The organism is Streptomyces sp. PR69 (assembly GCF_026420845.1).
Classification (GTDB): Bacteria; Actinomycetota; Actinomycetes; order Streptomycetales; family Streptomycetaceae; genus Streptomyces.
This window is the reverse complement of record NZ_JAOWCB010000002.1, coordinates 285458-341396: the sequence shown is the minus strand read 5'-3', so window position 1 is coordinate 341396 and position 55939 is coordinate 285458. Positions and strand designations below refer to the sequence as shown.

The following is a 55939-nucleotide window of genomic DNA, read 5'->3' as shown; positions in this document are numbered from 1 at the left end:
GGCGGCCGCCCTGCCCGGCCTCATCGAGGAGGCGGGCATCGCCGTCGTCCGGGACGAGGGAGCCGGTGCCACCCGCCCGGGATGGATCGAGCTGCCAGGCGGCGCCCGACTCTGCCCGGCTGACGGGACCGCGGCCGGCGAGGCGGAGACGCCTGTCATCCACTTCGATCTCGCCCTCGACTACGCCCGAGCCGGCCGCATCGCCCTGGCGCCCTCCCCGGCGGTCGGCGACGCCGACCTGAAGGAGGCGGTCGGCCTGTTCCAGGCGCTCGGCAAGGAGGTCAGCGTGATCGCCGGCATCCCCGGGCTGATCGTCGCCCGGACCGTGGCGATGCTCGTCGACTTCGCCGTCGACGCCGTCGCGCGCGACGTGGCCGCAGCAGAGGACATCGACACCGCGATGCGGCTCGGCGTCAACTATCCGCGCGGCCCCCTCGCCTGGGGCGAGGAGATCGGCCTGGACCGGGTGCTCACCATTCTCGACGGGCTCCACAAGGCCTGCCCGACAGGCCGCTACGCCCCCTCGCAGGCGCTGCGCAGGAGGGCGGCCGCCGAGCGTGCGGCGGCGCGGAAGAGCAGGCAGGAGGACGCCTCATGACCACTCCTAGGCGCGATACGTACACCCCGGAGACGCTGCTGGGCGTCGCCGTGGAGATTTTCAACGAGCGCGGCTACGACGGCACCTCCATGGAGCATCTATCCAAGGCCGCCGGCATCTCCAAGTCCTCCATCTACCACCATGTCTCGGGCAAGGAGGAGCTGCTGCGCCGCGCCGTCAGCCGGGCGCTCGACGCGCTGTTCGCGATCCTCGAAGAGCCCGGGGCGCAGCGCGGGCGCACCATCGAGCGCGTCGAATACGTCACCCGGCGCACCGTCGAGGTGCTGATGGCCGAACTCCCCTATGTGACGCTGCTGCTGCGGGTGCGCGGCAATACGCAGACCGAGCGGTGGGCGATGGAGCGCCGCAGGGAGTTCGACCACCGCGTGGCCGAACTGCTGAAGGCGGCCGCCGCGGACGGCGATCTGCGCGCCGACGTGGACCCCAAGCTGGCGACCCGACTGCTGTTCGGCATGGTCAACTCCCTGGTGGAGTGGTACCGGCCGCACCCCGGCGCCAGCCATGACGAGAACCAGGTCGCCGAGGCGGTCGTGCGGCTGGCCTTCGACGGACTGCGCACGGACGGCCTCTAGGCCCCGTAGGCCCCGCGGGGCCTTGTGGGCGGGCAGCTGGGCTTCGGGCGGGGCTTCAGGCAGGCTCAGGCAGGCTTCAGGAGTCGCGCAGCGGGTCGGCGGCCGAGCCGGGGCCGGGATCGAGGTCCGTCTCCTCGAAGACCAGCAGCGTATGGGTCGACAGCACCTCGGGGATGGACTGGAGCCGGGTCAGGACCAGTTCGCGCAGCGTGCGGTTGTCCGGGGTGTGCACCAGCAGCAGTACGTCGAAATCGCCGCTGACCAGGGCGATGTGGGCGGCCCCCGGCAGCGCTTGCAGCTGTTCGCGCACGGTGCGCCAGGAATTCTGAACGATCTTGAGCGTGATGTAGGCGGACGCGCCCTGGCCCGCTCGCTCATGGTTGATCCGGGCGCTGAAGCCGCGGATGACCCCGTCGTCGATGAGCCGGTTGATCCGTGCGTAGGCGTTCGCCCGCGACACATGGACCCGGTCGGCCACGGAGCGTATCGACGCTCTGCCGTCCGTCTGCAGGATGCGCAGGATGTCCCGGTCGATCGCGTCGAGCGGACGCGCCGGCGGCAGTTGCTCCATACGGTCCCCGCCCTCGGCCATTTGTTCAGCTGGCATGTCCCCCCGCCTCTCTCGTATGGACGACCTGTCTCCATGACAGGCTGTGGAGAACCGTTTGTCCACAGGGTTGAGTCGCCTGTAGCCAAAATGCGCCCACGACCGAACAATCGGTAGGTGAGGCACGCCACACTCCCCGTGCCGCTTCGTCGTCGCCCCCACGAGGAGGTGCTCGCGTTGAGAAAGAGCAGCATGTCGGTGCAGGAGCTGCCCGGCGCCACGGTCTACCGTCCCACGCCGCCCCCGGCGTGGCGGCCCCGCACGGACCCCGCTCCGCTGCTCCCGGACCCGGAGCCGTACCGGGTGCTGGGCACGAAGGCCGCCGGCGCCGCCGACCCCGAGCTGCTGCGCAGGCTCTACCGCGAGCTGGTGCGCGGCCGCCGGTACAACGCGCAGGCGACGGCGCTGACCAAGCAGGGCAGGCTGGCCGTCTACCCCTCCAGCACCGGCCAGGAGGCCTGCGAGGTGGCCGCCGCGCTGGCCCTCGAAGAGCGCGACTGGCTCTTTCCCAGCTACCGCGACACGCTCGCGGCCGTGGCCCGCGGCCTCGACCCGGTGGAGGCGCTCACGCTGCTGCGCGGCGACTGGCACACCGGCTACGACCCCCGCGAGCACCGCATAGCGCCGCTGTGCACCCCGCTCGCCACCCAGCTGCCGCACGCCGTGGGGCTGGCGCACGCGGCCCGCCTCAAGGGGGACGATGTGGTCGCCCTCGCCATGGTCGGCGATGGCGGCACCAGCGAGGGCGATTTCCACGAGGCGCTGAACTTCGCCGCCGTATGGCAGGCCCCGGTCGTCTTCCTGGTGCAGAACAACGGCTTCGCGATCTCGGTGCCGCTGGCCAAGCAGACCGCCGCGCCCTCGCTCGCCCACAAGGCCGTGGGCTACGGCATGCCCGGCCGCCTCGTCGACGGAAACGACGCGGCAGCGGTGCACGAGGTCCTCGCCGACGCCGTCGCCCGCGCCCGGCGCGGCGGCGGGCCGACGCTCATCGAGGCCGTGACCTACCGCATCGACGCCCATACGAACGCCGACGACGCCACGCGCTACCGGGGCGAGAGCGAGGTTGAGACCTGGCGGGCGCACGATCCGATCCGGCTGCTGGAGCGGGAGTTGACGGAGCGCGGACTGATCGACGAGGACGGCGTCAAAGCGGCGGCCGACGCCGCGGAGACGATGGCGGCCAAGCTGCGCGAGCGGATGAACGCCGACCCGGTGCTGGACCCGATGGATCTGTTCGAGCACGTCTACGCCGAGCAGACCGCCCAACTGCGCGAGCAGGCGGCCCAGCTGCGGGCGGAGCTCGACGCCGAAGGAGAGACCCGATGAGCACGGCCGCGGTGCAGCAGCCGGCCGGCGTCAAGCCGGCGACCATGGCGCAGGCCCTGCAGCGCGCCATGCGCGACGCGATGGCCGAGGACCCGGCAGTCCATGTGCTGGGCGAGGACGTCGGCACGCTCGGCGGGGTCTTCCGGGTCACGGACGGTCTCGCCGCGGAGTTCGGCGACGACCGCTGCACGGACACGCCGCTCGCGGAGGCGGGCATCCTCGGCACAGCCGTGGGAATGGCGATGTACGGGCTGCGGCCGGTGGTGGAGATGCAGTTCGACGCCTTCGCCTATCCGGCGTTTGAGCAGCTGATCAGCCATGTGTCGCGGATGCGCAACCGCACCCGCGGCGGGATGCCGCTGCCGATCACGGTGCGCGTTCCGTACGGCGGCGGGATCGGCGGAGTCGAGCACCACAGCGACTCGTCGGAGGCGTACTACATGGCGACTCCGGGGCTCCACGTCGTCACGCCCGCGACCGTCGAGGACGCCTACGGGCTGCTGCGCGAGGCCATCGCCTCGGACGACCCGGTCGTCTTCCTGGAGCCCAAGCGGCTGTACTGGTCCAAGGCCCCGTGGGCGCCCGACGCCCCGGCGGCGGTCGAGCCGATAGGGCGCGCCGCGGTCCGGCGCACCGGCCGCAGCGCCACGCTCATCACCTACGGCCCCTCCGTGCCGGTCTGCATGGAGGCCGCCGAGGCCGCCACCGCCGAGGGCTGGGACCTCGAGGTCGTCGATCTGCGCTCGCTCGTCCCCTTCGACGACGAGACGGTGTGCGCATCCGTGCGGCGCACCGGGCGCGCCGTGGTGGTGCACGAGTCCACCGGCTTCGGCGGGCCGGGCGGGGAGATCGCCGCCCGGGTGACCGAGCGCTGCTTCCACCATCTGGAGGCCCCGGTGCTGCGCGTGGCCGGCTTCGACATCCCGTATCCGCCGCCGATGCTGGAGCGGCACCATCTGCCCGGGGTGGACCGGGTTCTGGACGCGGTCGCCCGGCTGCAGTGGGAGGCGGACAGCTGATGGCCCAGGTGCTCGAATTCAAGCTCCCCGACCTCGGGGAGGGCCTTACGGAGGCGGAGATCGTCCGCTGGCTGGTGTCCGTGGGCGACGTCGTGGCGATCGACCAGCCGGTCGTCGAGGTCGAGACGGCCAAGGCGATGGTGGAGGTGCCGTGTCCGTACGGGGGCGTGGTCACCGCGCGCTTCGGCGAGGAGGGGACCGAACTGCCCGTCGGCGCACCGCTGCTGACGGTGGCGGTCGGCGCGGGTGACGGCGCCGAAGGCGGCTCCGGCGCCGGCTCCGACGCGGTCCCGCGGGCAGACGGCGGACCGGTGGAAGCCGGGCAGGCCGGGGCTCCCGACGCCTCCGGCGAGTCCTCGGGCAATGTGCTCGTCGGCTATGGCACGGGCGCGCCCGCGGCCCGCCGCCGGCGTATCCGGCCGGCACATCCGGGAGCCGCCCCGGGACGACCGGCGAACGTCCCGGACGCGGGCGGCGCAGGCCCGGGCGGCGTCGCCCAGTCCGCCGCTTCGGCGCACGCCCCGGCGAGGCCCGCGGCGCGCGGCGCTCAGGCGGCCGGTATGGACGCTCCCCGGCCGACGGCTGGCGGACGCAGGGCGGCGACGGACGCTGTGGCGTCGCAGGGCGGCCGGGACGTGCCCGGCGGGGACGTGAGCCGGGGCGCGGCCGGGACAGCGAAGGCAGGGGCCCTCGCGGGGCCTGCCGCCGTCCAGACGTCCCCGAGCGGCGTGGCGGCTCCGCGGCGTGAGGCCGAGGGGCCTGTGCCCGTCATTTCGCCGCTGGTGCGCAGGCTCGCCCGCGAGAACGGGCTGGATCTGCGGCAGCTGACCGGATCCGGGCCCGATGGACTGATCCTGCGGGCGGACGTCGAGAGCGCACTGCGGGCCGCCCGGAGCGCACCCGAGCCGGCTGGGACCGCCGCCGGAACCGCAGCCGCCGGGACCGCCGCCGCCGTCGCCAGGGGCGTGGGCATCGAGCGCATACCGCTGCGCGGGGTGCGCGGAGCCGTGGCGGACAAGCTGTCGCGGAGCAGACAGGAGATCCCCGACGCCACCTGCTGGGTCGACGCGGACGCCACGGAGCTGATGGCCGCGCGGGCCGCGATGAACAGCGCAGGCGGACCGAAGATCTCGGTCCTCGCCCTGCTCGCCCGGATCTGCACGGCGGCGCTCGCCCGCTACCCCGAGCTGAACTCCACCGTCGACCTCCAGGCGCGGGAGATCGTGCGGCTGCCCGAGGTGCACCTCGGATTCGCGGCGCAGACCGAGCGCGGCCTTGTCGTCCCCGTCGTCAAGGACGCGCACGACCGCTCGGCCGAATCGCTGACCGGGGAGTTCGCCCGGCTGACGGAGGCGGCCCGCGAGGGCAGGCTGACCCCGGCGGATCTCACGGGCGGCACGTTCACGCTGAACAACTACGGGGTGTTCGGGGTCGACGGCTCCACGCCGATCATCAACCACCCCGAGGCGGCGATGCTCGGAGTCGGCCGGATCGTGCCCAAGCCATGGGTGCACCGGGGCGAGCTGGCCGTCCGCCAGGTCGTCCAGCTGTCCCTGACCTTCGACCACCGCGTATGCGACGGCGGAACGGCCGGCGGTTTCCTGCGGTATGTGGCCGACTGCGTGGAACAGCCCTCCGTGCTGCTGCGCACGCTGTAGCTCACAGCCCGCCCGCGGGCTGTGAGAGATCCACAGGGGTCCACGGCCGGGCGTTCGGGGACCATACTTTCAGGGGTGAGCGTCAGCATCCCGCACCCCGTGTCCCCCGTGCTCCCCGCGTATGACGCCGTCGTCCTCGCCGGAGGCGCGGCCAGGCGGCTCGGCGGGGCGGACAAGCCGGCCGTGAGCGTGGGCGGGCGCGCCCTGCTTGACCGTGTGCTCGCCGCGTGCCGGGGAGCCGGGCGCACCGTCGTCGTCGGCGGGCGCAGGGCCACGGCCCGCCCCGTGCTCTGGACGCGGGAGGAACCGCCCGGCGGGGGGCCGCTCGCCGCGCTCGACGCCGGGGTGCGGCAGACGGACGCCGCGACGGTGCTGGTGCTCTCCGCCGATCTGCCGTTCCTCGGGGCGGAAACGGTGCGGCGGCTGCTCGACGCACTGGAGTCGACCGGGCGAGAGGGGGCCCTCCTCACCGATCCCGCCGGCCGCGACCAGCCGCTGGCGGCCGTCTACCGCGCGGAGCCGCTCCGCCGGGAGATCGCACTGCTCGCCGCAGAACACGGGCATCTCGCCGGGCTCCCGCTGCGTCTGTTGACTCAGGAGCTTCAACTCGCCCGGATCGACGCCGAACCGTCCGCCTCCTTCGACTGCGACACCTGGGAGGACATTGCCGCAGCCCGGGCCCGCATCAGGGAGCATGGGAGCGTGCTGGACGAATGGATCACCGCTGTCAAGGACGAGCTGGGCGTCGAACTCGACGTCGACGTCAAGGCCCTGCTCGACCTCGCCCGTGACGCCGCGCACGGCGTCGCCCGCCCTGCCGCGCCCCTCACCACATTCCTGGTGGGATACGCGGCGGCCCAGGCAGGCGAGGGCGGTGCGGAGGCGGTCGCGGAGGCTGCGCGCAAGGCCGCCGCACTCGCCGCACGCTGGGCCGCGGAGACCGACGGGCCTGCCGGGGCCGCCGGGTCTGCTGGGTCTGCCGGGTCTGCTGGGACTGCTGGGACTGCTGGGACTGCTGGGACCGCGGAGGGTGCGGCAGGTGATGAGAGCGGGGCCGACGCAGGATGACCGGGCAGGATCACCAGGACGGCGCCAAGGCGGCGCATGGCGGGGACGCCGAGGCTCGCGACGTACGAGCCGAGGCCGCAGCCCCGGACGCGGCTGAAGACGCCCATGGCCCCGCTCAGGACGCCGGCCACGGCGTCACGCAGGACATCGACGGCGTCGACGACGCCCTCGCGCTCGTCGCCCGGAGCCCACGGCAGCCGGGCGGGCCGGGACACCCCGGACGGCCGGACCACGAGGGACACACAGGTCACGAGGCGCATACGGGCCACACAGGCCACGAGGAACGTACGGGCTGCACCAGTGACACGGCGCAGGGACAGGGGCGCGACCTCGCCGGAGGCGATCCCCGCGGCTCCTCCGGGCACCGGGCTGCCGCATGGCCCGACGCCCGTGCCCTCGCCGCCCGGCTCGGGCGCGCCGCCCCGCCCCGCACCCGGCCGACGCCCCTGGACGACGCCCTCGGGCAGGTGCTCGCCGAGCCGCTCCCCGCGCTCTGCGACCTGCCGTCGTTCGACACCTCCGCCATGGACGGATGGGCCGTCGCAGGACCGGGCCCATGGACCGTACGCGAGGGGGACTCGGTCCTCGCGGGCCATGACACGGACCGTGCGGCCGCACTGCCCGACGGCTGCGCCGTGCGCATCGCCACCGGGGCACGCATCCCCCACGACGCCACTGCCGTGATCCGCAGTGAGCACGCCCGCGTCGACCCCGGCAAGCGGCAGCTGCACGCCCTGCGCCGGGTGGTTCCCGGGCAGGACATCCGGCCGCGCGGCCAGGAGTGCCGCATCGGGGACCAGCTTCTGCCGGCCGGCGCCGCCGTCACCCCCGCCGTACTGGGGCTGGCCGCCGCCGCGGGGTACGACACGCTGCCCCTTGTGCCCCGGCCCCGTGTCGAGGTGCTCGTCCTCGGCGATGAGCTGCTCAGCGCCGGGCTCCCCCATGAGGGGCTGATCCGCGATGCGCTGGGGCCCATGCTCGGCCCCTGGCTGCGCACCCTGGGCGCGGAGGTGACCGCGGCCCGCCGCCTCGGCGATGACGCGGAGGCTCTCTACGAGGCGGTCACCGGCTCCGCGGCGGATCTGGTGCTCACCACGGGCGGCACCGCGGCAGGACCCGTCGACCATGTCCACCCCGTCCTGCGGAAGGCTGGGGCGGAACTGCTGGTGGACTCCGTCGCCGTGCGCCCCGGGCACCCCATGCTGCTGGCCCGTCTCGCCGCGCCCGGCGCGGACGCGGGGCGGGCCCGCTATCTGGTGGGGCTGCCGGGGAACCCGCTGGCCGCCGTCTCCGGGCTGCTGACGCTCGCCGAACCGCTGCTGCGGGGGCTGGCCGGCCGCCCCGCCCCCCTCCCGTATCGTGCTCCCGTCCGTGACGAGGTGCATGGACATCCGTACGACACCCGGCTGGTGCCCGTCGTCCACCGGAACGACCGGCTGGTGCCGTTGCACTACAACGGGCCTGCCATGCTGCGGGGCATCGCGGGTGCGGACGGGCTGGCCGTGATCCGGCCGGGCGGTGCGCGCCCGGGAGACATGCTGGAGGTCCTCGACCTGCCCTGGACGGCCGGGACCGGCGAAGGAGGGTGTTTCACGTGAAACTTCCCGGTCAGGACGCCATGGCCCGCCAGGCGGAAGAGCGTCTGATCACCAGCCGGGTGAAACTCCCCCGCCGGGTTGTCGAGCGGCCGCTTCGGCAGGTCGCCAAGCGGCTGCTGATGGCTCTCGGCGTTCTGATGCTGACGGTGCTGATCACCTGGTTCGACCGGGAGGGCTACAACGACACCGCAGACGGCAACGTCGACTTTCTCGACTGCGTCTACTACGCGACGGTCACGCTCTCCACCACCGGCTACGGGGACATCGCGCCCGTCAGCGAAGCAGCGAGGCTCACCAATGTGCTGTTGGTGACCCCGCTGCGCGTGCTTTTTCTGATCATTCTGGTCGGCACCACGCTTGAGGTCCTCACCGAGCGGACCCGCGAGGAGTGGCGGCTGAACCGCTGGAGGCAGCGCTTGCGAGATCACACGGTGATCGTCGGATTCGGCACCAAGGGCCGTTCGGCGATCAGGACGTTGACGGCCACGGGGCTGAAGAAGGAACAGATCATCGTCGTCGACCCCAGCAGCAAGGTGATCGACACGGCGAACGCCGAAGGGTACGTCGGCATCATGGGGGATGCGACGCGCAGTGATGTGCTGCTGCGGGCCGAGGTGCAGAAGGCCCGTCAGATTGTGATCGCCACCCAGCGGGACGACACGGCGGTGCTGGTCACCCTGACGGCGCGCCAGCTCAACCGCGGGGCGAAGATCGTCGCAGCCGTGCGGGAGGAGGAGAACGCGCCGCTGCTGCGCCAGTCCGGGGCGGACGCGGTCATCACCAGCGCGAGCGCGGCGGGCCGACTGCTGGGCCTGTCGGTGCTGAGCCCCAGCGCGGGCACGCTGATGGAGGATCTGATCCAGCAGGGCAGCGGGCTCGACCTTGTGGAGCGGCCGGTGATAAAGGCCGAAGTCGGCCGCAGCGTACGGGAGACGGACGATCTGGTGGTGAGTGTGCTCAGAGGCCACCGGCTGCTGGGCTATGACGATCCGGCGGCCAGTCCGCTGCAGCTGACGGACCGGCTGATCACGATTGTGCGCGCCGCGAACGACACGACCGTGGAGTCGCCGGAGTAGCCTCGCCGGCATGCATGCGATCACGATTCCCCAACCCGGCGGTCCCGAGGCGCTGATCTGGGCGGAGGTGCCCGATCCGGCGCTCGGTGAGGGCGAGGTGCTTGTCGATGTCGTCGCGAGTGCGGTGAACCGGGCGGATCTGCTGCAACGGCAGGGGTACTACGACCCGCCGCCCGGGGCGTCCCCGTACCCCGGCCTTGAGTGTTCCGGCCGGATCGCGGCCGTGGGGCCCGGGGTGTCCGGATGGGCGGTCGGCGACGAGGTGTGCGCGCTGCTGGCGGGCGGTGGTTACGCGGAGAAGGTCGCCGTGCCGGCGGGGCAGCTGCTGCCGGTGCCGCAGGGCATGGACCTAGTGACGGCGGCGGCGCTGCCGGAGGTCACCGCGACGGTGTGGTCGAACGTGTTTATGATCGCGCATCTGCGGCCGGGTGAGACGCTGCTGGTGCACGGCGGTGCGAGCGGCATCGGAACGATGGCGGTCCAGCTCGCCAAGGCGGTGGGCGCGAGGGTTGCGGTGACGGCGGGCGGGCCCGAGAAGCTGGCGCGGTGCGCGGAGCTGGGCGCGGACATCCTGATCGACTACCGGGAGCAGGACTTCGTCGCGGAGATCCGCAAGGCGACGGACGGAGCCGGGGCGGATGTGATCCTCGACATCGTCGGGGCGAAGTATCTGGACCGCAATGTGAAGGCGCTCGCCGTCAACGGGCGGTTGGCGGTGATCGGCCTTCAGGGCGGAGTCAAGGGCGAGCTGAATCTGGCGGCGCTGCTGGGGAAGCGCGGGGCGATCACGGCGACGTCCCTGCGGGGGCGGCCGCCGGGCGAGAAGGCGGCGATCGTGGCGGCGGTGCGGGAGCATGTGTGGCCGCTGATCGAGGCGGGGCGGGTGCGGGCGGTGGTGGATCGCACGGTGCGGTTGAGGGAGGCGGGGGAGGGGCATCGGGTGCTGGAGGCCGGGGTGCACGTGGGCAAGGTGCTGCTGGTGGCGGAGTAGGCGGGGGGCACCCGCCGCGCCCTGGGACCTTACCGGGGCGGGCCCCGCGCCCCGGGAGCGGGTTTTCCCACCCTCCCGCCCTTTCCCCCGAAGGGGGTTCTGGGGGCGTAGCCCCCAGTTACGGGAAGGGGGCGGGGCAGGGGAGAGACCACCGCCCGGGGAACACGCGGCCGCTTCGCCGCACGGTCGGGCGCGCGCCGCACGGTCAGGGGTGCCGCACGGACGGGGTGCCGCACGGTCAGGGGCAGTGGGGGGTTTCCCGTCCAAGGCGGAGGCGGCGAAGGGGCAAGGCAGGGGAAGCGGGCGGCCGGGAGGGGGCCGGTGGCCGCCCCTCCCGGCGCGGAGGTCAGAGGTACGGGCCCGAGCGGGCCGAGGTGTGGGGGTGGGGTTCGTCGTCCTCGTGGTGGACGCCCGGGGGGAGGGCGCGGCGCATCTGTTCGAGTTGGGCGCGGGCGGCCATCTGCTGGGCGAACAGCGTGGTCTGGATCCCGTGGAAGAGACCCTCCAGCCAGCCCACCAACTGGGCCTGCGCGATGCGCAGTTCCGCTTCGGTGGGGACCGAGTCCTCGGTGAAGGGAAGGGAGAGGCGTTCGAGCTCTTCGACCAGCTCGGGGGCGAGGCCGTCCTCCAGCTCCTTGATGGAGCTGGAATGGATCTCCTTCAGGCGGGCCCGGCTCGCTTCGTCCAGAGGGGCCGCGCGGACTTCCTCCAGCAGCTGCTTGATCATGCTGCCGATGCGCATGACCTTCGCGGGCTGTTCCACCATGTCCGTGACCGGGACCTCGCGGGACCCGTCGTCGGTGTCGCCGCCGCCCAGCGCCATGCCGTCCTGGCCTACTACCAGGACGTGCGGACTCTCCTGCGGCCGTTCATTCCTCGGCATCTCCATGCCGCCATTCTCTCGCACGGGCACGTCTGCACACGGTGTGCCCCCGGGGGAGAGTGATCCACCCTCCCCCGGAGCCCGGAGCCCGGAGCCCGGAGCCCGGAGCCCGGAGCCCGGAGCCCGGAGCCCGGAGCCCGGAGCCCGGAGCCCGAGGACACAGAACGCCGTCAGGCCGTCTCGCGGCGGGCCAGCGCGCCGCGCGAGCGGGTGACCAGCGCGGCCAGCAGGGCCGCGCCCACCGGGACCGCGACCAGCAGCGCCGCCAGCGTCGGCCAGGGGATGACGACCGGCACATAGGGCTCTGTGGCGAAACCGCCCCAGCCGTTGTCCAGCGCCTCCTGATGCCACTTGAGCTGCTCGCGCCGCTCGGTGAGCCGCAGCCCGATCGCCGGCAGCACACCGGCGGCCGATCCGAGCAGCACTCCCATCGCGGCCACCACGCCGCACTGGAAGCCGCTGAGCGTCCGCCGCACCCGTGGGGGCGCACCGACCGCGGCGAGCGTCTTCAGATCGGCTTCCGCGTCGGCCTGCGCAAGACCGGTCGCGATGCCCGCCGCGCCGATGGTGATCAGTCCGGCGAAGACGGTCAGCGCCAGCAGGATGATGCTGTTCTCGCTGGTGTAGCCCTCCTCGATATGGAGCGCCACTGACGATCCGGTCTTGTCGAGCTCGCCTTCCAGCCGCTGGCGCTGCTCGGTGTTCGGCAGTGTGTCGGTGGAGTAGTACGCACCCAGCGGAAGGGTGGACAGTCCGGCCGCCTTCGCCGCGGACGGCGGCACGATCACCGACAGGCCGTAGGCGTCGACGCCGTCCGCCGCCTGCTGGGCACGGAACGACTTGATCTCGCCCGGCGCCTCCTTGCCCTCTTCGAACGCCCTGTCCGCGGCCTCCGTGTCCGTGATCAACTTGATCCGGACCATGCCCGCCTTGTCGGCGTAGCGCTTGTCGAAGACCACGGGCTGTCCGCCGGCCAGCGCCTTCGCCGCCGCCGGGTCGTCGATCTCCAGCACCTTCAGCAGGGCGGCGTCGGCGACCACCACACCGTCGGGGACGTATCCGCCCCGTCCGCTCGACTGCTCGCAGCGCCAGTCCTCGGCGAGCTTGCGGCGCTCCGCCTTGCTGAACCGTTCCGCCGGATCGGCGTCCGGGTTCGCCGGATCGGTCGCCCACAGCGGACACTCGTTCTGCGGGGGTACGAGGACCTCATAGCGGCCGCAGCCCTCGGATCCGCCTTCCCACACCGAGCAGTTGGCGTTCCCGACCGAGATCCGGTCCATGTCCGCCCGTACGTCGACGGGCAGCAGCTTCTGCACCGTGGAGCGCACCCCGGGCACGTCCCGCGCCGAACCCGCCTCGTCCAGGATCACCGACACCGCGCCATGCGGCAGCTTCGCCTCATACTCGGCACGCTGCTGCGCGTCCCTGCTTGCCGCATAGGTGGCCACCGCGACCGTACCGGCGACGGCGGCCAGCACCGCCGCGACGGCAGGCGCCGTACGGCCCCGGTTGCGCACCGCGTCCCGCAGCGCCAGCCGCGGCGAGAGCGGCAGCAGCCGCCCGGCACGCCCGAACAGGCCCACCAGAGCGGGCGTCATGGCGACGACGCCCAGCTCGGCGAGGGCGCTGCCGCCCGCCACGATGGCGAACTGGTCGGAGAAGACCGAGCCGTAGAGCGCGATCGCCGCGCCCAGCAGCGTCGCCGCCAGACCGATCACCGGCAGCACCCGATTGCTCCGGCGCACGCCGCGGCGGCCGGTGAGCGAGGCGAGCACCGTCTGCCGGGACGAGGTGACAGCCGGCACGACCGCGGCCAGCAGGCCGGTGAGGACGGCCAGCAGGCCGATGCCCAGCAGTTCCAGCGGGCGGATGTCGAAGTGGCCGAAGCGCTGCCCGATGTACTCCTCCAGCACCGGACGCAGCGCATACGTCAGCGCCAGCCCGAGGACCGTGCCGACGACAGCCGCGGCGAAGCCGATGACCAGACCGCCGGACAGCACGATGGCCCGGATATGGCGGCGCTCACCGCCGTTGGCGCCCACCAGACCGAGCTGGCGGCGCGAGCGCCGTGCGCCGACCGCGAAGGCGGGACCGGCCAGCAGACAGATTTCCAGCATCGCCAGCCCGACGACCGTGCCGATCGCGGCGAGGGCGGTGGCCCTGGCGCCCGCGCTCATGCCGAAGCCGGTCTGGTCGTACTTCTGGTAGAACGGCACATCCGCCCTGGCCGGCGGGGCGAGGTCGACGGCCCGCGAATGGACCACCACGCCCTTGGCGTTGGTCTCCTTGACCATGTTCCACGTGAAACCACCCGGCAGGCTCACCAGATAGGTGGCGTCGCCCCCCGTGCCGGGCAGCCCGTCCGCCTTCAGCGCCTTGTCGAGCGGGGCAAGCATCGCGCCGGGAAGGGCGTTGACCTGGTCGGACTTCAGCGAGTCGGGGAGCTCATACGACCCGACGACCGTGTACTCGCGGTCAAATCCGCGTGCCTTCAGCGTCGAACCGACCTTCAGCCCGCTGGAAGCGAGGAAATGCGTGGTCGCCGCGACTTCGGTGTCGCCCGCCGGGAAGCGGCCGCTGATCAGGGTCAGCGTGCCCTTCGCCATCGGGTCGGCGGCCTTCAACTCCCGTATCTCGGTGTGCAGCAGACCGTGCTCGGTGTGCAGCTTCGCCGAACCGGTCACATCCTTCAGGGTCTTGGCGCCCGCAGGAACGGCCTTGGTGACATCGGTGCCGCCTTCCGGGTACGGCTTGTCCTCGAAGTCGTCTGCGGGCGCGTAGTTGTCCCCCTTCGGCGTCTGCAGGATGGGGGCGCCGCCGTATCCGGGGTCGGACAGCCGGGCGTCGGCCGCGCCCAGGGAGCGCTCCAGCTTCTGCTCCGTGGACAGTTCGGCGCTGCGCACCGTCAGATCGGCCGCGCTCACCCCGAGGATGGGCAGGGCGATCATCGCCAGGACGAGAAAGCTGCGTCCCTTGGAACGCCAGGCGTCGCGGCGGGCGATCCGGATCGCGGCGCGCCAGGAGTGGTACCAGGTGATCACAGTTCGGCCGCCTGGCCCGTCAGCAGAGAGTCCGCCTGGCTGCGTACGGTCTGGTCGACGACCGCGCCGTCGCGCAGGAAGACCACGCGGTCCGCCCAGGCCGCGAAGCGCGGCTCATGGGTGACGAGGATGCCGGCCGCGCCCGCGTCGCAGCGGGAGCGCAGCAGGGCGAGCACCGACTCCCCGGTCTCGGAGTCCAGGGCGCCGGTGGGCTCGTCGGCGAGGACGAGCCGGCGGTCGCCGACGAGGGCGCGGGCGATCGCCACCCGCTGCTGCTGGCCGCCGGACATCTCGTCCGGGAAGCGGTCGGCGAGATGCCCCAGCTCCATCTCCTCCAGCGCGGCGAGGGCCTCGCCGCGCGCCTTGCGGGCCGAGACGCCGTCGAGTTCGCGCGGCAGCGCGACGTTCTCGGCCGCGGTCAGGGCCGGTATCAGGTTGTAGTCCTGGAAGACATAGCCGATGCTGCGGCGGCGCAGCGCGGCGAGCGTCTTGCGGTCGGCGGCGGTGATGTCGGTGTCCTCGACGATGACGCGTCCGGACGTCGGGGTGTCGAGGCCGCCCGCGATCGTGAGCAGTGTGGACTTCCCGGAGCCCGACGGGCCCATGACCGCGACGAGTTCCCCGGGGAAGACGTCGAGGTCGACGCCGCGCAGGGCGTGCACCTCGGTGGCCCCGCTGCCGTGGACACGGCTCAGCTGCTGAAGCCGCAGCACAGGTCGCTGTTGCCCCTGTGACGTGTGGGGCGATTGTGTGGACATGGAGGGTCCCCCCTTGTGCGGTTGCGTATGGATGCACGGGGGCGTGCCCGGTCAGATGGCGCGCCCATGCATGAGCGGTGGTACGGAAGACGGTGGTACGGAAGACGGGGCCGGCCCCTGCTACGAGGAGCGGGCCGGATGCGCGGGGCTTACAGCGCCGGCGCCGGTGGTGCTGGTCGTGCTGGCGGCGCTGGTGGTGCTGGCGGCGCTGGTGGTGCTGCTCTGCCGGGGCTGCGATGCGCCGTGGGCGGGTGGTGTGCCGTGGGGAGGCGGTACGCCCGGCCCCGGCCCTGGCCCCGCCGCCGCGGAGAGCCGGATGAGCCGGGCCTCACAGTGATCGAGCCAGCGTGCCTCGGCCTCGGTCTGGAAGATCAGCTGCTCCAGCACCAGCAGCCATGCCACATCGTCCCGTTCCTTCGGGCCCTTGCCCTCGACGGCGGCCAGCGCCTGCGCCTTGAGCCGGGTGTAGTCCTGCATCGCCTTGACCGTGTGGCGGCGCTGGGACTGGATGACATCACGGATGTCCACCCCTGACGCGCCGACGGCCATGGCGAGCTTGATGGCCAGTTCGTCACGGGGCGGGCTGCTGCGGTCCACCGGCGTCTCGAACCAGCTCTTCAGCTCGCTGCACCCCGCGTCCGTGATCACGTAGAGCGCGTGTCCCGCGGAGTCCTCGCCGTCCTGGACGACCATGCCGTCGCGCTCCAGGCGGTTGAGGGTCGTATAGACCTGCCCGACGTTGAGCGGCCAGGTGGCGCCGGTGCGGGACTCGAACTCCGTACGGAGCTGAGAGCCGTACCGGGGGCCCCGTTCAAGCAGGGCGAGAAGACCGTGGCGGATCGACATACTGAGTATGTATACCGGGTATGCCGACGGGGGCCAACCGTCCTGAGACGGACTGTGCGGGTAGGCCCTGAGGCGGACGGACGGTCTCACGGCGGACGGCCGAGGCGGGGGCGGCCGCGCGGGGGGCGGCCTCGCGGCGTACGGCCGAAGCCGGGGCCGGATGTCAGCGGCCGCGGGTCAGCGGGCGGATGTCAGTGGCCGCGGGCCAGTGGGCGGCTGTCAGCGGCGGCGCAGCCGCAGACCCAGAAAGCCCAGCCCCAGCCCCATCAGCGTCATCCCGGCCCCCAGGGACAGCGGGGAGATCCGGTGCCGCTCGGCCTCGGCGAGAGGGCGGTCGTCCCGGTTGCGGGCGTCCGCCGATTCGGTGGTGCCCGCCCCCGGCGGAAGGGGGCCGACGGCGCTGCCCTCGCCGTCCGGAGTCGGGTGCGCATCGTCGCTGCCCGGCGTCTCTTCCTCCTCCCCCGGAGGGGGCTTGTGCCCATGCGGACGCCTGAAGTCCCCGGACGGCCGGGGGGCGGCGTCCGTCTCCCGGCCGTCCGGCCGCGTATCAGCCGTGGACGTGGCATCGCCCGACGCCGCGGGGGAGGCGGCGCTGGGAGAGCCGGAGGGGGCTGCGGTGCCGTCCGCGGCCCCGTCCGGCTCCGGGCTCACCGGTGCGGAGGCGCTCTGCTCGTCGGGCGGATGCGGGCTGCGGCTTCCCGGCCGCCGTCCAGGACGGGGGCGCCCCTCCCCCGCCGGCCGCCCCGCGAAGGACGAGGAGACGGTCGGCGCCGCGCCGTCGGGCGACTCGTCCGCGGCGGCGGCCGGGGTCTGGGTCGGGGCGGCCACGGCGGAGGGGGGCGTGGACTCGGCGGCGTACTCAGGCGGTGAGGCGGCAAGGGTCAGCGCCGCCGTGGCCGCGGCGGTGACCACGCACCGAATGCCGAGCCGCCTGCGTGTCACCGGGTGACCCTCCCGTGCCGAGCCGCCGAGTTCCGCTTGGTGAACTCAGCGTCACATGACGTGACACATCCGGCATCTCGGGCACGGCGTCCATGTCTGGCGAGGGCTCAGCTAGACGAGTGGGCGAGGCGGTGAGGGGACGAGGCGGTGAGGGGACGAGAAGCAAGGGGGTCAGTCGGGCGGATTGCCCGTGGAGACCTCAAGGGTGAAGGTCGCGTTGTCCTCGGAGATGTCGGTGTCGGCCAGCGGGAACTGGGAGATCACGATGTCCTCGCCCCACTGGGCGTTGTCGACGCGCCTCTCGTTGATCTTCCAGCCCTGGGTCTGGGCGCACTCCTTGACCGAGAGGATGTCCTTGTAGACAAAGTCGGGCGCCTGCACCTTCGAGGGGTCGTACGAGCTCTCCCGCGCGTCCGAGCAAGCGGTCTTCTTGATCGTCCGGTGTCGCTCCGGGCCCTTGTACCCGGCCTTCGCCGACTCGCTGGCGCTCGCCTCGCCGCCGGCCCCGCCCCCGCCGCCCGGGTTGTCGTCCTTGTTGAGCGCGACCGCTGTGATCACACCGCCGACCGCGAGCGCCGCCACGGCGATCGCCCCCACGATGAGCGGCATGTTCCGCCGCCCGCCGCCGTTGCCGCCGCCCGCGGGGGACGGCTGGGGCGAGATCGTGTACGGGGGCGGGGTCGCCGCGCCGTGCTGCTGCTGGTAGCCCGGGGCAGGCGCGGGTACGGGTGCGGGCGCGGCGTTCTGCGGATAGCCGTAGTGCGGCTGGGCATGCGGCTGCGGCTGGGTGTGCGGCTGCTGGGGCGCGGGGGTCCCGTAGGGGCCCTGCGGGGCCGGTCCCGGCTGGTAGGGCGTCTGCACGCTCTGTGGGCCGGGCGGCGGGGCCGACTGGTCCAGCGGCGGGAACACGGCGGAGCCGACCCCGGCGCCGCTGCTGACCGGGCCGCCCGCGACGATCGCCGGCGCGCCGGTCTGCCCGGCGCTCGCGACCCGGGCGCATTCGTCGCGCATCGCCTCGGCGCTGGGGAAGCGCTCGTTCGGGTTCTTTTTGAGCGCCCGCGCCACCAGTGCGTCCATCGCGGGTGTGAGGGAGCGGTTGATGCTGGACGGAGCGACCGGCTCCTCCTGCACATGCGCATACGCGATCGCCAGCGGCGAGTCCGCGTCGAAGGGCAGCCGCCCGGTCAGCAGCTGGAAGAGCATGATGCCGACCGAGTACAGATCGGAGCGGGCGTCGACGCCGCGGCCCAGGGCCTGCTCGGGAGACAGATACTGCGGCGTGCCGACGACCATGCCGGTCTGCGTCATCGACGTGACGCCGGACTGCATGGCGCGGGCGATGCCAAAGTCCATCACCTTGACCACGCCGCGCTTGGTCATCATCACATTGCCGGGCTTGATGTCCCGGTGGACCAGGCCCATTTCATGGCTGGTCTCCAGCGCGGCCAGCACATCGGAGGTCACCTTCAGGGCCTTGTCGGCCGGCATCGCGCCGTACTGCCGGATGTCGTCCTGGAGCACGGAGCCGAGGGGCTTGCCCTCCACGTACTCCATGACGATGTACGGCATCAGCGCGCCGTCCAGCGTGTCCTCGCCGGTGTCGAAGACGGACACGATGTTGGTGTGCGACAGCTTGGCCACGGCCTGCGCCTCGCGGCGGAAGCGCTCGCGGAACGACTGCTCGCGCCCCAGCTCCGTATGGAGCGTCTTGATGGCGACCTGCCGGTCCAGGGCGGAGTCATAGGCGAGGTACACGGACGCCATGCCGCCCTCGCCGAGGAGATCGCGCAGCTGATAGCGGCCGCCCGCGACGGAACCGCCCGCATGGCGGCCCTGTGCGCCGTCCTGGCTCATGACTTGCTTCCCCCTAGGGCCCGCCGTGCCGGGGCGCGGCGACCGCGATGATGTACGGGGCCAGTCTGCCCGAGGGGTCCGACACGTCAAGCCGGACGCCCGTTCCGTGACCGTACGCACAAGAAGCGTCTCGGAAGCGTTACAGGAACCGCATGGTTTCGCGTTATCGGGCATGTGCGGATCGTCTGGAATCCGCATCGTCACGCGGAGGCTGTAGCGTGACGTGGCACAGCACCCTGAGATACGACGGCGAGGACTGATGGCACCCGAACCCGAAGCAGGCGGCGGCGGAGTGCCGGATGCGGCGGACTCCTGGGGCATCGACGGACTGGTCGGCGACGGCCGCTACCGCCTGACGCACCGCCTGGGCCGCGGTGGCATGGCCGAGGTGTTCGCCGCGGAGGACGTACGGCTCGGCCGCACCGTCGCGGTGAAGCTGCTGCGCGCGGACCTCGCGGAGGACCCGGTCTCCAAGGCCCGCTTCACGCGCGAGGCGCAGTCGGTCGCCGGTCTCAACCACCACGCGGTGGTCGCGGTGTACGACTCCGGCGAGGACGCCGTGGGCGGGCACACCGTCCCCTACATCGTGATGGAGCTCGTCGAGGGGCGCACCATCCGCGATCTGCTGGTCAACGCGGAGGCGCCGCCGCCGGAGCAGGCGCTGATCATCGTGGCCGGGGTGCTGGAGGCGCTGGCGTACTCGCACCAGCACGGCATCGTGCACCGGGACATCAAGCCGGCGAACGTCATCATCACCAACTCCGGCGCCGTGAAGGTGATGGACTTCGGCATCGCGCGCGCCCTGCACGGCGCGCAGGCGACGATGACACAGACCGGCATGGTCATGGGCACGCCGCAGTATCTGTCGCCCGAGCAGGCGCTCGGCAAGGCGGTCGACCACCGCTCGGACCTGTATGCCACGGGCTGTCTGCTGTACGAACTGCTGGCGCTGCGGCCGCCGTTCACCGGTGAGACGCCGCTGTCGGTGGTGTATCAGCATGTGCAGGACATGCCGGTGCCGCCGTCGCAGGTGCTGCAGTCCGTGCCGCCGGAGCTGGACGGGCTGGTGATGCGCTCCCTGGCGAAGGATCCGGACGACCGGTTCCAGAGCGCGGAGGAGATGCGGGGGCTGGTGCAGTACGCCCTGCAGATGCTGCACGAGCAGGGCGGCCACACCGGAGTGTGGAACACCGGCCCTGTCGCGCTGCCCGACGCCGGTCCGGCGGGCGGGCGCACCGGCGGCGCGACCCCGGCGACGGGGACGACCGGCCCGACGGCCGTGATGGGCTCCGCCGGGCAGGGGCGCGTCGGACACGGGGACACCTCGCAGGGGCCGATCCTGCCGCCGATGAACCCCGACGACGGGGCATACGGCGGTTACGACGACGGGTACGGCGGCAGCCGGCCCGGCCGCCGGGGCGGCCGCGGCAAAGTGATGCTGTTTGCGGCGCTCGCGGTGATCGCGATCGTGGCGGGGGTCGCGTTCGCGCTGGACCGCGCGGGGGGCGAGGCGGGCGGTACGACGGACAGTCCGTCGGTCTCCGAATCGCCGTCGCAGTCCGACAAGACCTCGCCGACGCCGAGCGAGGAGCAGAGCGAGCCGGACGGGCAGGACCAGCCGGACACCTCGTCCGGCCAGAACCAGGAGCCGCCGCGGCGGCCGTCCTTCACGCCCTCGTACACCCCGTCGTTCACCCCCTCGAACCCGACGGGCGACCCCACGGGCACCCCCTCGACGCCCCCCACCGGCGACCCGACGGACGACCCCACCGGCGGCCCCACGAACGACCCCACGGGCGGCACCGACCCGGACCCGGGCGACCCGGATCCGGGCGGTCCGGGCGGGCCCACGTCGGGGGGCGACGGGGGCGCGACGTCGGGGAGCGACCGCGGCGGCGACGACGGCGCGGAGTAGCCGAAACCGGGGGGCTCCGCCCCCCGGACCCCCCTTCGGGGGGAGGTTGTTCGCGGGGGCTTCGCCCCCGCGCCCCTGAGAAGCGGCGGCTTCGCGCTGCGCGCGGGTCCGTGGTCCCCTCCGGGGGAGGGGCGTTCCCGGGTTTTGCCCGCTGCCTCCGGGGCTGCGCCTTCGGCGCACCCCTTATGGCGGCCGTTTCGGGTGCGGGGGCTCTGCCCCGGCCCCCCTCCGGGGGAGGCTGTTCACGGGGGTTTCGCCCCCGCACCGTTGAGAAGCGGCAGCTTCGCGCCGCGCGCGCGTCCCTGGCCTCCTCTGAGGAGCGGCTCCCCGGGGCCCGCCTCCGGTGCACCCGGAGAGGCGGCCTGATTCGGGCGGTGTGCGGGGCGTGCGGCTCTCTCCGCTGCCGGGGGGTCCTGTGGCTGTCCCGAGCCCGGCGATGGGCGGCTGCGTGCTGCGGGGCCGGGGTCGGCGCGGACCTGGGGCGGCTTTCGGGGGTGTGGGGGCGGAGCCCCCGCAGTGGGGGAAAACAGCCGTCAGGTGGTGAACGCCTCGCGGACCGCGTCGTATTCGTGCGTCCACCAGACCGCGAGCGCGGACGTCGCCGGGAACTGGGGGTCCGCCCGGCGGTCGTGGAGTTGGTAGCGCCAGCGGAGGATCCAGAAGTCGTTGAGGCGCTCCCACCACACGCGGTGCACGGCGGCGGTGAGTTCCGCCGGGTCCGCGCCCGTGGTGCGGCGGTAGGCGCGGGCGTAGGCGCGGACTTTGGGGAGTTCGAGCTCGCCCGTGGGGCGCACGAAGAAGATCGCGGCGGCGCGGACCGCTTCCTCGGCGCGTGGATGGACCCCCAGCCGGTCCCAGTCGACGATCGCCGCGGGTTCCTGCCCCCGGTAGAGCAGGTTCAGCGGATGGAAGTCGCCGTGCACCCAGCCGCGCGCCGAGCCCGGCGGCGGCCGCCGGTCGGCGTGGCGGCGCAGCAGAGCGCGCCGTTCGAGCAGCCGGTGCTCGGCGAGCGCGTCGAAGGCGTCCTGCGGACGCGACCCCCGCACCAGCCCCAGCAGTTCGTCGATGAGCGTGAACGTCTCCTCGGGGTCGGCGCTCGGGTGCTCGTAGGCCCGGCCGCGCTGTTCGAGGTCGGGCGACATCACCCGCTCCAGACAGGTGTGCACCGCGCCCAGGAGCGCCCCGAGCCGCCGGGACTGCGCCGTCGTGAGCTGCGCGCCGTCCCGGTGGCGGCCGTCGACCCATGGGTGCAGGGCATAGCAGCGGCCCTGGATGACCGCGACCGTGCGGCCCTGAGCGTCCTCCACGGGCGGCGCGACCGGCACTCCGAGGGCCTGCAGCCGCTGGGTCGCCCGGTGTTGACGGTCGATCGCCTCCTGATCGCCGTCGAGGTGGTGCTTGAGGAAGTACGCCCCGCGGGTCGTCGCGAGGCGGTAGCCGCGGTTCAGCAGCCCCTGGGTGACGGGCAGGCAGGAGAGCGGCTCGCCCGGGTTCTCGTAGCGGCGCAGCAGCGCGCCGACGGGAGGCGGAGCAGTAGCAGATGAGCGCGGCACCCGTCAGATGTTAGATCACTCAGCGTGGCGCAGTGGACGCTCTTCGGAAGAGCACGGCCCCGCGGCTCCGGCCAGCGCGCTGCAAGCACCTCCCCGCGGGCCGCAAGCACCTCCCCGCGGCCCCCTGCCCGGGCTCGGCGCACTGCCCGGACCCCGTGCCCCCCGTCCGGGCTCTGCGCCCCGCCGGAAGGGCGGTGTCGGATCTGCGGGCCGTCGGTGGGCTGGGTCGCGGCCTTGCGGCGGAGAGCCGCACGGCGCTTCCGCGCCCGCGGCGTGCGCCGGGTGCGGCTGCCCGCGCCGTCAGGCGTCAGTGGTGCTGCTGCCGCTCCGCCTGCATCCGCGCCACGAACGCCGCCGCCTGCGACCGGCGCTCCATCCCCAGCTTCGACAGCAGGCTGGAGACATAGTTCTTGATCGTCTTCTCGGCGAGATGCAGCCGCTCCCCGATCGCGCGATTGGTCAGCCCCTCCCCGATCAGATCCAGAATCCGGCGCTCCTGCTCGGTGAGGTTCGCCAGCCGGTCGTCACCCTTCGCGACGCCGCCGTCACGCAGCCGCTCCAGCACCCGCGCCGTGGCCACCGGGTCCAGCAGCGACTTGCCGGCCGCCACATCCCGCACCGCCGCCAGCAGCTCGCTGCCGCGGATCGCCTTGAGCACATATCCGGCGGCCCCGGCCATGATCGCGTCAAAAAGGGCCTCGTCATCCGCGTACGAGGTGAGCATCAGGCATTTGATGTCCTCGTTCTGGGAGCGGACCTCCCGGCACACCTCGACCCCGCTGCCGTCCGGCAGCCGTACGTCCAGCACCGCCACATCCGGCCGCGTCGCCGGAATTCTGACCAGGGCGTCCGCCGCCGTTCCCGCTTCGCCCACGACTTCGATATCGCCCTCCGCCGAGAGCAGTTCATGGACGCCACGCCGGACCACTTCATGGTCATCGAGCAGAAAAACGGTGATTTTTCCTTCTTCGCGCACGGAAGCAGTCTCACACACGGACTCTTCCCGTGCCCCGGGTGACCGGGATAACGTGCCGGTGTTCCGGCCACCTGCAAGGCTGTGACCAGTGATTGTTCCCGACTTTCTCGATTTACTTGGAAATCCAAGCAAAATCGCAGGTCAAGTAGGGTTTCGCAGGAATGCTGCACACTGGGTAACGTGCCTTTGCAGACTCGTGCCGGGGCGCCTTCCACACCTGTTCCCGGCCGAGTCGCACCCACCCCGTGCACGGGTACGGACAACAGGGCGAGCCGCACTGGCCTACCCGGCGAACCCGGGGGCCGGACCGACGGAGGAGCACGCACGTGACCGTGGAGAGCACTGCCGCGCGCAAACCGCGACGCAGCGGCGCCGCCGGCAAGCGCACCGGCGCTGCCAAGAAGCAGCAGAGCCCGAAGGCCTCCGAGCCCCAGCTCGTTCAGCTGCTCACCCCTGAGGGGGAGCGGGTCGAGCATCCCGAGTACGACATCGAGCTGAGCGCACAAGAGCTGCGCGGGCTGTACCGGGACATGGTTCTCACCCGCCGGTTCGACGCCGAGGCGACCGCCCTGCAGCGCCAGGGCGAGCTGGGCCTGTGGGCCTCGCTGCTGGGCCAGGAGGCCGCCCAGATCGGCTCGGGCCGCGCCCTGCGCGACGACGACTATGTCTTCCCGACCTACCGTGAGCACGGCGTCGCCTGGTGCCGCGGGGTCGATCCGACCAATCTGCTCGGCATGTTCCGCGGCGTGAACCACGGCGGCTGGGACCCGAACAGCAACAACTTCCAGCTCTACACCATCGTCATCGGCTCGCAGACGCTGCACGCGACGGGCTATGCGATGGGCGTGGCCAAGGACGGCGCGGACTCCGCGGTGATCGCGTACTTCGGCGACGGCGCGTCCAGCCAGGGCGACGTCGCGGAGGCGTTCACCTTCTCCGCCGTCTACAACGCGCCGGTGGTGTTCTTCTGCCAGAACAACCAGTGGGCGATCTCCGAGCCCACCGAGAAGCAGACCCGTGTGCCGCTGTACCAGCGGGCCGAGGGCTATGGCTTCCCGGGCGTGCGCGTGGACGGCAATGACGTGCTGGCGTGTCTGGCGGTGACCCGCTGGGCGCTGGAGCGCGCCCGCCGCGGCGAGGGCCCCACGCTGATCGAGGCGTTCACCTACCGGATGGGCGCGCACACCACCTCCGACGACCCGACCCGGTACCGCCACGACGACGAGCGCCTGGCCTGGGAGGCGAAGGACCCGATCCAGCGGCTGCGCGCCCATCTGGAGGCGGCGGGCCACGCGGACGACGCGTTCTTCACCGCCCTGGAGGAGGAGAGCGACGCGCTCGCCAAGCGGGTGCGGGAGGCTGTGCGGGCCATGCCCGACCCCGACGACATGGCGATCTTCGAGAACGTCTACGCGGACGGGCACGCGCTCGTCGACGAGGAGCGGGCGCAGTTCGCGGCGTACCAGGCGTCGTTCGCCGAGGAGGGCAACTGATCATGGCGGTGCAGAAGCTTCCCCTCGCCAAGGCGCTCAACGAGTCGCTGCGCACGGCGCTGGAGAACGACCCCAAGGTCCTGATCATGGGTGAGGACGTCGGCAAGCTCGGCGGCGTCTTCCGGGTCACCGACGGACTGCAGAAGGACTTCGGCGAGGACCGGGTGATCGACACCCCGCTCGCGGAGTCCGGCATCGTCGGCACGGCGATCGGCCTCGCGCTGCGCGGCTACCGGCCGGTGGTGGAGATCCAGTTCGACGGGTTCGTCTTCCCGGCGTACGACCAGATCGTCACCCAGCTCGCCAAGATGCACGCCCGCGCCCTGGGCAAGGTCAAGCTGCCGGTCGTGGTGCGCATTCCGTACGGCGGCGGGATCGGCGCGGTCGAGCACCACAGCGAGTCGCCGGAGGCGCTGTTCGCGCATGTCGCCGGGCTGAAGGTGGTCTCGCCCTCGAACTCCTCCGACGCGTACTGGATGCTCCAGCAGGCCATCCAGTCCGACGACCCGGTGATCTTCTTCGAGCCGAAGCGGCGGTACTGGGACAAGGGCGAGGTCGATGCGGACGCCATCCCCGGCCCGCTGCACGCCGCGCGCACGGCCCGGCCGGGCACGGATCTCACCCTGGCCGCGTACGGGCCGATGGTGAAGGTCTGCCTGGAGGCGGCGGCCGCGGCCGAGGAGGAGGGCAAGTCGGTCGAGGTGCTGGATCTGCGGTCGATGTCCCCGATCGACTTCGACGCGATCCAGACATCCGTGGAGAAGACCCGCCGGCTGGTCGTGGTGCATGAAGCGCCTGTCTTCTACGGCTCCGGCGCGGAGATCGCCGCCCGGATCACCGAGCGGTGCTTCTATCACCTGGAGTCGCCGGTGCTCAGGGTCGGCGGATTCCACTCCCCCTATCCGCCGGCACGGCTGGAGGAGGAGTACCTTCCGGGACTCGACCGGGTGCTCGACGCCGTCGACCGCGCGCTGGCGTACTGAGGAGAACTGCTGTGATCCGCGAGTTCAAGATGCCCGACGTGGGCGAGGGGCTGACCGAGGCCGAGATCCTCAAGTGGTACGTCCAGCCCGGCGACACCGTGACCGACGGGCAGGCCGTCTGCGAGGTGGAGACGGCGAAGGCAGCCGTGGAGCTGCCGATTCCGTACGACGGGGTGGTGCAGGCGCTGCACTTCCCCGAGGGGGCCACGGTGGACGTGGGCGCCTCGATCATCGCCGTGGACGTCGCGCCGGGCGGCGGCGCGGCGGCGCCCGAGGCGTCCGAGGCCCCAAAGGCCGAGGCCCCAAAGACCGAGCCGCAGGCCGAGCCGGAGCCCGAGGGGCGGCAGCCGGTCCTCGTCGGCTATGGCGTCGCCCAGTCGTCCACCAAGCGCCGTCCGCGCAAGCAGGCCGCACCCGCCGCCCAGGCACCCGCCGCCGCCCAGGCTCCCGCCACAGCGGCCCCCGCGGCCGCCGCGGCCGCGATCCAGACGGAGATGAACGGCCACGGACCCGCGGCGGCGGTCCCGGCCCCGCGGCCGCTCGCCAAGCCGCCGGTGCGCAAGCTGGCCAAGGACCTGGGCGTGGATCTGACCCAGGTCACCCCGACCGGCCCGGACGGCATCATCACCCGCGAGGACGTGCACGCCGCCGTCGCCCCGGTCCAGGCCCCGCCCACCCTGGCGGCCCCCGCCCCGGAGCCCGGGGCCCCGGCGGCCGCCCCCGCCGCGGCCCCGCCCGCGGAGGCCGGTGCGCGGGAGACCCGTATCCCCATCAAGGGCGTACGGAAGGCCACGGCCGCGGCCATGGTCGGCTCGGCGTTCACCGCGCCGCATGTCACGGAGTTCGTCACGGTCGACGTGACGCGCACGATGAAGCTGGTCGAGGAGCTGAAGTCCGACAAGGACATGGCGGGGCTGCGGGTCAATCCGCTGCTGCTGATCGCCAAGGCGCTGCTGGTCGCGATCAAGCGCAACCCGGACGTCAACGCCTCCTGGGACGAGGCCAACCAGGAGATCGTGCGCAAGGAGTACGTCAACCTGGGCATCGCCGCGGCCACTCCGCGCGGTCTGATCGTGCCGAACGTCAAGGACGCGCACGCCATGACCCTGCCGCAGCTCGCCCGGGCCCTGGCGGAACTGGTCACCACCGCCCGCGAGGGCAAGACCACCCCGGCGGCCATGCAGGGCGGCACGGTGACCATCACCAACGTCGGCGTCTTCGGCGTCGACACGGGCACGCCCATCCTCAACCCCGGCGAGTCCGCGATCCTCGCGGTCGGCGCGATCAAGCCGCAGCCATGGGTCCACAAGGGCAAGGTGAAGCCGCGTCAGGTCACCACCCTCGCCCTCTCCTTCGACCACCGGCTGGTCGACGGCGAACTGGGCTCCAAGGTCCTCGCCGACGTCGCGGCGGTCCTGGAGCGCCCCAAGCGCCTGATCACCTGGTCGTAACCGGGAGCAGCCGAGCGGCAGACGGCCCCGTCCGCATCGCGGACGGGGCTGTGTCTTGTACCTGTCTTGTATCTAAGCTGTGCGCATGCCCTCCGCGCCCGTGACGCCCAGTAGACAGCCCGCTGCCGCCGACCGTGTCTATGTGCACATCAAGCAGGGGGTGCTGGACCGCCGTTACAAAGGCGGCACGCTGCTCACCGAGGGCGAGCTGGCGCAGGCCGTCGGGGTGTCGCGGACGCCCGTGCGGGAAGCGCTGCTCAAGCTCGAAGTCGAAGGGCTCATCAAGCTTTACCCCAAGAAAGGCGCGCTGGTCCTCGCCGTCTCCGCGCAGGAGATCGCCGATGTCGTGGAGACCCGGCTGCTGGTCGAGGAGTTCGCCGTGCGCAAGGCGGTGCCCGCGCCCGCCGCGCTGCTGCTGCGGCTTCAGGAACTGCTCGACGAGCAGAAGCAGCGGGCCGAAGCGGGCGATCTGAGCGCCGTGGCCGCAACCGACCGCTGCTTTCACGCCGAGATCGTCCGCCATGCGGGCAATGAGATCCTCTCCAAGCTCTACGACCAGCTCCGCGACCGCCAGCTCCGCATGGGCGTCGCCATGATGCAGGCGCAGCCCGACCGGGTCGCGAAGAACATCACGGAGCACGCCGAGATCCTGGGCAGGCTCAAGCAGGGGGACGCGGAGGGCGCCGCGGAGTGCGTCCGGCTCCATCTGGGACGGGTCCGGGACCTGGTCCGGGGTGAGGCCCGGTGAGCCAGGCCGCCTCCCCCGCGGGTCCGGGCCTGCCCGGCGACCCGCCCGGCCTGCCCGGCGACCCGCCCGGCGGCCGGCGCGCCGCGGCGATCTGGGGCATAGGCGTCGCCGTCTACTTCGTCGCCGTCACCTTCCGCACCAGCCTCGGCGTCGCCGGACTCGACGCCGCCGACCGCTTCCACGTCAACGCCTCCGCCCTGTCCGCCTTCTCGATCCTCCAACTGCTCGTCTACGCGGGCATGCAGATACCCGTCGGCCTGATGGTCGACCGGCTGGGCACCAAGAAGGTCCTCGTCCTGGGCATCGTGCTCTTCACCGCGGGACAGCTCGGGTTCGCGCTCTCCCCCTCGTACGGCATGGCCCTCGCCTCCCGCGCGCTGCTCGGCTGCGGCGACGCCATGACCTTCATCAGCGTGCTGCGCCTGGGCGCCCGCTGGTTCCCCGCTCGCCGCGGCCCGCTGATCGGCCAGGTCGCCGCGCTCTTCGGCATGGCGGGCAACCTCGTCTCCACGATCGTCCTCGCCCGGATGCTGCACCACCTCGACTGGACGGCCACCTTCGCCGGCAGCTCGCTCGCCGGGCTCGTCGTGCTGGCGCTGGTCCTGCTCTTCCTCAAGGACCACCCCGAAGGCCAGGAGCCGCCGCCCGTCCACCACGCCGGCGTCGCCTTCGTACGGCGGCAGATCGCCGCGTCCTGGCGGGAGCCGGGCACGCGGCTCGGCATGTGGGTGCACTTCACCACCCAGTTCCCCGCGATGGTGTTCCTGCTGCTGTGGGGCATGCCGTTCCTGGTCGAGGCACAGGGGCTGAACCGTCAGACCGCGGGCGAACTGCTCACCCTGGTCGTGCTGGCGAACATGGCCGTGGGCCTGGTCTACGGCCAGCTCATCGCCCGCCATCATGCCGCGCGGACCCCGCTGGCCCTCGGCACGGTGGCGGTGACGGCGGCGCTGTGGGCCGCCGTCCTGTTCTGCCCCGGCGACCGGGCCCCTCTCTGGCTGCTCATCGCCCTCTGCACGGTGCTGGGGGCGTGCGGGCCCGCCTCCATGATCGGCTTCGACTTCGCCCGCCCCGCGAACCCGCCGGAGCGCCAGGGCACGGCGTCCGGCATCACGAACATGGGCGGCTTCATCGCCTCGATGACGACGCTGCTGGCCGTGGGCATGCTGCTGGACGCGACCGGGGACGACTACCGGGTCGCCTTCTCCTCGGTCTTCGCCCTCCAGGCGCTGGGCGTCTGGCAGATCCTGCGGTTGCGGGGGCGGGCGGTGCGCAGGGAGCGGGAGCGGCTGGTGGCGAGCCGCGTGGAGACGGTGCACGTCCCCGCGTAGGCCGTCCCGGGGGTCTTTCCCCCACCCCACCCCTTCCCGAAGCTGGGGGCAGGCCCCCAGACCCCCTGTATGGCCTTCGGCTGTGTCCTCAATCGCCGGACGGGCTTGATTTGGCTGCCTCAAATCCCAGCCGTGCCCGGCATGTGAGGCGCACATCAAGCCTCGCCTGGGGGCACCTCCCAGCGGTAGCTGGGGGAGATTGAGGCGCGGGGGTCCGGGGGCGGAGCCCCCGTTACGGGGTGAGCGCGAACTTGTTCAGGATCGCCGTCGCCAGCGCCCCGTCGCCCTCCACCTTGACCTTGTCCTCCACGGCGCCCGCCCGCACCCGTCCGCAGGCGAGCCGCATATACGTCTCCCAGTCCATCGCGAGCGTCACCAGCGGACCGAGCGAGGGCGAGCCGTCGATCGTGCCGTGGCCGTTCTCGTCGACGCGGACCGTGCGCAGGAACTCGAGCGGGCCGTGCACATCCACCACCACCGCCGAATTCGGCGGTGCGCCCGCATCCTTGGCGACCACGCGCGGCAGACCGCTCAGCAGGACGTCGCGGGCGACATGCGCGCCGGGGGAGTCCAGATTGCCCGGCTGGCCGAGGGTCGTCCGCAGATCCTGCTCATGCACCCAGACGTCGAACGCCCGCATCTTCATGGCCAGTTCCAGGGTCTGCTCAGCGCCGAGCGGGGCGCGGACCTTGGTGTCGGGGGCGCGGTTCTCATTGCGCAGCTGCCGGGCCCGGCGGATGATCGTGTACTCCAGCTCGGCGAGCATCTCCGGCGCGGTGTGGTGCCGCCGCACATCGACCTGCACCTCCATATAGCGGGCCAGTTCGCCCTGCATATGGAACAGATCGCGCGGCAGCGTGTGGATCGGCCGTGGATCGCCCAGCGTCTCGCACTCCATGCCGATGATGTGGGAGACGACGTCGCGCACCGACCAGCCCGGGCAGGGAGTTGGCTGATTCCATTCGCTCTCGGCCAGTGGCGTCACCAGCTCGGATATCGCTTCGATGGAGTGGGTCCAGGCATCGGCGTAGGTCTGGAGGCTGGAATGGACGGTCACGGGACCCCTCGGCGGTTCAGCGGGTGATACAGCGGATTCGGCGGGACACAGTGTCGTGTGGGGGGCGGGTGGCAGCTTCGACAGTTAAATTACGCTGCCCGGCAGGGCAGTGGCATAGCTTTCGTGTGACGATCGTAGGCCCGAGTTGACGGCTCGAATGCCAGGACGGTGGTAGTGTGCGCGCTTCGCTGATGCAGATCGCGGTAAACCCGGAGGAATCGGTCGACTCCCGGCGGCAGCGAGTGGCTTCGCTCGTACGGGAACAGTCAGGCGTCGATCTGGTGATCCTTCCGGAGCTGTGGCCGGTGGGCGCGTTTGCGTACGAGGCGTTCGCCGAGGAGGCGGAGCCGCTGGACGGCCCGACCCACGAGGCGATGGCGAAGGCGGCGAGCGACGCGGGGGTCTGGCTGCACGCGGGCTCGATCGTCGAGCGGGCCGCGGACGGCACGCTCTACAACACCTCGCTCGTCTACAGCCCGGCCGGTGAGCGGGTCACCGCCTATCGCAAGATCCACCGCTTTGGGTTCGACCAGGGCGAGGCCACGCTGATGGGCGCGGGCACGACGCCGGAGACGGTGGCACTGCCCGAGCTGACCCTGGGCCTTGCCACCTGCTATGACCTGCGCTTCCCCGAGCTGTTCCGGCAGCTGACGGACGCGGGCGCGCAGGGCTTTGTCGTGCCCGCGGGCTGGCCTGCCCGGCGGCGCGGGCACTGGACGCTGCTGGCCCGCGCCCGCGCCGTCGAGAATCAGGCGTATGTGCTGGCGTGCAGCACGACGGGCACGCACGCCGGGGTGGAACAGGCCGGGCACAGCCTGGCCGTCGACCCGTGGGGCGAGGTGCTCGCCGAGGCGGGCACGGCGGAGGAGGTCCTGACCGTCGAGCTCGACGCGGCGAAGGTGGCGGCGACGCGGGAGCAGTTCCCGGCGCTGAAGGACCGGGTGCTGGGCGTTGAGCCCCCGCGCCCCGCGTCCTGACCGGCGGCGCGCCCCGCGTCCGGCTCGCGCCTCTCGTCCTGCCCGGCGCCGCGGATCTGAACCCGCGCTGTGCGTCGGCCGGTGCAGTGCGTCGACCTGTGCAGCGCGTCGGCCTGTGCAGCGCGTCGGCCGGTGTCGCGCGTCCGACCCGCGCCGGTGCCGCGCGGCCTGCGGGTGCCGTACGCCTGACCTGCGCCGTTATGCCCGGCGGGGGCGGGATTCGTACAGCAGGGTGTAGTACCGGCCCTCGCTCTCCAGCCCCGCCGGGTCATGCCCGGTCAGCCGGAGCTGTTCGAGGGCGTTGCGCTTTTCTTCCGGCCCGGTGAACAGGCGCTGCGGATACACCTGCGACGGGTCCGACACCGTCGTCAGACCGTGCTCCGCGAGCGTCGCGGCGATCGCGTCGTACGAGACGGTCCGCAGGGCGAACGCACTGACCCAGACGCGCCCCGGCGTGGTGCCGGACATCAGCGCGTCGAACGTGGTGTGGGTGACATAGCCGATGCCTCCCGTGACCGTGATCAGGTCGACGCCGGCCAGGGTCTTGCGGAGCCGGTCGCTGGGCGGATGTCGCTCCAGATTCTCCGCGAACGCCGCGTCGAGGAGCCCCACCGCCTGGGCGTAGCGCACCGCCCGGTCCGCGGCGTCGAGGCCGATGACGGGGACGGCGTCGGAGTGCCGGCGCGAGGCGTAGAACTCCTTGTCCCGTTCGATCAGCTCCGCCGGGGTGAGGGAGGCCGCCTCAGGACCGGTGTAGTGCGCATACAGGTCGGCGAGCGTGAGGTCATGGTTGAGCAGCGCCGCGTTCACCCCGTATGAGCAGCACAGATCGAGCACCGTCACCGGGCCTTCGGCGCCGGGCGCCCTGGCCCGCTCGGCCAGGACCCGCCGGAAGACGTCCTGGGCCTGGTGCGGAATCTCGTACTCGAAGGGCTGCAGCCGCCGGAAGTACGGCCGCGGGTCGGGCTCGTTGTAGATGTCGTCGAACCGGCTCTTGCCGGGCGTCTCCTCCGACGCGCCGGTCGGGTCTGGCGTCATGGAGCGCACCTCCGTTGGGCTGGGGGCATTACTGCTGCGCATGAAGCTCTATCGGGCCGGTGGAGCAACCCGACAGGGTGCGCGAAATGAACCAGCCACAGGGCAATTGTCCCGGAGAAATGCCCCAAGCGTCCTCCCTTGCTCACCCATCCGGAGTCCGGGCCCCCGCACCGCAATGGCACCCTTGTTCCCATGAATGCTGCCTCGGCCGCCTCCTCCGTTCCCGCCGCTTCCCCCGCCTCTGCTGCCTCGCCGCCGCCCCGCCGCGCCCGCGTCCGCGCCCCTGAGCTGGCCGGCAAGGGCGGCTGGCTGAATACCGGCGGGAAGGATCTGAAGCTCGCCGATCTCCGAGGTCGCATATTGATCTTGGATTTCTGGACCTTCTGCTGCATCAACTGCCTGCACGTCCTGGATGAGCTGCGGGAACTGGAAGAGAAGCACCGCGACACGCTGGTGATCGTCGGGGTTCACTCGCCGAAGTTCGTGCACGAGGCCGACCACCAGGCCGTCGTGGACGCCGTCGAGCGGTACCAGGTGCACCACCCCGTGCTCGACGACCCGGAGCTGGCGACCTGGAAGCAGTACGCCGTGCGGGCGTGGCCGACGCTCGTGGTGATCGACCCCGAGGGGTATGTGGTCGCCCAGCACGCGGGCGAGGGGCATGCGCATGCCATCGCGGCGCTGGTGGCGGAGCTGGAGGCCGAGCATGAGGCCAAGGGGACGCTGCGGCGCGGCGACGGGCCCTATGTGCCGCCGGAGCCCGTCGCGACGGATCTGCGGTTCCCCGGCAAGGCGCTGGCGCTGCCGTCCGGGCACTTCCTCGTCTCGGACTCCACCCGCTGCCAGCTCGTCGAGCTCGCCGAGGACGGCGAGAGCGTGGTGCGCAGGATCGGCGAAGGGGACTTCAAGGAGCCGCAGGGGCTTGCGCTGCTGCCCGACGGCCGGGTCGCGGTCGCCGACACCGTCAACCACCGCATCCGTGCGTATGACCCCGGGAGCGGGGCTGTCGAAACGCTCGCCGGGACCGGCCGCCAGTGGTGGCAGGGCGAGCCGGCCGCCGGACCGGCCCTTGAGGTGTCGCTGTCGTCGCCGTGGGACGTGGCCTGGTGGGACGGGAAGCTGTGGATCGCGATGGCCGGGGTGCACCAGCTGTGGACCTACGACCCGGAGGCGGGGACGGTGCAGGCCGCGGCGGGCACCACGAACGAGGGTCTGGTGGACGGGCCCGCCGCCGAGGCCTGGTTCGCGCAGCCGTCCGGGCTCGCGGCCGCCGGGGACCGGCTGTGGATCGCCGACTCGGAGACGTCCGCGCTGCGCTGGATCGATACGGAGGGCGTCGTCCACACGGCGGTCGGCACGGGCCTGTTCGACTTCGGGCACCGGGACGGCGCGGCCGGGCAGGCGCTGCTGCAGCATCCGCTGGGAGTGACCGCCCTGCCGGACGGGTCGGTCGCGGTCAGCGACACCTACAACCACGCCCTGCGCCGCTACGACCCCGCCACCGGCGAGGTGACCACGCTGGCCACGGATCTGCGCGAGCCCAGCGGCGCGGTGCTGGCCGGCGGCGACATCGTGGTCGTCGAGTCGGGACGGCACCGGCTGACCCGGCTGCGGCTCCCGGAGGAGGCGGTGCGCGTGGAGGCGGTGGCGCACCGCACCCAGCGCGCGGCGACCGAGGTCGCCCCCGGGACCCTGCGGCTCGACGTGATCTTCCAGGCCCCGCCCGGCCAGAAGCTGGACACCCGCTTTGGCCCCTCCACCCGGCTGCTGGTCTCCGCGACCCCGCCGGAGCTGCTGACCGACGGGGCCGGGCAGGGCACCGATCTGAGCCGTGAGCTGGAGCTGAACGCGGAGGCCGGGGAGGGCGTGCTGCATGTCTCCGCGATGGCCGCGTCCTGCGACGACGACCCGGACAACCAATATCCGGCGTGCCATGTGCACCAGCAGGACTGGGGCGTCCCGGTCACGGTGACGCAGGGCGGGGCCTCCCGGCTGCCCCTGGTGCTGGCCGGGATGGACGACCAGGGGTGACCGGGGGCCCGGCCCCGCGGAGTCAGGGCTTGGGGAGGGTGTTCACATAGCCGGTGCCGTCGGCGGCGAAACCGGTCACGGCCTTGTGGACATCCTCCAGCGAGACTGCCTTGTCAGCCTGGTAGTAGAGCCAGTCGACCTGCATGTCCCAGGTGCGGCGCTCCCCCTGGAAGGGCAGGTCGATGAACCACGAGCTGAAGCGGATGCCCATGCTCTCCCGCGGGAAGTGCCTGCTGCCGCTGGTGAACAGCTTGCGTCCGTCGATGGAGTAGGTCGCCTTCCCGTCCACGGCGGTGATCACCATGGTGTGCCAGCCCTCAAGGCTCTTGGTGCTGGCGCTGGTGACCCGGTCTCCCTTCTGGCTGTTACGCCAGCTCGTGGTGTCGAGCCTGGGGCCCGGCGCACCCCATCCGCCGTTGGGCATGTACTCGTAGTCGAGTTCGCTGTACTTGGTCGATGTGTGATCGGGCGAGATCGTGAAGAAGGACTGGCTGATGTGGTCGCCGTCGAGGCCGCTGGTGGGCTTGTCGGTGAGATAGACCCGGGCGGCGAGGGTTCCCGTGAAGAAGACGGGGTCGCTGCTCTGCAGCTCGACCTGGCGGGTGCCGCCCTTGGTCCCGTCGGTGCTGGCCCGCAGTTGCAGGGCCTGACCGCCCTGACCGCCCTGACCGCCCGCACCGGCTTCCTCCCGGTCGGTCTCCCCGGTCTCCCCGGACTCCGATGACGACGACTCGTCCGACGGCAGGCCGGATGACGGGACAGGGAAGCTGACGCCTGACTTCGTCCAGCTGTCGCGGACTCCCGGTCCCCCTGCGCTGTCGCGGATCTGCCAGCCGTTGGCAGAGAGGGCGGGGTCGTCGGGGCCGGTGTAGTTGAAGTCGTCGAACAGGACGCCGTCGCGCGGCGCAGCCACGGCCGGCCCCGCGGCGGGGGAGGGGGAATCCTGTGCCGGCGGTGCGGGGGTGGCGCCATCCGGCTCCTCACCCCAGGCGAGCGTGCCGCGCAGATACGCGGTGACCAGCTTCGACGGTGTGTAATGGGAGTACTCGGCGTTGAACGAGCGGTCGTCCGCCTGATCCAGCTTCTCGCGGTCCAGCCGGTAGAGCTGGAGGCCGATCCCCTCGCTTGTTCCGCCTGGCGCCAGGCTGCCGGCCGCCGCTGTGAACCCGACCTCCAGGTAGTGGTCCGCGGTGGACGTCGCGCCGGCGGGCGCGTCGATCTTTTTGATCCTCTGGGTGAGGCTTGTGCAGCCGAGGGACGTCTGGACGCAGTTGGACCCGTACGCCGAGGCGTCATCTGCCGTGAAGTAGTACCGGAGTGTCACGTCGCTCAACTCCACGGTTTTCCCGGAGTTGTTCTTGACTTCCAGCCATGGCTTGGCCACATCGGCCGAGGCCGGCGTATCGGTCCGGTAACGAACGGATAGCGTGGCGGACTCAGCGGCAGACGAATCGGCGAATTGCCACTTGTAGATGGCCGTGCCGCCGCCCGCGAGTATGCCCAGGAGCAGCAGTGAACTGAGCGCGCCCCGCACGCGCGAGTGGGAACGGGTGCGGCGACGGCTCACGGAGGCTCCTTGGCGAGATGTACTGACGGCGCTGGATGCGCACGCCACGCATCAGATATGCGAATGGTCATTTTGGGGCGTCATGGTAGCCAAGGTTCACCGGCGTGCGTGAACCGCCGATAAGCGTGTGAGTTCGTCGGCTCCGCCGCGTGCTGCCGGGTTGTGGCCGCTCGGCGCATACTTCAAGAGGGCTGACGACGCGGCGGGGATTCGGAATTCGTGGTTACGGTTCCGTATTGTGCAGTGACTTCCGTCACTTCTCGATGTGACTCTCGGTGCCGGTGGCGCACGAAATATCCCTGTTTTGCAAGTCGGCAGCGGGGTGTTGAGTCCGCCTGCGTGACCATCGGTGCACGTCGGGCGCGTTGATCGAGATCCATGGACGCCGCACATATGAGGTATTTTCTGGGGAGCCTTCACGGGGACAGGGTGATGTGTGGGCTCTGCACATTCAACGTTTGACGGGGGAGAGGGACTTGTCGCGCAACGCTGTGCGCAGATCGCGCACGGAATCGCGTCGCGGATCGCGCAGTCGGCACCGCAGAGGGCGCGGCTCGCACACCGAGGCCCCCGGCACATTCATCTACGAAACCGTGGTCCTCGTTCCCGCGCGGAATGAAGAGGTCGGGGTCTTCACCTCACTTGAGTCCCTGTCCGCGCAGAGCCACCGTCCCGACCTCATCATCGTGGTGGTCAACAACTCGACTGACCGCACTGAGGAATTCGCCCGTCAGTTCGCGGACGACGCCAACACGCCGCCCACGGTCGTACTGAACTTCGCCAACAACCCGCACAAGAAGGCGGGAGCCCTCAACTACGGCCTCGACTGGCTCCGGCAGTCCGTCGGCGGCCGGCTGAACGGCAGGGTCGGGCACGTCCTCGTCATGGACGCCGACACCGAGCTCCACACGAAGTTCATCGAGCGGGCCCGCAACGTCATCGCGTCCGACCCCGAACTCGGCGGCGTGAGCGCGGCCTGCCTGGGCCGCACCGACCTGTGGCGCAACCCATGGCAGCGCTTCCTCCTCGGCATGCAGATCATCGAGTACGGACGGGCCGCCAACGCGCGCTACCGCAGAGACGTCCACACGATGTCCGGGGCGGGCTCCTTCTACCGGGCGGAGGCCCTGCAGGGACTGCTCGACTGGCGGGGCGAGGTCTTCTGGGAAGACCACAGGAATCTGGTCGAGGACTACGAGACCACGCTGGCGCTCAAGGAGTCGGGCTGGAAGGTGACGGCCAACCAGCTCTGCATCGCGTACACCGACCTCATGCCCACGCTGCGTGAATTGATCCAGCAGCGAGAACGATGGAGCCGGGGCACCGTGGACACCCTGCGCGGCCGCGGCTGGACGAAGTTCACCTGGCACTCCATCGTCACCCTGATTCTGGGGCTCCTCGGCTTCGTCTACATCCTCGGGTGGGGCACGACACAGGTCGTGCTGGCCGCGAAGTACGGCATCTCGCACAAGTCGCTGTTCCTGCTGCTCATCTCTTTCTGGATCATCTATCCCGCGCTCCGGGTACGGAATCTCGGCTGGAAGGCAATGCTCGTTGAGGCGCTGCTGATCCCTGAGTTGGTGTACACGGTGGTGCGGGCTTACTGGCTGGTGTCGTCCATCGTGAAGTCCTACGTGACCCGCGTTTCCGCGTGGAAGTGAGCCAAGGAGACCGATGAATTCCCTGAAGGGCCTGGGGGTCTGCGCGATCATCGCGGGCCTCGCCTATGCGATGACCCGAGTGGCGGACATCTACACGCTGTTGCTCTACTTCAGCATCACGATCGTCGTGCTGTCGCTGCTCGGCTATGCGGCGTCCATCAGGCGACGCCGCAGGGATCGTCGCGTCGCCGTGGGCGCGACAGGTCGGCGCGCCGGCAGGCTGGCCGGTTCCGCGAGGTAGTCGCCTTTCCTGAAGGCGTCATGCCAACCCCGCGCGGAGAGCGGGAACGCACCGCAGAAGCGCCGGAGGGCATGTCGGCCCCTGACGCTCCTGCGGTGGCTGCCTGTTGGCACCCCTTGCGACGCCCTCCTGCCCCCGGTTTCTCAGCTTTCCAGGAACGCCGTCAGCGCGTTGGCCAGCAGATGCGGGTCGTCCGCGCCGCACAGTTCGCGGGCGCTGTGCATGGACAGGATCGCCACGCCGATGTCGACGGTCCGGATGCCGTGCCGGGCCGCTGTGATCGGCCCGATGGTGGTGCCGCAGGGCATCGCGTTGTTCGACACGAAGGTCTGCCAGGGCACCCCGGCCTTCTCACAGGCCGCCGCGAACACGGCGCGCCCGCTGCCGTCGGTTGCGTACCGCTGATTGACGTTGACCTTGAGGATGGGACCGCCGTTGGCGCGCGGCAGATGTGTCGGGTCGTGGCGCTCGCTGTAGTTGGGGTGCACCGCGTGACCGGTGTCCGACGACAGGCAGATCGTCCCGGCGAAGGCGCGGGCCCGGTCCTCGACGTTCCCGCCGCGTGCGAAGACCGAACGCTCCAGCACCGAGCCGAGCAGCGGCCCCTCCGCGCCGGTGTCGGACTGCGAGCCGTTCTCCTCGTGGTCGAAGGCGGCCAGCACGGGGATGTACGAGAGGTCTCCGGAGGCGGCCGCGGCGGTCAGGGCCGCCGTCCCGGCGTGCACTGAGATCAGGTTGTCCATGCGCGGACCCGCGACCAGCTCCCGGTCCCGGCCGAGGTATGCGGGCGGCTCCACGGAGTGCGTCATCAGGTCCCAGCCGGTGACCGAGCCCCGCGCCAGCCCCGCCTCCTGCTCCAGGAAGCGGATCAGATCGCCTTCCCCGACCTCTCCGAGGCCCCAGACCGGCTGCATATGCTTCTGCCGGTCGAGCTTGAGGCCCTCGTTGACCTGCCGGTCGAGGTGGATCGCGAGCTGCGGCACCCGCAGCAGCGGCCGGTCCACGTTGATCAGCTGCTCGGTGCCGTCGCGCAGTGTGAGCCGCCCGGCCAGGCCCAGATCGCGGTCGAGCCAGGTGTTGAGCAGCGTTCCGCCGTACACCTCGACGGCGATCTGCCGCCAGCCGTGCGCACCGGAGTCCGGCAGCGGCTTGACCCGGAGGTTCGGGGAGTCGGTGTGCGCGCCGACGATCCGGAACGGCGTGTGCGGTTCGGCCCCCTCGGGCACGTACCAGGCGATGACCGCCCCGCCCCGCAGCACGTATTTCCCGCCGCTCGACCCGTCCCAGGCGTCCGTCTCCCGCACCTGCCGGAAACCGGCCTTCTCCAGCCGCTCGGCGGCGGCGGCCACGGCGTGGTACGGCGAGGGCCCGGCCGCCAGGAAGGACAGAAGGTCGTCGGTGTGGCCGCGGTCGAACCGGGCGGGTGTTCTGCTCATGCGCTCAGCCTAAGAGGCGTCGGGCCAACGCCTCCAAGCGGTTGCGGGGCCCCGGCGGGTCGGCCGGAACCCGGGGCCGGTGCGCGAAGGCCGTCTGGGGCCGTTCTACAGCGCGTCGAAGGCGGAGAGGTCGATGTCGATGTCGTAGGGGACGGGGAGCTTGAGCCGGTCGTGATGGGTGCCGGTGCTGACGTAGGCCTTGGTCACCGGGTCGTACTGATAGGTGCACACCATTGGCCGGTCGTGGTCGCCCACCATCTCGACCCGCCAGAAGTAGGGGATGCGCGCGCCGGCGTACTTGTGCGGCTTGGTGTCGCGGTCCCGGTCCTCGGAGTCGGGGGAGACCACCTCCACGGCGAGGACGACGTCCTCCGCGTTGAAACGGGTCTGCCGCTGGCCGGTCACGGCCTCCGCCTTGACCACGAGGATGTCCGGCTCGGGGGCGTTGCGCTTGCCGAGCACGACGGCCATCTCCCGGCGTACCCGCAGATGCTCGGGGACGGTCTGCCGCAGCCCGCTCTCCAGCAAATACATCGCCAGCGTGTGGAAGTTGCGCTGCGGACTCACGAAAACCAGGCTCCCGTCGATCAGCTCGGTATGCGGCGGGAGGTCTTCGAGCGCGAAGAAGTCGTCCACGGTGTATCCGCCGGCAGGCGGTACCGGCCACTTGGAACTCTTCGCCTGCCGGAGCCGACGCGTGGAGCCGTCCGGCTGCCGGTTCTGCGAGTCGGGCAGTGCTTCGGCGGTCATGGTTCCTCCCATGGACGGGATTCTCGGCCGTGTACTCAGCCTACCCAGGCGATACGACACAAGGTCACCCGAACGGGGAACGGCGGCGGTGTGAGCCGAGGAGAAAGACGGACGGCCCGCCTCCGTTTCGTGCCGGAGGCGGGCCGCCCGTGATCAAGCGGCGAGAGCCGTCTGAGCCCTCTGAGCCGTCTGAGCCGTCAGAACGCGGCCTCGTCCAGGTCCATCAGCGCGCTGTCCACGCCCTCGGCGAGCGCGCGCTCGACGGAGACGTGCGGCAGGACGTTCGCGGCGAAGAACTTCGCGGCGGCGATCTTGCCCTCGTAGAACGCCTTGTCCTTGGCGGAGGCGGTCTGCAGCTTTTCCGCGGCGACGGCCGCGCCGCGCAGCAGCAGATAGGCGACCACGACATCGCCGGAGGCCATCAGCAGGCGGGTGGTGTTCAGGCCCACCTTGTAGATGTTCTTGACGTCGTCGCCGGTGGCGATGAGGTCGTTGGTCATCGCGCCGACCATCGCCTCCAGGTCCACCGCGGCCTTGGCGAGCGCGTCGCGGGCCGGGGCCAGCTCCTCGCCGCCGGTGCCGACCGCCAGGAACTTCTTGATCTCCTCGGAGAGGGCGTTCAGCGCCTGGCCCTGGTCGCGGACGATCTTCCGGAAGAAGAAGTCCTGGCCCTGGATCGCGGTCGTGCCCTCGTACAGGGTGTCGATCTTGGCGTCGCGGATGTACTGCTCGATCGGGTACTCCTGCAGATAGCCGGAGCCGCCGAAGGTCTGCAGGGACTGGGCGAGCTGCTCGTACGACTTCTCGGAGCCGTAGCCCTTCACGATCGGCAGGAGCAGGTCGTTCAGCGCGACGAGCTGCTTGGCGTCCTCGCCCGCGGCCTCCTTGAGGGCGATGTCGTCCTGGAGGGAGGCGGTGTAGAGCACCAGCGCCCGCATGCCCTCGGCGTACGCCTTCTGCGTCATCAGCGAGCGGCGGACGTCGGGGTGGTGGGTGATGGTGACCTTGGGCGCGGTCTTGTCCATGAAGTTCACCAGGTCCGAGCCCTGGACGCGCTCCTTGGCGTACTCCAGCGCGTTCAGGTAGCCGGTGGACAGCGTGGCGATGGCCTTCGTGCCGACCATCATCCGCGCGAACTCGATGATCATGAACATCTGGCGGATGCCGTCGTGCTTGTCGCCGATCAGCCAGCCCTTGGCGGGGTGCTTGTCGCCGAACGTCATCTCGCAGGTGTTGGAGGCCTTGAGGCCCATCTTGTGCTCGACGTTGGTGGCGTACACGCCGTTGCGCTCGCCCAGCTCGCCGGTCTCGAAGTCGAAGTGGTACTTCGGGACGAGGAACAGGGACAGGCCCTTGGTGCCCGGGCCCGCGCCCTCGGGACGCGCCAGCACGTAGTGGAGGATGTTCTCCGACATGTCGTGCTCACCGGACGTGATGAAGCGCTTCACGCCCTCGATGTGCCAGGAGCCGTCCTCCTGCTGCACGGCCTTCGTCCGGCCCGCGCCGACGTCCGAGCCGGCGTCCGGCTCGGTGAGGACCATGGTGGAGCCCCACTGCTTCTCGACCGCGATCTGCGCGATCTTCTTCTGGACCTCGTTGCCCTCCGTGAAGAGGATGCCCGCGAAGGCGGGGCCGGACGAGTACATCCAGATCGCCGGGTTCGAGCCGAGCAGCAGCTCCGCGTACGACCAGATCAGCGAGCGCGGCGAGGTGGTGCCGCCGATCTCCTCGGGCAGGCCGAGCCGCCAGTACTCGGAGTCCATGAACGCCTGGTAGCTCTTCTTGAAGGACGCGGGCACCGGCGCGGTGTTGGTCTCCGGGTCGAAGACCGGCGGATTCCGGTCGGCGTCCTCGAAGGACGCGGCCAGGTCGTTCTCCGCGAGGCGCGCGATCTCCTCAAGAATGCTCTTGGCGGTCTCGACGTCCATCTCCGCGAACGGGCCGGTGCCGTACAGCTTGTCGCGGCCGAGCACCTCGAAGAGGTTGAACTCGATGTCGCGGAGATTCGACTTGTAGTGCCCCATGGCGACGGCTCCGTAAGGATCGGGAGGCAGGGTTCCTCATTTGCATACCAGCAAGTAGCTCCGATGATGCTACCCGTCGGTAATAAGAAGCAACCCCTTCCGGGCATCTGTGACGCGCCTCGCCGGAACCGGTACGGAGGGTCGTCGTGCGGTCGCGGGGGGTGGCCGGTTTCCGGCGGTCCGTCTGCCGCCGGACGACGCTGTGCCACCCCCGGTGACGCGATCGCGCTCACCTGGACGGCGACCTGCCGGGCACTTCGCACCAGACCGTTTTGGCCGCCGGGCCGTGCGTGACGCCCCAGCGGCTCGCGGTGGCCGCGAGCAGTGCGAGGCCGCGGCCCGACTCGTCGCTGCCGGCGGCGCGCCGGGGCGCCGGCCAGGCGTGGGGGTCCGGGTCGGTCACCTCGATGCGGGTGCGGCCGCCGTCCGCGGTGGATGCGATCCGGACGGTCACCGGGGTGCCCTCCCCGAGGTGCGTGATGACGTTCGTGACCAGCTCCGTCAGGCAGAGCTGTACGTCTGGGCAGGGCCGCCCGAGGTGCCCGCTGACCGCGCGGCGCAGCTCGGGGACCGCCTTGGGGAGGGCCAGCAGGTCGAGCGTGAGCGGCCTCATCGATCGCCGTCCGCGACGGCCGACTGTTCCAGCGCTTCCGTCAGCCGCCGCGCGGTGGCGAGGTTGCAGTTGCCCAGCGCGACGAGCGGCGGCACGTGGTAGCTCGCGTACGTGGGCAGGTCCAGCCGGAGCGAGGGCAGCAGGATGCCGTGCGCGATGAGCGCGGCACGGAGGCTCTCGACGCAGGCGTCGGCGTCGCGGGCGTGGTCGGGGCCGGTGTTGGTGTTGGCGGGGGTGTCGGTCATGGGGGTACGCCTTCCAGTGCGTGCTGTGACGAATCGCTCACACAGTGGCGTGGCGGTCCGTACCGTGGAAGGGGTTTGAGGACCACGGCACTGGGTGTGAAAGGCGATCACTGATGGCTGTGCGCAAGGAGATTGACGGCTCGGCGAGCGTCCCGGAGTTCTACGGCGCGGAGTTGCGCTACCAGCGGGAGGCGGCGGGGCTGACGCTTCAGATGGCCGTGGAGGGCAGCTTCTACGGCGTCAGCTACCTCAGCGAGATCGAACGGGGCGAGCGGCGCATGCCGGCGGCGCTGGCACGGCATATGGACCAGGTGCTGAAGACGGACGGCTTCTTCGAGCGGCGTTGTGAAGACGTACGGAAGGCGCGGAAGCGGGGCCATGCCCCGTACTTCGAGCGGATTCTGGAGGCCGAGAAGCACGCGGACACCATTGAGCAGTGGGCACCGACAGTGTTCCCCGGACTGTTGCAGACGGAAGCCTACGTACGGGCGCTGTTCCGAGCGGAGTGCCCCTTCGAGCAGCACGAGAAGACTGAGGAGAAGGTCCAGGCGCGATTGAGTCGGGCCAGCCTCTTCAAGGATGACCGCACGACTCCCGCATACTGGGTGATCCTGCACGAATCGCTGCTTCGGCTGCCGATCCTGCCGCCGGAACAGATGGCCGAGCAGCTTGAGCGCGTCCTCGTCCTGGGGCGGCGAGGCAGACTTCTTGCACAGGTCCTCCCGTGGAATGCCGGGGCTCATCCGCTGATGCTCGGCAACGCGATGACGCTGACCTTCGCCGACGCGCCGCCGCTCTTCTACACGGAGTCGCAGCACCATGGAACAACCGTGGACGACCCGGGGCTCGTGAAGCGGTATCAGAGGTCATACGATCTGCTGAGGGCCGCCGCACTGCCGCCGGAGGCGTCCCTCGCCATGATCGAGGCGACTGCAGAGGACTACCGAAATGGTAAGCAGACACGTTGACTTGAGCTGCGCCACTTGGCGTAGGAGCAGCTACAGCAACACCTCTGGCGGCAACTGCGTCGAAGTGGCGGAGGTCTTCCCGGGCGCGGGCCGCTGGCGTAAGAGCAGCTACAGCAACACCTCCGGCGGCGACTGCGTCGAGGTCGCCGACCATCTCCCCGGCCTCGTCCCCGTGCGGGACTCCAAGGTCCCCCACGGCCCCGTCGTCACCGTCTCCGCCCGCGCCTGGGCCCCGTTCATCAGGGCGCTGCGGGCGGAGCAGTGACACAAAGGGTCAGTCCGCGGACTGGCCCGTCGTGAGTTCCCGGGCGTCCGGGACCCGGCGGATCGGGCGGCGGGCCAGCGGCTTGGCCGAGGTGATCCACTCGTAGGCCCACTCCGCGGACATCACCGCGCCCTCCTGCCAGCCGGGCAGGGCGGAGACCTGGTCGCCGATGACGAGGAAGTGGTTGTTCTCGCCCTGCGGGTAGATCAGGGTGGAGTACCAGCCCTTGTGCTCCGGCTTGCTGGGCCGCCAGTCGGCCCAGGCGGTCCGCATGTACGGCACCTTGTGCCAGGCGATCGACATGCCGAGGTCGTCGGGCACGATCGCGTGGTTGGCAAACTCGTCATGCAGCTTGGTCGCGCCGTCGCGGGCGACGCGCAGCCGTTCCGCGTGGGGGCGGTCGCCCAGCGTGGTCGCGCGGGCGTAGGAGCAGTACGCGCCGGTGAGCGTGCCTTTGTCGTCGGGAGAGAAGTAGTCGTTGGACGGGTACCAGATCTGCTCGATCTCGTGGTCGACACGGCTGATGCCGCCGTAGATCTCGTACTTGTCGGACTCCCAGAAGCGGCGGTTGGCCTGCCAGCCGACCTTGCACGCGGGCGCGAAGGGAGCCTTCTTGACGGCTGTGAGGAAGTCGCCGGAGAAGCCGTCGAGGGCGATGCCGTCCCGCAGGACCGGGAGGGGGATGTTGCTCAGGCAGTAGTCGAAGCGGTCCGACCGCTCCTCGCCGTCTTCCGTCCAGGTGACGCGTACGCCGTCGCCGTCCAGCGCGATGCCGTCGACGGGTGCGTTGTAGGTGATCGTGCCCTTGGGCAGCGCGGCGGCCAGCATGCGCCAGATGGTGTCCATGCCGCCGACCGGCTGGAACAGGGTCGTATGCCAGTGCCAGTGGCAGTCCTGGTAGAAGCCGTGGTCCCAGAATGGGGCGGCCAGGAGATCGCTGAGCGCCAGCGGGTCGGCCGGCTCCTCCATCTGCGTCACGCTGATCGGCTTGGCCAGGCCGGAACGGGTGGAGCCGGAGTAGCTCCGGTCGGTCTTGTCGAGCGCGCCGAACCCGATGAGCAGCTTCACAAAGCGGTCGCGCTGCTGCGGGGTGAGCCCGTCGTCGGACTGGGACGCCTTGGACACGACCCGTGCGAGGTACTCGGCGATATGGCCGCGGGTGTCGTTGGCGATGCGGCGGTTGTGCTTGGGCGCGCCGTGCCATGCCTGGTCGGACTGGTACAGATTGGCCGTGGTGGTGTGGATGTACGGCTCCAGGGGGACTTTGAGCTTCCGGCAGAGCTTGATCACCCGCCGGTGGTGGTACGGGATGCGGCCGGCCCCGAGGTTGAGATAGAGGCCCTCGCTGAATGCGCAGGTCTGGGTGTGGACGGAGCCGTCGTCCCAGACTTCGGTGATGGTGTCGCCGGGGCGCGCGGTGAGGGTGCGCCCGCAGACGCGGCCCGTCGCCTCCAGGACGGTGACGCCGTAACCCGCCTCCAGCAGTCTCAGCGCGGCGGTCAGCCCGGCGGGGCCGGCGCCGAGGACCGCGACGGTCTTGCCGTCGCCTTCGCCGCGGCCGGGCGGAACAGGCCGTCTGTGGCGGGCGCGGCGTCGGCGGATACGGCTCCGGTCATGATCTCCAGCAGGGTCGCGGTGGCGGCGGCTGCTCCGGCCATGCCGAGGAATCTGCGGCGTGAGGTCATGGTGCTGTCCTCCAGAACTGTCGAACTGAGGGTCGCTGACCGTGCGTCACTGCGTACCGTCACTGGCAGTCGCAGAGGGTGATCAGGCTAGGGGCTGGGGCGGCATAGTTCGGAGGCGTAGTCGCTGATTGGCTGCCGTTCGCCAGGCAGGCGCGCAATCCGGCTGCCGGTTGCGCGCGGGGCGCAGTGGCCGCGTCCCGTTCTCGCCGTACGCCGGTCATGGCGGCGGGCCGGACTCAGTACGCTTGCGTCCATGTACGGCTACGACCAGAACCTGGGCGCCCAGCAGCAGTACGGCCAGCCCCAGCAGCCCATGCAGGGCGGGTACGCGCAGCAGCCGCCGCTGTACCCCGAGCCGTCGCCGCCGTCGCTCGCCGACGCCGTGCGGGCGTTCACGACCGGGTCGCTGTCCGCGGAGGACTTCCAGCAGATCTTCGCGACCTCGAAGGTGTACTGCCCGAGGGGCGACAACCCGGGCTTTCTGGCGCTGCACAACACCCAGCAGCCGGTGATCCCCATGTTCACGTCGCTGAAGCAGCTGCGGCGGTACGCGGGCAAGGAGTCCAAGTACTTCGTGATCACCGGGGCCGAGGTGATCGACCTGCTGCCGACCGGCTACGGCTTCGTCCTCGACATGGAGGGCGACCACCGCATGGTCTTCGACGCGAAGGCCGTTGAGCAGATGGTCGACTTCGCGATGCGCCGCATGTACGGCTAGCCGCTCGTGTCCTCGTCCGGGTGCAGGGTGCCTGGCCGGGGCCCGACCGTCTGGGGGCGCTTGGTGAGAACGTACGAACGGAGTTTTCTGAACATCTCGGCTTTGCGTGCCATGAGGTAGACGCGGTTGCGGCTGCGCTGGACTTCATGGAGCAGCTGGAAGCCCTGGGTCTCGTAGTACCTGACGAGGCCGGAGAACATACAGCCGCGCCGGACCCACGTCCTGCCGGTCCGGGCCGCTCGGTCCACGGCCCATAGCGCGATCACGGTACCGGGCCGGTGCTTTCGGTCGGCGGGATCGGTGACGGTCGAGTACAGGTAGTCGGCGGGCTCGGCGAGCTCTTGTTCTGTCCATCCCCAAGGCGGGGCCTGCTGCTGGACGGTCGTGCAGCCCACGACGCGTCCCGTCCCGCTCTCGACGAGGAGCCACATCGAGCCGTCGCTGTTCTCCGCCTGCTCGGCCAGGTTTTCCGCGCTGTTGCGCCAACTGGGCAGACCGCGCTCCTCCAGCCATGCGGAGCGGGCGAAGACCACCGCCTTGATGGCGGCAGCGTCGTCGGCGGTGGCGGGACGCATGACGTACACGGCCGGTCTCCTCGTCGAGCTGGGGCTACAGGAATGCTTGGGTGGCGAGGTGGAGGTCGATGACTTCCAGGAGCTGGGCATCGCCATCCTCCCGGTACGGGCCGGTGTCCAGCCGCCGCACGGCGCGCTGTAGTCCGTCGGCGTCGACCAGCCCCTCCTCGAAGAGTGGCGATCCTTCGTGCAGCATGCGGACAAGCAAGGCGCGCGCGTGTGCGGTGAGCGTGTGCTGGACGACTTCGGCGAACGACTCGCGCTCCCGGGACTCAATGACATCAGGGCCGAGTCCGAGCGTGGCCAGACGTCGGCGCTGGAGCTGCTTGAGCTCACGCCAGTGGAAGGGAAGCCACTCACCGAGTTGGATCATGCCAGGGTCGGCGAAGGGATGCACTGGCCAGATACCGGCGCGTAGCAGTACGGGAGCGGCGGTCTCCAGCGACAGCAGCGTCATGGAATTGACGATGGCCGGCGGCGCGATTGAGTCATCCGCATACTCCAACGCCTCCCGTGCGCGCTTGCCGACCCACGGCAGTTCATCGCCGATCTCGCCCATGGACTTGTGCGGGTGCTCCTGCTGGGACAGTGCGACCATCTCGTCGCCGCCGAGTCCAGTGAGGACGGTGCGGGTCCCGTGCTCCGCCAGCAGCGTGGTGAGCTGGGTGAACGGGTGATGCAAGGGTCCCTCGTACGGACTGATCCGCTCGCCGCGCACCCGTGCGCACCGTGGGTGCAGCGGTGGGTGTTCCATGGCGTCGACGACGAAGTCGTTGCCGAGGAAACTCACCGCATCCCGGATCTGTTTGCGACGCCGGAGCTGGGAGTCACGGCCTGGCCCGCCAATCAGCAGCGTTGATGTGGCGAACCGATGAGGGAAGCGTTCAGCGGCGCGGGTTGCCACGGTGCCCGAGTCGAAGCCTCCTGTCAGGTGGAAGACGGCGGTTGCCGAGTCCAGAGGGCGGATGTCTAGCGCGTCGTCCATCGCGGTCACGAAGGCGTCCAGGACGTCGGCGTCCTCGTGGAGGTCGCGCGGCCCGCTGTGCAGGGCTGGTTCGGGATAGCGGATATGCAGGTGGCCGCCGTAGACAGCGGTGGCGCGTTCGGTGATCCGGTTGATGCCGCGGAACACGGTTTCGGTGCTGTACCGGGGGCGGTAGATCAGCAGGCGGGCGACTTCACGGGGGCTTAACCCGTCGGCGTGGTCAGCGAGGTCGGCCATGTCCCAGGAGCCGTACAGGCTTCTGTCGTCGTGGGCGACGTAGAGGGGAGCGATGCCGGAAGGGCCGACGGACACCCGGACTGGGAGCTCTGCGGCGGTCTCTACCAGGACGTAGTCTGTCGGCCACTGCTCGGCGAGAGTACGGGCTTTGTCGAGATCACCTGGCGACGCGGCATGCAGGGCTGTGGCGGGTGGCTGCCTGCCGGAGACGCGCTCGCGTACGACGAGGAGCGTACGGGTGCCGTCGGTGATGGCGATGTGCTCCAGCATGGGGTGCCGGTACGGGACGACTTCGCTCGTGCCATCGGCGGTGACATAGCGACGGCCGTCCCATTCCCAACAGCTGTCCGCATACGGGGTCAGACGCAGCTTGATCAATATGTGCCTCCAGAGGCAACGCCGGAGGGCGCGGCAGCCGCTCCGCTGCGCCCACCGATACGCGGAAGGGGGTCAGACGGCCGTGGTGTCGTACGTCTTGGCGCCATCCGAAGAGCCGGAGACCTTCTTGTACTCATGGCATTCCGCCGGTGTCTGCACCCTGCGATGGGCCTTCGTTGTGAACAGGCTCTCGAAGCTGGTAGTGCGTACGGGCGGAGGCGCGAGATCGTCCATAGTGGCGGTAACTCCTTACTCCGTGGCTCGGTGGCTGCGTGGTGAGTCTCAGGCGAGGGCCAGGTCAGCCGGTCCCCGCCAGGCAACCAGCCGTCTCGGTAGGCACGTGACTCCAAGACATGACTCCAACCCGGAGTCATGTGAGCCTGGTTCGCTCTACCATCAGAGAGCCGACATCGTTGGAGAGAGGGCCGCGTGGGCACCCGACCGCCGGATCTGCGAGGCGTTGTCGCTGGGCTCCTGGGCGATCAACGCTTCATCGCCGCTTGCACGGAGCGGGACATGGGCACTGTGTTCCGTCTGCTCAACCACCGGGGTATCAGTACGCGCCGCATCGCCGCTGCTGTGGACATCGCTCAAGGCAGGCTTTACGAGTACATGAACGGCAAGAGCCGAGTCGAAAAACTTGCACTCTTCGAACAGATCGCCGATGCGTTCCACATCCCTGGTTATCTCCTGGGGCTGACACCTCGCTCTTGGGAGCAGCAATCGACTGAGCTGAGAAGGACTGACCGGGAACGGTTGGCTGCCGATGCTGCGGAATCGGCACAATTCGCCCGCTTCCTTACTGCACGCAACGTGGACGCGACCGTGATCCATCAGCTCGACAGTGATGTTGCCCGCCTTGCACGCCAGTTCGTCAGTCATCCGTTGGAGGAACTGTTCGCCGACATCCGCGACCTCCGTCGCGAGGTGTTCAGCTTGTTGCATGGTCGGCAACTGCCCAAGGAGACGCTGGATTTGTACGTGGTGGCGGGACGGCTATGCGGTCTGTCGGCGCATGTGTGCTTGGACGTGGGTGACTATTCCTCGGCTGCGACCCATGCCCGTGCGGCCTGGGTGTGTGCTGCAGCAGCCGACCACAACGGCCTGAAGGGCTGGGTGCGCGCGGTCGAATCTCTCATTGCCTACTGGGACGGCGACCCTCTCCGGGCCGTTCAGCTGGCGCGAGTCGGCCAGCAGCACATGAGCCCCGGGAGCATTCGGGTGCGTCTTGCGAGCCTGGAGGCCAGAGCGCTTTCTGCAGTCGGTGACACGAAGGAGACCACCAGGGCTCTGCGGGCGGCTGAGGATGCCCGGGGGGCGGTCAGCGGTGAGGACGAGGTGTCTGGCCTCTTCGCCTTCCCTATTGCCAAGCAGCATGCCTATGCCGCCACGACTCGGCTCGCGCTCGGAGGGCGGCGCAACATCCTCCTGGCAGTGGAAAGCGCCCACCAGGCTGTGGCGGAGTACAGCAAGGTCGAGGACGACGATCAGTCGACGGGAGACCTGCGGGCTGCCCATCTGGACATCGCGCGCGGGCACATGCTGGAGGGCGAACTAGAAGGAGTCGAGTCAGCTCTCGGCTGCGTGCTCGACACCCCCCGGGCCGGTCTCTCCGCGAGCATCGTCAAGCGGCTCACTGCGCTCCACCGCGACCTCGGGGCCCATCAGTACCGTGGATCGTCGCAGGCCATCCGACTGCGTGCGCGCATCAAAGACGCCGGTGCATCAGGCCTTGGCCTGCCCGCCGCCTATCCTCGGAGCCGATGACATGACCGATGACGAGACCGCCGTCACCGACCGTACCCTGCTCGCCGGGTGCGCGTACCACACCGAGCATGCCCTGGCCGCCCGCCAGTCGCTGTACGCATGGCAGACCCCGCGCTACGACCTGCCGGGCATGGTCGCCGAGCGGCTCCGCTGGGTCCGTGGCACGGTCGCTGACATCGGGTGCGGGAACGGCAAGTTCATCCAGCGCCTGCGGAGCGAGCGGCCGGACCTGCGACTCCTCGGCCTCGACGTGTCACCCGGCATTCTCGCGAGTGTTCCGAGCCCCGTGGCCGTCGCCGATGCGGCACAACTCCCCCTCCGTGACCAGAGCGTTGATGCCGCGCTCGCCCTGCACATGCTGTACCACGTCGAGGACATGCCCGCGGCGATCGGCGAACTGGTCCGCGTCCTCACCGGCGACGGAGTCGTGATCGCGTCCACGAACAGCCAGCATGACAAGCAAGAGATGGACCGGCTCTGGGAGCGGGCTGCTGGGGATGTGCTGGGTGTTGGGAAGGGGCCATCGCGCATCTCACTCAGTGCCCGTTTCTCACTGGAGAAGGCCCCGCTGCTGCTCGGCGAGCAGTTCGGCAGAGTCGAGACGGTCGAGCTGCCGGGAACCGTCACCGTCCGCGACCCCGGCCCGGTGATCGCGCATATGGAGTCCTACCGTGCATGGGCGGGTCGGCATGGTGTCCCATTCGAAGACACCATTGCGAGGGCGCGGGAGCTTCTCACGGCCCACATTGACCGCCATGGGGCATTCGAGATCACATGCTTGGGAGGTCTGTTGTTCTGTCAACGCTGATGCCGTCCGCGCGATGCGCCGCATGTACGGCTAGCCGCATGTGCGGCTAGGCGCTCGTGTCCTCGTCCGGGTGCAGGGCGTCGAGGATGAGGGTGAGGCCGAAGGTGAATTCGTCGGCGTAGTCGTAGCCGGGTTTGAGGGCGTGTTCGGTGGCGAGTTCCGTGAGGTGGGGGTAGGCGTCGGCGGGCATGTCGCGCAGGATGGCGTCCGCGACCTCGTCCAGCTCCGCCGAGTTGGAGAACGGCAGGCTCAGCTCCTGGAGCACGAAGCCGTACAGATAGCTGTCGATCAGTGAGAAGGCGTGCGCGGCCATCGGGACGGAGAAGCCTCCGGCGCGCAGTGCGCCGATGACGGCGTCGTGGTGGCGCAGGGTCGCCGGGCCGGGGCGGGTGCGGGAGTCCATCAGGCCGATGGCCCATGGATGGCGGCGGAGCGCGGCGCGGGCGGAGTCCGCGCGGCAGCGCATGGCGGTCTTCCAGTCCGTGTCGCGCGGCGGCAGGTCGATCTCGTCGAACACCGCGTCCACCATGCCGTTGAGGATGTCCTCCCGGCCCGTGACATGGTGGTAGAGCGACATCGCCTCGACGCCCAGCGGTTCGGCGATGGCCCGCATGGTGAGCGCGGCCGATCCCTTCTCGTCTGCCACAGCGACCGCTGTGCGGATCACGCGCTCGCGGCTGAGCGGGGTGCGTGCGGGCGCGCCGCGTGCCGACCGCCCGCGCGCGGTCGCCCCGCGCCCCGAAGCGCCGCCCGCCGAGGTTCCGCTCCCCGGCGGCTTGCGCCGGCCCTTGCCTCCCTCGCGCATCCGCTCTGCCCCTCCTTCTTCGCTGCTCTTGCTTGCCTTACAGCATAAGGCTACCGTGCCTTACAGCATAAGGTTGACGCTGCGGCGAAAGGGCTGCGCCATGGGCACGGATCACATGAAGAAGGTCTGCATCGTCGGGGCTTCGGGGAAGCTCGGGCAGTACATGGTCCGGCACGCGCTGGACCGCGGCTACGAGGTGGTCGGCGTGTGCCGGGAGCGCAGCGTGCCGAAGCTGGCCGCGTTCGAGGGCCGGATGACCGTCGTGCCCGGACCCACGAACGACCCGGACGTGATCCGGCGTGCCGTCGCCGGGTGCGACGGGGTGCTGACGGTGCTGGTGCCATGGGGTGTGCAGCAGTACTCGTCCGGCACGGCGCAGGCGGTGCTGGACCACGCACGGCCGGGCGCGCGCCTGGTCTTCTCCTGCGGCTGGCACATCACGCGCGACGGCAAGGACCGGTACTCGTGGATGTTCAGAACAGCCCTGAGGGTCGTCGCCCGGCTGGGCAAGCTCGTGCGCGCCGTCGAGATCGACGACCAGGTGGAGGCGTGCCGCAGGGTGTTCGCCAGCGACACCCGGTGGACCGTGGTGCGCGGCAGCGATCTGGAGGAGGGCGAGAGCCAGGGCCTGCCGGTGTGGAGCCGGCATGTGGGCGATCCGGTGCTGGCCGGCAATCTGACGCGGCGGGTGGACTTCGCGCTGTTCATGGTGGAGGCGCTCACCGATGACGCGCTGATTCAGGAGGCCCCGGCGATTGTCGGCTGCCGCACGCCGAGCGCGCTCGCGCACGCCGGAGGGGCGGCCGGGCGCGCGTAGGCCGCCGTCCGCAGCTTGAGGCCAGGGGGTCCGGGGCCCGGAGCCCCCGGTGGAAGGCCGGCGCGGGCCTCAGCCCGTGCTCTGCCTGAGCCAGATTTCGAAGTGGCCGGTGCCCATGGAACTCTGGTACGGCAGTGAGCTGGTGAGGCGGTAGCGTCCGGTGGCGCGCATCTCCTGGCGGACGGCCTGCTGGGCCGGGGGGAGGCCGTCGGCGTAGTTCAGTACGACGCCGTCGAAGTGGCCGTCGCGGATGGCGGCGCGGTAGCCGGGGATGCCTGAGAGGTGTGTGCCGTCGGGGGTCTCGTAGTCGATGAAGAAGAAGGACACCCAGTCCTGGTACGAGGTGCGCCGTTCGCGGCTGAGGTAGTAGACCGGGGCTTCCTTCGGATCGCCGAGCCAGTGCTGTCCGGGACGCACCGTGTAGGACAGCTGCGGGATCAGATAGCGGGTGTCCGGCCAGCTGCCGAAGGAGGCGGCGGACTGGCTCAGTCCGAGGGTGAGGGCGACGGCCCATATGGCGATGCCCCACTGGGGGAACTTGAAGTGGGCGCCCATCAGCCGGGTCACCCCGACGCCCGCCATGGGGGCGGCGAAGAACAGTCCGAAGCCGATGTGCTTGTGCAGGGACGTGTCGGTGCTCAGCTGGATCTGGTAGGCGGGCGCGAGCAGCGCGGTGCCGGTGAGGAGCGTGCCCAGGCAGGTGCGCCAGCGCCGTCCGGGGACGGCCCTTCGCCAGCCGGGGATCTCGCTCAGCCGGGCGTTGCGGGCGTAGGCGACCGTGCCGATCACGGCGACGGCGATCAGCAGCCCCGCCCAGCGGGCGGTGTCATAGAGGATCTGCCAGGCGGAGGTGTCACCGTGGGCGCGCGCCGTGGTGGTGCTCTGGATCGCCGTCAGATAGCCGCTGCCGAGCAGCGCGACCGCGAGCGCGGCGGCGGCGGCCGCGGCGAAGAGCCCGCCGCGCAGCAGGGCGCGGCGCACGCCGTGGTGGCGGTAGGCGGCCAGTGCGTACAGGAGCGTCAGGGTGGGCAGATACAGCGCCGAGGCGTACTTCACGGCGACCGCGAGCGCGGCGGCCAGCGCGATGAGCGCGGCGAGGCTCCAGTGCCGCGGCGCGATCACCACCAGGAGCCAGGCGGTCAGGCCCAGCAGGCAGACGGCCATGGCGTCGTATGTGGCGAGGTGGCCGAGGAAGAGCGTCGGCATGGAGACGGCGAACAGCGCGCCGGCGCACAGCCCCGCCCGCTCGTTGAACAGCCGCCGTGTCAGCCCGTACAGACAGGCGGTGGCCGTGAGCATGAACAGCAGGCTCAGGGCGCGGACGCCGGCCAGGCCGAGGACGGAGTCCACAGCGGCCGCCAGTACGGGGTAGAGGACGGGGGCGCCGGAGAAGTAGGTGTCGAATCCGCCGAAGTCCGCTTCCCCGAAGAAGAGATGGCCGATCTGCACATGCCCGGCGAAGATGTAGAGCGCTTCGTCCTCAAAGGCGGAGTTGTCGAGACGCAGCGACAGCGCGGCCTGGACCAGCAGGATCACGGCGAGCAGCGCCAGGCCGACCATGCGCCGTCGCCGTCCGGTGTCGGCGGCCCAGCCCATCCGGGCGGGCGGCGGCAGCGTCCAGCCGGGCAGGGGCTGTTCGACGAAGGAGAAGCCGGGGTCGGCCTCCGGCGGCAGCGGCGGCAGGACCCGCAGATGCAGGGTCTCCTCGTGCACCGGCGGTGCGGGCGCCGGCGGTTCGTGCGCCGGCGGTTCGGGCGGCGCGGCATCGCCGCCGTGGCTGCCGTCGTCGTCGAACCAGCCGAAGCGGGGGCTGCCGTTCCGGGCCTCGGCCGGGGGCTCCGTATGAGTCATCGCAGTTACTGTCTCGTCTACTTCAGGGCGGAGAAGTCGAGGTCGTACCGCTGATCCCGGGCGGCCTCGCGGAACGCGGCCAGCGTCTCGGGACTGCTGTCGACCCGCCAGTCCGTCTCCTTGTCCAGGTTGAACCAGATGAAGCCCACGATGTCGTCGCGCGTGGCGACGGTCTGAAGCAGTTCGGTGATCTGCTCGCTCTTGCGCGGGCTGGGCTGCGCGCCCGTCTCGGCCAGCAGGAAGGGGCGCTCGGTGAAGGTCCTGACCTGGCGGAAGGTGGGGTCGAACAGCTCCTTGAAGTCGCGTGCCCCGGTGAGCGCGTAGTAGCCGACCACGCCGATCCAGTCGACATAGCCGTCGCCGGGGTAGTACGGCTCCAGGGCGACGTCGGGCACGGGGTTGACGATATTCGGGCTCCACACCCAGATGACCGTGGAGACGCCCTCGTCCTGGAAGACATCGTGCACACGACGCCACGCCTCGACGAACTGCTCAGGGGTCGCCTCCTGTGCGCCCCAGGGGTACCAGAAGCCGTTCATCTCGTGGGCCAGGCTGATCGCCACGGGGATGTTGAGGGCGCGCAGCGTACGGGCGGTGCTGACGATGTACGCGTCCTGGCTGCCGTCGGCGATCTGCGCGAGCGTGGCCTTGTGCGGCTCCCAGGCGATGTACGGCAGCTGGCCGTTCTCCCACACCGCCCGGGTCTGGTCGGCCTGCAGCTCGTCGCCCCAGCCGAGGTAGTACTCCAGCATGGTCGGGGTGCGGCCGACCATCGAGGCGTACTGCTCGACCGGGCCCAGGTCCTTGGGGACGCCGTCGAAGGTCGCGCCGAAGTACTTGGCCTCGGGGTGCAGCAGCGGTGTGACGTCGTAGGGCTGCACCGCCGCGTAGGTCGTATCGCCGCCGGGCAGCGTCTGGGCCGGCTGGGCTCCGTCGCCGCCCGCGCCGATGGGCGCCGGGCCGTTGGCCACGCAGCCCGCCAGGCAGACGACCGCGGTGAGCACGCCCGCCAGAGCGCGCGCGAGGGGTGCGGCAGCCTGCACGCGGGGCTTCCCCCGGGTCTTCCCGCGGGCCTGAGCACGGGCCTTCACGCGGCAGCCTCCTTCGGCTGGATCAGCACCCGGGCCAC

Annotated in this window: 51 protein-coding genes (2 of these 51 cut by a window edge); 25 read left to right on the top strand and 26 right to left on the bottom strand. The window is 70.9% G+C overall.

The features are described from left to right. Positions 1-598: the 3' portion of a 3-hydroxyacyl-CoA dehydrogenase gene (locus OF819_RS03295; RefSeq protein WP_267241758.1), read on the top strand. 989 nt of this gene lie to the left of the window's left edge; the window shows 598 of its 1587 coding nt (coding positions 990-1587); the start codon falls outside the window, past its left edge; the stop codon is at positions 596-598. Further along, the gene (locus OF819_RS03290) at positions 595-1191 is read left to right on the top strand and encodes a TetR/AcrR family transcriptional regulator (RefSeq protein ID WP_267241756.1); all 597 of its coding nucleotides are present in this window, start codon (positions 595-597) and stop codon (positions 1189-1191) included. Before OF819_RS03295 ends, OF819_RS03290 begins: the two co-directional genes overlap by 4 nt. A 76-nt stretch (positions 1192-1267) precedes the next feature. On the opposite strand, the gene OF819_RS03285 is transcribed toward OF819_RS03290, so the two are convergent. Next, entirely contained in the window at positions 1268-1783 is a 516-nt protein-coding gene (locus OF819_RS03285; protein ID WP_267241802.1) for an Lrp/AsnC family transcriptional regulator, read from the bottom strand. Between the two features lie 207 nt (positions 1784-1990). Between OF819_RS03285 and pdhA (OF819_RS03280) the strand changes: the two genes are divergently transcribed. From pdhA (OF819_RS03280) to OF819_RS03250, 7 genes are all read left to right on the top strand, one after another. Beyond that, a complete protein-coding gene (pdhA, locus tag OF819_RS03280; RefSeq protein ID WP_267241801.1) occupies positions 1991-3127 on the top strand; it encodes a pyruvate dehydrogenase (acetyl-transferring) E1 component subunit alpha in 1137 nt (378 codons plus the stop codon). Beyond that, the gene (locus OF819_RS03275; protein WP_267241755.1) at positions 3124-4146 is read left to right on the top strand and encodes an alpha-ketoacid dehydrogenase subunit beta; all 1023 of its coding nucleotides are present in this window, start codon (positions 3124-3126) and stop codon (positions 4144-4146) included. Before pdhA (OF819_RS03280) ends, OF819_RS03275 begins: the two co-directional genes overlap by 4 nt. Beyond that, positions 4146-5804, top strand: coding sequence for a dihydrolipoamide acetyltransferase family protein (locus OF819_RS03270; protein WP_267241754.1), 1659 nt, complete (start codon positions 4146-4148; stop codon positions 5802-5804). The genes OF819_RS03275 and OF819_RS03270 overlap by 1 nt, the downstream gene beginning before the upstream one ends. A gap of 75 nt (positions 5805-5879) precedes the next feature. Beyond that, on the top strand, positions 5880-6872 hold the full coding sequence (locus OF819_RS03265) for an NTP transferase domain-containing protein (protein WP_267241753.1): 993 nt from the start codon (positions 5880-5882) through the stop codon (positions 6870-6872). Then, entirely contained in the window at positions 6869-8470 is a 1602-nt protein-coding gene (locus OF819_RS03260) for a molybdopterin molybdotransferase MoeA (RefSeq protein ID WP_267241752.1), read from the top strand. Before OF819_RS03265 ends, OF819_RS03260 begins: the two co-directional genes overlap by 4 nt. After that, positions 8467-9546, top strand: a complete 1080-nt coding sequence (locus tag OF819_RS03255) for a potassium channel family protein (RefSeq protein ID WP_416370463.1) — start codon at positions 8467-8469, stop codon at positions 9544-9546. The genes OF819_RS03260 and OF819_RS03255 overlap by 4 nt, the downstream gene beginning before the upstream one ends. A gap of 10 nt (positions 9547-9556) precedes the next feature. Beyond that, on the top strand, positions 9557-10537 hold the full coding sequence (locus tag OF819_RS03250; RefSeq protein WP_267241751.1) for an NAD(P)H-quinone oxidoreductase: 981 nt from the start codon (positions 9557-9559) through the stop codon (positions 10535-10537). 346 nt (positions 10538-10883) lie between these two features. On the opposite strand, the gene OF819_RS03245 is transcribed toward OF819_RS03250, so the two are convergent. The 6 genes from OF819_RS03245 to OF819_RS03220 all read right to left on the bottom strand — a co-directional run bounded on the left by OF819_RS03245 (position 10884) and on the right by OF819_RS03220 (position 18861). Beyond that, positions 10884-11426, bottom strand: coding sequence for a bacterial proteasome activator family protein (locus OF819_RS03245; protein ID WP_323748889.1), 543 nt, complete (start codon positions 11424-11426; stop codon positions 10884-10886). A 164-nt stretch (positions 11427-11590) separates the two neighbouring features. Further along, positions 11591-14461: an ABC transporter permease gene (locus OF819_RS03240; protein ID WP_267241750.1), complete on the bottom strand. Its 2871-nt coding sequence runs from the start codon at positions 14459-14461 to the stop codon at positions 11591-11593. Further along, positions 14458-15219, bottom strand: coding sequence for an ABC transporter ATP-binding protein (locus OF819_RS03235; protein WP_267241749.1), 762 nt, complete (start codon positions 15217-15219; stop codon positions 14458-14460). Before OF819_RS03235 ends, OF819_RS03240 begins: the two co-directional genes overlap by 4 nt. A gap of 120 nt (positions 15220-15339) precedes the next feature. Continuing rightward, a complete protein-coding gene (locus tag OF819_RS03230) occupies positions 15340-16065 on the bottom strand; it encodes a PadR family transcriptional regulator (protein WP_267241748.1) in 726 nt (241 codons plus the stop codon). 219 nt (positions 16066-16284) lie between these two features. Then, the gene (locus tag OF819_RS03225) at positions 16285-17007 is read right to left on the bottom strand and encodes a hypothetical protein (protein ID WP_267241747.1); all 723 of its coding nucleotides are present in this window, start codon (positions 17005-17007) and stop codon (positions 16285-16287) included. Positions 17008-17178: 171 nt separating this feature from the next. After that, positions 17179-18861, bottom strand: coding sequence for a protein kinase domain-containing protein (locus OF819_RS03220; protein WP_267241746.1), 1683 nt, complete (start codon positions 18859-18861; stop codon positions 17179-17181). A 259-nt stretch (positions 18862-19120) separates the two neighbouring features. Here OF819_RS03220 and OF819_RS03215 point away from each other — a divergent pair, with 259 nt between their 5' ends. Continuing rightward, positions 19121-20776, top strand: a complete 1656-nt coding sequence (locus OF819_RS03215) for a protein kinase domain-containing protein (RefSeq protein ID WP_267241745.1) — start codon at positions 19121-19123, stop codon at positions 20774-20776. Positions 20777-21309: 533 nt separating this feature from the next. Here the strand turns inward: OF819_RS03215 and OF819_RS03210 are convergent. Both OF819_RS03210 and OF819_RS03205 read right to left on the bottom strand, forming a co-directional pair. After that, positions 21310-22329 carry a phosphotransferase gene (locus OF819_RS03210; protein WP_267241744.1) on the bottom strand — a complete coding sequence of 340 codons (1020 nt, stop codon included), beginning with the start codon at positions 22327-22329 and terminating at the stop codon, positions 21310-21312. Between the two features lie 307 nt (positions 22330-22636). Next, positions 22637-23305, bottom strand: coding sequence for a response regulator (locus tag OF819_RS03205; protein WP_267241743.1), 669 nt, complete (start codon positions 23303-23305; stop codon positions 22637-22639). 326 nt (positions 23306-23631) lie between these two features. On the opposite strand from OF819_RS03205, the gene pdhA (OF819_RS03200) reads away from it, so the two are divergent. From pdhA (OF819_RS03200) to OF819_RS03180, 5 genes are all read left to right on the top strand, one after another. Then, entirely contained in the window at positions 23632-24798 is a 1167-nt protein-coding gene (gene pdhA / locus OF819_RS03200) for a pyruvate dehydrogenase (acetyl-transferring) E1 component subunit alpha (protein ID WP_267241742.1), read from the top strand. Positions 24799-24800: 2 nt separating this feature from the next. Further along, positions 24801-25781, top strand: coding sequence for an alpha-ketoacid dehydrogenase subunit beta (locus tag OF819_RS03195; protein WP_267241741.1), 981 nt, complete (start codon positions 24801-24803; stop codon positions 25779-25781). 29 nt (positions 25782-25810) lie between these two features. Further along, positions 25811-27232 carry a dihydrolipoamide acetyltransferase family protein gene (locus OF819_RS03190; RefSeq protein ID WP_267241798.1) on the top strand — a complete coding sequence of 474 codons (1422 nt, stop codon included), beginning with the start codon at positions 25811-25813 and terminating at the stop codon, positions 27230-27232. An 85-nt stretch (positions 27233-27317) separates the two neighbouring features. Next, positions 27318-27980: a GntR family transcriptional regulator gene (locus OF819_RS03185; protein ID WP_267241740.1), complete on the top strand. Its 663-nt coding sequence runs from the start codon at positions 27318-27320 to the stop codon at positions 27978-27980. Further along, complete coding sequence (locus OF819_RS03180; RefSeq protein WP_267241739.1) at positions 27977-29311, top strand: MFS transporter; 1335 nt, start codon at positions 27977-27979, stop codon at positions 29309-29311. The genes OF819_RS03185 and OF819_RS03180 overlap by 4 nt, the downstream gene beginning before the upstream one ends. Before the next feature lie 232 nt (positions 29312-29543). On the opposite strand, the gene OF819_RS03175 is transcribed toward OF819_RS03180, so the two are convergent. Then, positions 29544-30368 (bottom strand): maleylpyruvate isomerase family mycothiol-dependent enzyme, encoded by an 825-nt coding sequence (locus OF819_RS03175; protein ID WP_267241738.1) that lies wholly within the window; start codon positions 30366-30368, stop codon positions 29544-29546. A gap of 176 nt (positions 30369-30544) precedes the next feature. Here OF819_RS03175 and OF819_RS03170 point away from each other — a divergent pair, with 176 nt between their 5' ends. Next, the gene (locus OF819_RS03170; RefSeq protein WP_267241737.1) at positions 30545-31345 is read left to right on the top strand and encodes a carbon-nitrogen family hydrolase; all 801 of its coding nucleotides are present in this window, start codon (positions 30545-30547) and stop codon (positions 31343-31345) included. Positions 31346-31543: 198 nt separating this feature from the next. Here OF819_RS03170 and OF819_RS03165 read toward each other — a convergent pair whose 3' ends face one another. Continuing rightward, entirely contained in the window at positions 31544-32383 is an 840-nt protein-coding gene (locus OF819_RS03165; protein WP_267241736.1) for a hypothetical protein, read from the bottom strand. 192 nt (positions 32384-32575) lie between these two features. On the opposite strand from OF819_RS03165, the gene OF819_RS03160 reads away from it, so the two are divergent. Beyond that, entirely contained in the window at positions 32576-34414 is a 1839-nt protein-coding gene (locus tag OF819_RS03160; RefSeq protein ID WP_267241735.1) for an NHL domain-containing thioredoxin family protein, read from the top strand. Between the two features lie 22 nt (positions 34415-34436). Here the strand turns inward: OF819_RS03160 and OF819_RS03155 are convergent, their stop codons facing one another. After that, positions 34437-35981: a cellulose binding domain-containing protein gene (locus tag OF819_RS03155; protein ID WP_267241734.1), complete on the bottom strand. Its 1545-nt coding sequence runs from the start codon at positions 35979-35981 to the stop codon at positions 34437-34439. A 593-nt stretch (positions 35982-36574) separates the two neighbouring features. Here OF819_RS03155 and OF819_RS03150 point away from each other — a divergent pair. Both OF819_RS03150 and OF819_RS03145 read left to right on the top strand, forming a co-directional pair. Then, on the top strand, positions 36575-37642 hold the full coding sequence (locus OF819_RS03150) for a glycosyltransferase family 2 protein (protein WP_267241733.1): 1068 nt from the start codon (positions 36575-36577) through the stop codon (positions 37640-37642). Positions 37643-37655: 13 nt separating this feature from the next. Further along, positions 37656-37883: a hypothetical protein gene (locus tag OF819_RS03145; RefSeq protein ID WP_267241732.1), complete on the top strand. Its 228-nt coding sequence runs from the start codon at positions 37656-37658 to the stop codon at positions 37881-37883. 143 nt (positions 37884-38026) lie between these two features. Here OF819_RS03145 and OF819_RS03140 read toward each other — a convergent pair whose 3' ends face one another. The 5 genes from OF819_RS03140 to OF819_RS03120 form a co-directional block, all read right to left on the bottom strand. Then, the gene (locus OF819_RS03140; RefSeq protein ID WP_267241731.1) at positions 38027-39319 is read right to left on the bottom strand and encodes a M18 family aminopeptidase; all 1293 of its coding nucleotides are present in this window, start codon (positions 39317-39319) and stop codon (positions 38027-38029) included. 105 nt (positions 39320-39424) lie between these two features. After that, the gene (locus tag OF819_RS03135; RefSeq protein WP_267241730.1) at positions 39425-40081 is read right to left on the bottom strand and encodes a Uma2 family endonuclease; all 657 of its coding nucleotides are present in this window, start codon (positions 40079-40081) and stop codon (positions 39425-39427) included. 185 nt (positions 40082-40266) lie between these two features. Further along, the gene (locus tag OF819_RS03130) at positions 40267-42093 is read right to left on the bottom strand and encodes an acyl-CoA dehydrogenase (RefSeq protein ID WP_267241729.1); all 1827 of its coding nucleotides are present in this window, start codon (positions 42091-42093) and stop codon (positions 40267-40269) included. Positions 42094-42322: 229 nt separating this feature from the next. Beyond that, positions 42323-42706 (bottom strand): ATP-binding protein, encoded by a 384-nt coding sequence (locus OF819_RS03125; RefSeq protein WP_267241728.1) that lies wholly within the window; start codon positions 42704-42706, stop codon positions 42323-42325. Then, a complete protein-coding gene (locus OF819_RS03120) occupies positions 42703-42951 on the bottom strand; it encodes a hypothetical protein (protein ID WP_267241727.1) in 249 nt (82 codons plus the stop codon). Before OF819_RS03120 ends, OF819_RS03125 begins: the two co-directional genes overlap by 4 nt. 113 nt (positions 42952-43064) lie before the next feature. Here OF819_RS03120 and OF819_RS03115 point away from each other — a divergent pair, with 113 nt between their 5' ends. Both OF819_RS03115 and OF819_RS03110 read left to right on the top strand, forming a co-directional pair. Next, positions 43065-43919: a helix-turn-helix domain-containing protein gene (locus OF819_RS03115; protein ID WP_267241726.1), complete on the top strand. Its 855-nt coding sequence runs from the start codon at positions 43065-43067 to the stop codon at positions 43917-43919. Beyond that, complete coding sequence (locus OF819_RS03110; protein WP_416370462.1) at positions 43900-44184, top strand: DUF397 domain-containing protein; 285 nt, start codon at positions 43900-43902, stop codon at positions 44182-44184. Before OF819_RS03115 ends, OF819_RS03110 begins: the two co-directional genes overlap by 20 nt. A gap of 9 nt (positions 44185-44193) precedes the next feature. Here the strand turns inward: OF819_RS03110 and OF819_RS03105 are convergent, their stop codons facing one another. Together OF819_RS03105 and OF819_RS03100 are read right to left on the bottom strand one after the other, a co-directional pair. Further along, positions 44194-45666 (bottom strand): flavin monoamine oxidase family protein, encoded by a 1473-nt coding sequence (locus tag OF819_RS03105; protein ID WP_267241797.1) that lies wholly within the window; start codon positions 45664-45666, stop codon positions 44194-44196. Between the two features lie 17 nt (positions 45667-45683). After that, positions 45684-45869: a hypothetical protein gene (locus OF819_RS03100; RefSeq protein ID WP_267241724.1), complete on the bottom strand. Its 186-nt coding sequence runs from the start codon at positions 45867-45869 to the stop codon at positions 45684-45686. Between the two features lie 253 nt (positions 45870-46122). Here OF819_RS03100 and OF819_RS03095 point away from each other — a divergent pair, with 253 nt between their 5' ends. Further along, positions 46123-46587 (top strand): SseB family protein, encoded by a 465-nt coding sequence (locus OF819_RS03095; protein ID WP_267241723.1) that lies wholly within the window; start codon positions 46123-46125, stop codon positions 46585-46587. On the opposite strand, the gene OF819_RS03090 is transcribed toward OF819_RS03095, so the two are convergent. From OF819_RS03090 to OF819_RS03080, 3 genes are all read right to left on the bottom strand, one after another. Continuing rightward, complete coding sequence (locus OF819_RS03090; RefSeq protein ID WP_267241796.1) at positions 46584-47162, bottom strand: GNAT family N-acetyltransferase; 579 nt, start codon at positions 47160-47162, stop codon at positions 46584-46586. The genes OF819_RS03095 and OF819_RS03090 overlap by 4 nt on opposite strands. A 34-nt stretch (positions 47163-47196) precedes the next feature. Beyond that, positions 47197-48762, bottom strand: coding sequence for an asparagine synthase-related protein (locus OF819_RS03085; protein ID WP_267241722.1), 1566 nt, complete (start codon positions 48760-48762; stop codon positions 47197-47199). Positions 48763-48834: 72 nt separating this feature from the next. Beyond that, the gene (locus tag OF819_RS03080) at positions 48835-48996 is read right to left on the bottom strand and encodes a hypothetical protein (protein WP_267241721.1); all 162 of its coding nucleotides are present in this window, start codon (positions 48994-48996) and stop codon (positions 48835-48837) included. A 282-nt stretch (positions 48997-49278) separates the two neighbouring features. On the opposite strand from OF819_RS03080, the gene OF819_RS03075 reads away from it, so the two are divergent. Then, positions 49279-50529 carry a helix-turn-helix domain-containing protein gene (locus OF819_RS03075; protein WP_267241720.1) on the top strand — a complete coding sequence of 417 codons (1251 nt, stop codon included), beginning with the start codon at positions 49279-49281 and terminating at the stop codon, positions 50527-50529. A 1-nt stretch (position 50530) separates the two neighbouring features. Further along, positions 50531-51337 carry a class I SAM-dependent methyltransferase gene (locus tag OF819_RS03070; RefSeq protein WP_267241719.1) on the top strand — a complete coding sequence of 269 codons (807 nt, stop codon included), beginning with the start codon at positions 50531-50533 and terminating at the stop codon, positions 51335-51337. A gap of 46 nt (positions 51338-51383) precedes the next feature. Here the strand turns inward: OF819_RS03070 and OF819_RS03065 are convergent, their stop codons facing one another. After that, positions 51384-52142, bottom strand: a complete 759-nt coding sequence (locus OF819_RS03065; protein ID WP_267241718.1) for a TetR/AcrR family transcriptional regulator — start codon at positions 52140-52142, stop codon at positions 51384-51386. Positions 52143-52242: 100 nt separating this feature from the next. On the opposite strand from OF819_RS03065, the gene OF819_RS03060 reads away from it, so the two are divergent. Continuing rightward, the gene (locus tag OF819_RS03060; protein ID WP_267241717.1) at positions 52243-52959 is read left to right on the top strand and encodes an NAD(P)-dependent oxidoreductase; all 717 of its coding nucleotides are present in this window, start codon (positions 52243-52245) and stop codon (positions 52957-52959) included. A gap of 69 nt (positions 52960-53028) precedes the next feature. Here the strand turns inward: OF819_RS03060 and OF819_RS03055 are convergent, their stop codons facing one another. The 3 genes in view from OF819_RS03055 to OF819_RS03045 are tightly spaced (at most 17 nt apart) and all read right to left on the bottom strand, a layout consistent with a single transcriptional unit that may run on beyond the window. After that, positions 53029-54810 (bottom strand): ArnT family glycosyltransferase, encoded by a 1782-nt coding sequence (locus OF819_RS03055; protein ID WP_267241716.1) that lies wholly within the window; start codon positions 54808-54810, stop codon positions 53029-53031. 17 nt (positions 54811-54827) lie between these two features. After that, positions 54828-55901 carry a glycoside hydrolase family 26 protein gene (locus OF819_RS03050; RefSeq protein WP_267241715.1) on the bottom strand — a complete coding sequence of 358 codons (1074 nt, stop codon included), beginning with the start codon at positions 55899-55901 and terminating at the stop codon, positions 54828-54830. Then, positions 55898-55939: the 3' end of a glycosyltransferase family 2 protein gene (locus OF819_RS03045; RefSeq protein WP_416370461.1), read on the bottom strand. 1554 nt of this gene lie beyond the right edge of the window; 42 of the gene's 1596 nt are visible here — the last part of the coding sequence; its start codon lies beyond the right edge, outside the window — the gene reads right to left on this strand; the stop codon is at positions 55898-55900. Before OF819_RS03045 ends, OF819_RS03050 begins: the two co-directional genes overlap by 4 nt.

What these genes read in the sequence shown, in the direction of transcription:
- OF819_RS03075 (WP_267241720.1), top strand. Translation starts at nt 49,279, where the DNA reads ATGGGCACTGTGTTCCGTCTGCTCAACCACCGGGGTATCAGTACGCGC.
- OF819_RS03125 (WP_267241728.1), bottom strand. Translation starts at nt 42,706, where the DNA reads ATGAGGCCGCTCACGCTCGACCTGCTGGCCCTCCCCAAGGCGGTCCCC.
- OF819_RS03100 (WP_267241724.1), bottom strand. Translation starts at nt 45,869, where the DNA reads ATGACCTCACGCCGCAGATTCCTCGGCATGGCCGGAGCAGCCGCCGCC.
- OF819_RS03115 (WP_267241726.1), top strand. Translation starts at nt 43,065, where the DNA reads ATGGCTGTGCGCAAGGAGATTGACGGCTCGGCGAGCGTCCCGGAGTTC.
- OF819_RS03215 (WP_267241745.1), top strand. Translation starts at nt 19,121, where the DNA reads ATGGCACCCGAACCCGAAGCAGGCGGCGGCGGAGTGCCGGATGCGGCG.
- OF819_RS03235 (WP_267241749.1), bottom strand. Translation starts at nt 15,219, where the DNA reads ATGTCCACACAATCGCCCCACACGTCACAGGGGCAACAGCGACCTGTG.
- OF819_RS03090 (WP_267241796.1), bottom strand. Translation starts at nt 47,162, where the DNA reads ATGCGTCCCGCCACCGCCGACGACGCTGCCGCCATCAAGGCGGTGGTC.
- OF819_RS03065 (WP_267241718.1), bottom strand. Translation starts at nt 52,142, where the DNA reads ATGCGCGAGGGAGGCAAGGGCCGGCGCAAGCCGCCGGGGAGCGGAACC.
- OF819_RS03070 (WP_267241719.1), top strand. Translation starts at nt 50,531, where the DNA reads ATGACCGATGACGAGACCGCCGTCACCGACCGTACCCTGCTCGCCGGG.
- OF819_RS03270 (WP_267241754.1), top strand. Translation starts at nt 4,146, where the DNA reads ATGGCCCAGGTGCTCGAATTCAAGCTCCCCGACCTCGGGGAGGGCCTT.
- OF819_RS03250 (WP_267241751.1), top strand. Translation starts at nt 9,557, where the DNA reads ATGCATGCGATCACGATTCCCCAACCCGGCGGTCCCGAGGCGCTGATC.
- OF819_RS03285 (WP_267241802.1), bottom strand. Translation starts at nt 1,783, where the DNA reads ATGGCCGAGGGCGGGGACCGTATGGAGCAACTGCCGCCGGCGCGTCCG.
- pdhA (WP_267241801.1), top strand. Translation starts at nt 1,991, where the DNA reads ATGTCGGTGCAGGAGCTGCCCGGCGCCACGGTCTACCGTCCCACGCCG.
- OF819_RS03290 (WP_267241756.1), top strand. Translation starts at nt 595, where the DNA reads ATGACCACTCCTAGGCGCGATACGTACACCCCGGAGACGCTGCTGGGC.
- OF819_RS03165 (WP_267241736.1), bottom strand. Translation starts at nt 32,383, where the DNA reads ATGACGCCAGACCCGACCGGCGCGTCGGAGGAGACGCCCGGCAAGAGC.
- OF819_RS03130 (WP_267241729.1), bottom strand. Translation starts at nt 42,093, where the DNA reads ATGGGGCACTACAAGTCGAATCTCCGCGACATCGAGTTCAACCTCTTC.
- OF819_RS03110 (WP_416370462.1), top strand. Translation starts at nt 43,900, where the DNA reads ATGGTAAGCAGACACGTTGACTTGAGCTGCGCCACTTGGCGTAGGAGC.
- OF819_RS03275 (WP_267241755.1), top strand. Translation starts at nt 3,124, where the DNA reads ATGAGCACGGCCGCGGTGCAGCAGCCGGCCGGCGTCAAGCCGGCGACC.
- OF819_RS03245 (WP_323748889.1), bottom strand. Translation starts at nt 11,426, where the DNA reads ATGGAGATGCCGAGGAATGAACGGCCGCAGGAGAGTCCGCACGTCCTG.
- OF819_RS03055 (WP_267241716.1), bottom strand. Translation starts at nt 54,810, where the DNA reads ATGACTCATACGGAGCCCCCGGCCGAGGCCCGGAACGGCAGCCCCCGC.
- OF819_RS03145 (WP_267241732.1), top strand. Translation starts at nt 37,656, where the DNA reads ATGAATTCCCTGAAGGGCCTGGGGGTCTGCGCGATCATCGCGGGCCTC.
- OF819_RS03120 (WP_267241727.1), bottom strand. Translation starts at nt 42,951, where the DNA reads ATGACCGACACCCCCGCCAACACCAACACCGGCCCCGACCACGCCCGC.
- OF819_RS03185 (WP_267241740.1), top strand. Translation starts at nt 27,318, where the DNA reads ATGCCCTCCGCGCCCGTGACGCCCAGTAGACAGCCCGCTGCCGCCGAC.
- OF819_RS03135 (WP_267241730.1), bottom strand. Translation starts at nt 40,081, where the DNA reads ATGGGAGGAACCATGACCGCCGAAGCACTGCCCGACTCGCAGAACCGG.
- OF819_RS03220 (WP_267241746.1), bottom strand. Translation starts at nt 18,861, where the DNA reads ATGAGCCAGGACGGCGCACAGGGCCGCCATGCGGGCGGTTCCGTCGCG.
- OF819_RS03195 (WP_267241741.1), top strand. Translation starts at nt 24,801, where the DNA reads ATGGCGGTGCAGAAGCTTCCCCTCGCCAAGGCGCTCAACGAGTCGCTG.
- OF819_RS03230 (WP_267241748.1), bottom strand. Translation starts at nt 16,065, where the DNA reads ATGTCGATCCGCCACGGTCTTCTCGCCCTGCTTGAACGGGGCCCCCGG.
- OF819_RS03060 (WP_267241717.1), top strand. Translation starts at nt 52,243, where the DNA reads ATGGGCACGGATCACATGAAGAAGGTCTGCATCGTCGGGGCTTCGGGG.
- OF819_RS03260 (WP_267241752.1), top strand. Translation starts at nt 6,869, where the DNA reads ATGACCGGGCAGGATCACCAGGACGGCGCCAAGGCGGCGCATGGCGGG.
- OF819_RS03190 (WP_267241798.1), top strand. Translation starts at nt 25,811, where the DNA reads ATGCCCGACGTGGGCGAGGGGCTGACCGAGGCCGAGATCCTCAAGTGG.
- OF819_RS03080 (WP_267241721.1), bottom strand. Translation starts at nt 48,996, where the DNA reads ATGGACGATCTCGCGCCTCCGCCCGTACGCACTACCAGCTTCGAGAGC.
- OF819_RS03140 (WP_267241731.1), bottom strand. Translation starts at nt 39,319, where the DNA reads ATGAGCAGAACACCCGCCCGGTTCGACCGCGGCCACACCGACGACCTT.
- OF819_RS03095 (WP_267241723.1), top strand. Translation starts at nt 46,123, where the DNA reads ATGTACGGCTACGACCAGAACCTGGGCGCCCAGCAGCAGTACGGCCAG.
- OF819_RS03160 (WP_267241735.1), top strand. Translation starts at nt 32,576, where the DNA reads ATGAATGCTGCCTCGGCCGCCTCCTCCGTTCCCGCCGCTTCCCCCGCC.